Source organism: Saccharothrix sp. NBAS 001 (assembly GCF_056640475.1).
The window spans coordinates 742563-799084 of sequence record NZ_CM153251.1 but is presented as its reverse complement, the minus strand read 5'-3'; the positions used below and the strand labels follow the sequence as shown (position 1 = coordinate 799084).

The following is a 56522-nucleotide window of genomic DNA, read 5'->3' as shown; positions in this document are numbered from 1 at the left end:
GTCAGCAGCAGCACTTCCCGGCGGTGGAACAGCAGGATGCCGGAGGCGACCTGGAAACCGGTCTGCGCCAGCACGAACAGCACCACCTCGACGCCGCCGCCGTACCAGCGCAGGATCAGCAGCGCCCCGGCGAAGGCCAGCGCGAACCCGCCGCCGCCGAGCAGCACCAGCGTGCGCCCGGCCAGCCGGGCCGCGCCCGCGCCGGTCAGCCGGTGCCCGACCCAGCTGCTGCCCGCGCCCCACACCCAGCCGGCCGTCGTGGCGAAGACCAGGCCGCGCAACATGTCCGGCCCGCCGAGCACGCCGAACACCGCCGGGTAGACGGTGCTGGGCATGAGGTAGAGCAGGCCGTGCATGACGTCGGCCCACCACGGGCGCGCCGGCGCGGGCGGCGGCGGTTCGGGCTCCGAGTCGGGGGTGAGCAGCGGGTAGACGTGGTGGGCGAGGTCGAACACGTCGGCCATGCCGTACTCGTCGACCGCCGCCTCGTCGGTGACCCCCTGGCTCTCCAGCATCGCCGCCACCTGGAGTTCGTCCACGGGCTCGGGCAGCAGCGGCCGGATGTTGCCGACCAGGTCCTCCAGCGTCACCCGGACCTCCCGATGAGCACCAGTTCGGCGTAGCGGGCCTGGTAGCTGTCGTTCCAGCGCTGGAGGGTGAAGTGCTCCAGCACGCGCTGCCGCGCCAGGTCCCCCAGCCGGCGGCGCAGACCGCCGTCGGCGAGCAGTCGGACGCACGCCCGCGCCACCGCGACGTGGTCACGCGGCGGCACGACGAACCCGGCGTCCCCCACCGCTTCGGGCACGCCGCCGACGTTCGTGCAGACCGGCGGTCGCCCGGTCGACATCGCTTCCACGAGCGAGAACGGGAACCCCTCGGAGATGCTGGTGAGCGCGACGACGTGGCCGGCGTGGTAGGCGTCGACCTGGTTGGGCACCCGGCCCTCGAAGACCGCCGAGTCGGTCAGGCCGAGTTCCTCGACCAGCCGGACGCAGCCCGCGTGGTAGCCCTCGTTGGCGACGGTGACCGGGCCGAACATGCGCAGCCGGGCGTCCGGGATCTCGTCGCGCACCAACCGGAACGCCCGGATCAGCGTGTGCAGGTCCTTCAACGGGTCGATGCGGCCCACGAAGACGATCGTCGGCACGTCCGGTTCTCCCGACGCCTGCGGGAAGTCCTCCGGGTCGATGCCGTTGTACATGGTGTTCATCCGCGCCTCGTCCGCCCCGTTGCGCAGTTGCCAGCGGCGGTTGTAGCCGGAGTGCGGCGCGAGCATGTCGCAGCTGAGGTAAGCCGCGCCGGCCAGCGCCCGGTGGAACGCGAGCAGGACCTTCTTGACCCGCTGCGGCATGTCCTCCTTCACCACGGACAGGTAGCGCTCCCGGAGGTAGACACCGTGCTCCGACATGAGCATCGGTGTTCCGTACGCCCACTTCGCCGCCAGGCCCACCAGCGCGCTCAGCCCGTTCATCGCGAGGTGGCACACGTCGACCTTGATCGGCGGGTGGAACAGCGGCCGCAGCATGTGCTCCAGGAGGTCGGCCACCACGACCGCGTCCTGGAGCGGCAACGGTTCCCCGTACGCCTCGGCGGTCACGTCGACGATCCGGGACACGGCGTCGTTGGAGACCAGCGCCGCGCCCAGGTCGGCCGTGCGCGCGGCGTCGAACATCCCGCGCAACGCGGCCAGGAACGCTTCCGTCGTGCCGTCGGTGTGCGGGATGAAAGAACGCAGGAACGTCTCGTGCAGTTCGGCGAAGTCCTTCGGTTTCCGGCGCGCGCGGCGCCAGCGTCTGCCCCACAGCGGGAGGTTCACCACCTCCACCAGGTTGGCCGGCGCGGGCCAGGTCGGGCGCTCGGTGCCGTCGACGGTCAGCGCGACGACGGTGAACGCGTGCTCGGGCATCCCCCGGACGAGCTGGTCGCACCACAGGCTCACGCCGCCGGGGTGGAACGGGTAGGTGCCCTCCGAGATGAGCGCGATGCGGGTGCGGGTGTCCGGCAACGGTCTGGTCGTGGTGCTCGGCCGGAGCTGGTACGTGGTCATGCGGCGGGTCTCGTCTTCAGGACCACCCGGTTCCCGGCGGCGATGCCGACCCGGGACACGGTGTCCGATCCGTAGGATTCCGCCTCGTCCCCCGACCGCTGGTCGTCCTCGGTCGCGGACCGCGTCTCCAGTCCGGTCACGAACAGCGCGCCGGTCGTGGCGGGCGTGTAGGCGACCGTTCCGGCGACCCGGTTCCAGACCGCGTCCTCGCGCGCCGCGAGTTCCGCGAAGTGCGCGGTCCGCGCCTGCACGTAGCCCGCGAGCGACACCCAGTCCGGGTTCTTCAACGGCACCGAGAAGTAGGCGGCGTACTTCGCGACCGTCGCGTCGATCCAGTCGAACATGAGGCTGTGGCCCGGCTTGTACTCCCGGGCGTTGCCCTGGTGCAGGGTGTGCGCGTACACCGATCCGTCCATCACGTGCTGGGCGGCGATGTCGGCTTCGGTCTCGATGATCTCCTCGTAGGTCAGGTCGCGGTCGCCGTGCTCCCGGTCGGTGCCGTTGCGGCCGTAGGAGGCGTTGAACAGGGCGGTCTGCTCGTCGGGCTCGGTGGCCTCGAACGCGATCGACGTCGGCCAGTCCGGCACCACGAACACCTCGCGGCGCAACGGGTGCGCGACGCCGCAGTTGAAGCAGGCCGGGCGGTGCCCGGCGAAGGACATGTTGCCCTGCACGTACTTCACGCCCAGGTCGCGCGCGGCGTCGAGCAACTCCTGGTTGGAACCGCCGAGCCCGTAATCGGTCGGCGGGCCGGTGACGTCGGCCCGGTCCGGGTGGTAGACGCCCAGGCCGGAGTACTCCGGAGTCTTGAGCACGGTCGGCGGCACCGGGATCCCGGCCGACGCCGCGTACTCCAGGTTCCGCTCGATCTCGGTCCGGTTGACCGCGTACGGGGTGTCGTTCATCTGCGGGTGGTTCGCGGTGTGGTTGATCCACCGGAACTTGTCGACCAGGGACTTGGAGCAGCCGCTGAGCGAGTCCGGGCTGCCGGTCTCCTCGCACGTGGCGGGCGCGCCCGCGTCGAGTCGGCTGCCGTTGTAGGGCAGGTTGAGCCGGAAGCCGGCGGCCTGCGGGTGCTTCTCGGCCAGCCGGTCCTGCCCGGCGGCGGCCGCGACGGCGTCCCGGCCGTCGAGCCGGTACAGGCCGGTGCGGCCGTCCGGGTAGCGCCGCATGGTCACGTTGAACCAGTCGTCCACGTCCACCGAGAACCAGTGCCGCTGCTCGCCGAGCAGCACGCCCCTGGTCGCCCACCGGAGCAGTCCCTGGCCCAGCAGCAGTTCGGGGACCGAGCCGACGCCGGTGGAGAAGGTGATCGCGAGGCGTTCCCGGCCGTCGGAGGTGCGGACCAGCACCGCGACCACGTCGTCCCCGGCGGTCAGCAGGGGTTCGGCGGCGCAGCCCGGGGCCAGGCCCGCCCGGTAGAGGTAGGAGCCGGTGAGCGGGATCCGCAGGTCCGGCTTGAGGTAGTCGAACACCTTCCGGCCGGCGTCGGTCTGCGCGAGCGGCACCGGCGTGCCCTCCACCGCGCCCTCGCCCCGGGCGCGCAGGCAGTAGTCCTCGGGGTCGGTGCCCGGGGCGGTGTTCAGCGCGACCTGCCGGACCTGGTAGGTGCGCTCGTAGTCCCACAGCGCGTTCCACTGCGGACGGTCGAGCGCGGGGGTGAACTCGCCGTTCGGGTCCGCGCGCAGCAAGGCGTTGCCGGTCAACAGGATCGCGTTGTACCGGCCGATTCCCTCCGGCGTGGTCAGCCGTTGCGGCGTCACCTTCTCGGTGCCCGCGAACAGCACGTCGTAGGGCGTGCCGAAGCGGTCCAGGACCGAACGCCAGGTGTCCAGGCCGAAGTCGTCCGGCCCGGTGGCGATCACCAGTTGCCGCAACGCGACCAGATCGCCCCGACGCGCGGCCCCCGCGTCCGCGACTCGCACCGGGACCTCCTTCTTGACGGCGACGGGAACCGGCACGGGCACCGGTTCCGCTCCGCCCGAACCGTCGTCGATGGCCGGACTCGTCAGGGTGATCGCTGCGATCAGCAGTGCGACGACCATCAGCAGCGGGACGCGCGGAACGGAACCGGGCCGTAATCGGTTCATCGGCGCGGGACCGCCGTGGCCACGACCTTGCCGCCCGCGGTGATCGGCACCCGCGTGATGCGGTCCGTGCCGTAGCGGTCGGTCTCACCCGACGGCGCGGTCACGCCGGTCAGGAACAGCGAACCGGTGGTGGCCGCGGTCACCGTGACGGTGTTGTCGGTCCGGTTCCACACCGGGTCCCGCCGCGCGCCGAGTTCGGCGAAGTGCTGGGTGCGCGCCTTCACGTACTTGGCCAGCGCCGGCCAGTCCGGGTTGCGCAGCGGCACCTGGTAGCGCTCGCTGTACTTGGCCACGACCACCTTCAGCCAGTCGAAGGTGAGGCTGCGGCCGGACGAGTACTCCCGCAGGTTGCCCTGGTGCAGGGTGTGCGCGTAGGCCGAACCGGACATCACGTGGTGCAGCGCCACTTCCGCCTCGTAGGAGACCATCTCGTCGTAGGTCAGGTCGTGGTCGTGGAACGGGAACTTGCCCTTCGGCCCGTAGAAGCTGTTGTAGAACAACGTCTGCTCGGCGGGCGCGGTGGTGTGGTAGCCGATGTTGGTCGGCCAGTCCGGCACGACCAGCAGCTCCGGGCGCAGCGGGTGGTTGACCCCGCAGTTGAAGCAGCTCGGGACGTGGCTGGGGAACGACATGTTGCCGTGCAGGTAGCGCACGCCGACGTCGTAGGCCGCGTCGAGCATGGACTTGTTGGACTTGGCCAGGCCGAAGTCCGTCGGCGGGTCGGTGTCCGGGGCGTCCGGGTCCGGGTTGTACACGCCCAGGCCCGAGTAGGCCGGCGTCTTGAGCACGTCGGTCGGCACGGTCAGCCCGGCGTCGCGGCCGATCGTCAGGTTGTCGGCGATCTCGTCGTAGGTGGTGTCGTAGTCGGTGAAGTTCAGCTCCGGGTGGTTCACCGTGTGGTTGAGCCAGCGGAAGCTGCGCGACAGGCAGCGGGCGTAGCTGGTCAGCGCGTCCGGCGTGTCGGTGGCCGAGCAGCTCGACGGCGCTTCCTCGTCGATGCCGCTGCCGTTGAAGGGCAGGTTGAGGGTGAAGCCGGCGGCGAGCGGCGAGGTGCGCAGCGAGCGCTGCTGTGCCTCGGCGGACGCGATGTCGGTCCCGGTCATCCGGTAGCCCGGCTCGGTCTCCAGGTGTCCGTCCGGGTACAGGTGGTCGGTGGAGTTGAACAGGTCGTCCACGTCGACGTTGATCCAGTGCCGGGACTCGCCGAGCAGCACGCCCCAGGTGGCCCAGCGCAGCAGGCCGTAGCCGAGCAGGTCGGTCTGCGCCAGGTTCTGGTCGGAGGTGAAGGTCAGCGCGGCGCGTTCGCGCCCGTCGGTCGACGTGCTGGTCACGCCCACCACGTAGTCGCCGATCTTGAGCAGCGGGTCCGCCGCGCAGCCCGCCGCGAGCGTCGAGCGGTAGACGTAGGAGTCGGTGATCGGCACCGTGGCCGTCGTCTTGAGGTAGTCGAACACCTTCCCGCCGGAGGCGGTCAGCGTGGCGTTGAACTTCTGGTCCGAACCGCCTTCGACGCCGGGGCGCAGGCAGTAGTCCTCGGGGAAGGTGCCCCAGGAGGTGAACAGCGACGCCTGGCGGACCTTGTAGGCGCTCTCGTAGCCCCACAGGGCCTGCCACTCGGCGGTGTCGAACGCGCTGATGTAGTTCCCGGAGCCGTCCGGGTACAGCAGGGCGTTGTCGGTGAGCAGGATCGCGCTGTAGCGGCCGGTGCCGTCCGGGTTGACCAGCCGGGCGGCGGTCAGGGGTTCGGACTTGGCCAGCAGGACGTCGTAGGGGGACCCGGTCCGGTCGAGCACGGCCTTCCAGGTGGGCAGGCCGAAGTCGGCCGCGTCCAGGCCGATGACCAGGGGGCGCAGCGCGACCTTGTCGGTGGCGAGCGCCGGCGGCGCGAGCGTGGCGGCCGGGACGGGCCCGTTCAGCTCGGCGGTGGCAGCGGGTCTGGCGGGCTTCGGCCGGGCGACCTCGCCCAGGACGAGACCGTGCCGGTGGTGGTGCCCGCCTGCGGCGGCCGCGACCCCCGCGGTCGGGAGCAGCCCGGCGGCCACGACGACGAGCGTCGCCAGAAATGGCCGCAGCCGCTTCGAACCAACAGTATTCGAAACCAAGGCATAACCCTTTCAGGTAGCACAGAATCCCGCACCGTTGCGGTTTGCCAGGAGTCCACTCGGACCCTCTCGACCATCTTCTCCGGCCAACCCTCGCAGCTTGGGGGCCAACACCGGATGCACCTCCGGCGACCTTTTAGATCAACTCGATCGCCACATTTCCGGCCCCGGACGAGGCGGACAGGCGCCCTTCCGGGCACCTCCGCCGCGCCTCCGTCCGAGGAACCCGGGACATACCTCGAATAATGTAGACAGAGCCCTTCGGGCACGGGTACCGCGATTCGTGCGAAACACTATTTGCCTAGGAGTAGTCGACAGAGCGCCGAACGGCTCACGTCACAAGAACCACCCGGTCACTGTTCGACATATTATCCCCGTCACCTGGAATGGCCCGGCCACCTGCCCGGCCACCCCTGAATGTGAGCAACCCTCCTGCCCGGCACCCCGTTCTGATACGGAAAAGACCACGATCCGGCCGCCGCACAACGCGGGTCCAACGCGGTGCGGGCCGTCGTACGGTCTCAATCGGCGACCCCGGGCCGTGACCGCCCGGAACCCGGGCCGGCGGGGGTGCACGGCGCGTACACACCCGTTCACGACCGTTCACAGCATCACCGCAGGACAGCGGCCGGTTGAGACGCACCCGAAACGCGCCGCTGTCGCAGTACGTCCGGGCGACAAGCGCCGTCGACTGGGCCGGACGGTGGACGGACGGTGACCGCACCACCGGGCGAATCCGGATGACGCTAACATTTCGGGAGATCAACACACTTTCAGCGAACACATCCGTCGCAGTTTTCGGTAACGATCCGTGTTCAAAGGTGATAACAGAGCGTAGTGCCGGTGGTGATCCGCCGGCCGCGTGCCGCACCGGGCGGTCGTGCGAGAGGTGGACTTTACGTGACATACGCAGCCGAGATCAGTCGCGCCAACCCGTCCTGCATCGTGTTCCTGATCGACCAGTCCGCGTCGATGAGCGACCCGATCGGAGGCGGCGCGCGGCAGCGCAAGGCGGACGTGGTCAGCGACGCCATCAACCGGCTGCTGGCCGAGCTGAGCGTGAAGTGCGCGAAGGAGGAAGGCGTCCGGGACTACTTCCACATCGCCGCCATCGGCTACGGGCACACCGTCGGCCCGGCCTTCACCGGGCCGCTCGCCGGGCGCGAACTGGTGCCGTTGAGCCAGGTCGCGGACCAGCCGGCCCGGGTGGAGAAGCGGCTCAAGAAGGTCCCCGACGGCGCGGGCGGCCTGGTCGAGACGACCACCGGCTTCCCGGTCTGGGTGGACCCGGTGGCCAACGGCGCGACGCCGATGAGCCAGGCGCTGGCGCGGGCCGAGGCGCTGGTGTCGGACTGGGTCGGGCGGCACCCGGACTGCTTCCCGCCGATCGTGCTCAACCTGACCGACGGCGAGTCCACCGACGGCGATCCGACCAGCGCCGCCTGGTCCGTTCAGACCCACGTCAGTGCCGACGGCGCGGCGCTGCTGTTCAACCTGCACGTGTCCGCGACCAACGCGGTCCCGGTCACCTTCCCGGACAGCGACGTCGCACTTCCCGACGCCTACGCCCGTTCGCTGTTCGGCATGTCCAGCGTGCTGCCGCCGCACATGCGCTTCTACGCGTTGCAGCAGGGGGTGGCGGCCACCGAAACGACCCGGGGTTTCGTCTACAACGCCGACATCACCTCGATCGTCCAATTCCTGGACATCGGCACCCGCGCGACGGACCTGCGCTGACCAGCGGTATGTACACCTCCTCCCTCCGCGCGCCCAAACAGGGCAACTCATTGCGGGAATGCGAGGACGCCCGGTGCGTCCGGCCCGGGTCCGCCCCGGACGAGTGGCTCGCCGAACCGGTCTACGCGGCCGTGGCGGACGGAGCTTCGGAGAGCCTGCTCGCGGGCGAGTGGGCGGATCTGCTGGCGGGTTCGGTGGTGGCCTCGGCGCGGTCGGACGAAGAAGTCCTGCGGGACGCCGGGGTTTTCGCGACCGCACTGGTCGAGGCCGGGCGGGCGTGGCGGGAATGGCTGGCCGAGTACGTGGCCGGGCGCGAGGCGGACGGCCGCCCGATCGCCTGGTACGAGCAGCCCAAGCTCGACCGGGGGCCGCATTCGACCGTGCTCGCCGCGCGGTTCGCCGCGGATTCGGCGCACCGCACCCGGTGGCACGCCGCCGCGCTGGGCGACAGCTGCCTGTTCCACACCCGGGACGACCGGCTGCTGCGCGCTTTCCCGGTCGAGGCGTCGGCGGAATTCGACAACTCGCCGGGACTGGTCAACGCGTTCAACCGGGACCACGCGCTGCTGGCGCGGCACGTCCGCACGGTTTCGGGCGAAGCCGAGCAGGGCGACCAGTTCTTCCTGTGCACCGACGCGCTGGCCGCGTGGTTCCTCCGCGAGGCCGAGCGCGGGCAACGGCCGTGGCAGGTGCTGTGCGAGTTCACGCCGCAGGCCGATCTCGACGGATTCCAGGGGTGGTTGGAGAAGGTGCGCGCGGAGGGGGCGATGCGCAATGACGACGTCACGGTCGTTCACGTGGACCTCGGATGACGAACCCGCGCGCGCGTTCCCGTCCGGCGCGACGTACGTGGAGGCGTTGCAGAACACCGCGTTGTGCTTTCGCGGCACCGAACTCGCGGGCGCCCAGGTCCGCTTGGACGGGTTGGGCCGGCCCCGCGCCATCTCCGGCAACTTCGCGAGCGTCTTCTCGCTGACCGCCGCCGACGGCACCCGTTACGCGGTCAAGTGCTTCACCCGGGAAGTGCGCGAGCAGGCGGTCCGCTACCGCGCGATCGGGGAGCACCTGGCCGGGCTGGACGACGACTGGACCGTCGGTTTCGACTACCTCGACCGGGGAATCATGGTCGAGGGCACCTGGTACCCGGTGCTGCGGATGGAGTGGGTGGAGGGCGTCGGCCTGATCCGCTGGATCGAGCGGCACACCGGGGACCCGGTCGCGCTGTCCGGACTGGCCGACCGGTTCGCGACCCTGGTGTCCCGGTTGGCCTCGGCGGGCGTCGGGCACGGCGACCTCCAGCACGGCAACATCCTCGTCGGCGAGGACGGCTCGGTGCGGCTGGTCGACTACGACGGCGTGTACGTCCCGGCGCTGGCCGGTCTGGCCGCCGTCGAGACCGGGCACCGCAACTACCAGTCGCCCGACCGCACGGCGGCCGACTTCGGCCCGGAGATCGACCGGTTCTCATCCTGGGTGGTCTACCTGTCGCTGGTGGCGCTGGCCACCGATCCCTCGCTGTGGCACCAGTTGCGCGACCAGGACGCGGAGAACCTCCTGCTCGCGGAGTCCGATTTCGCCGACCCGGCGACGTCGTTCCGGCTGTCCACCCTGACCGGCCACCCCGACCCCCGGCTGAGCGGTCTGGCCGGGCGGTTCCGGGAAGTCCTGCTGCACCACCGGGCCGATCCCCCGCCGCTGGAGCCGCTCGACGACACCACGCCGGCCGCCGTCGCGGTGTCCGGCCGCGCCTTGCCGTCGTGGCTGGCCGAGCGCGTGCAGGCGCACCTGCCCGCCCCGCCGCCGCCTGCCCGGTTCGACCGGAGGGCACCGCTGCCCGCCGCGTTGACGTGGTTGCTGCTGGTGCTGCTGCCGCTGGGGGTCCCGACCGCGCTGCTGGTGGAGCCCGCCGTCGCCGCCGTGGACCTGGCCGCGGTGCTCGCCTGGGGCGCGGCGACGGCGACGGACTACCGCCGCCGCCCCGAACGCCCGCAGGCCCGTGCCGCGCGCGCCGAGCGCAAACAGCTCCACGACGCCCGCCAAGCCGCCGCCACCCGCACCGCGTGGCTGGAACGGGAGAGCCGGCAGATGGCGCGGACCGCGGACGAGCTCAAGGCCGATCAGGACTTCCGGCGGCGGACCCTCCAGCAGCGGCACAACGAACGCCGCAGCGCGCACCAATCGGCCGTGCGGCAACACCTGTCGCAGATCGACCGCGAACGGCAGGCGTCCGCGACCCGGATGCACCTGGAGGAACAGCGGCTGTTGACCTTGCGGCAGAAGGAACACCTGCGCACGTACCTGTCGAGGTTCCCGGTCCGCAACGCGGGCGTCGACGGCATCGGGCGGACGCTGACGGCCAACCTGGCCGCCGTGGGCATCCGGACCGCCGCGGACTTCGTCGGCGTCAGCTACGCGGTGCAGGGCGCGAACCGGGTGGCGGTCTTCGTGCTGGCCAACGGGCAGGGCGTGCGGGCCGCCGGGGTCGGCGAGGTCAAGGCGGCGCGCATCGACCAGTGGCGGGCGAACCTGACCACGATCGCGGCGAACAACCGGCCGACCGAGCTGGACCCCGCCGAGCTGCGGGCGATCAAGGACCGGTTCACCGCCGAGAAGGCGGCGCTGGACGCCCAGTACGCGTCGGTGCGGGAGAACGCCGAGGTGTCCACCCGGGCGCTCCAGGCGGCCCTGCGCCAGGAGCAGGCCGACCTGGCCGAGCAGCTCAAGGCCGCCAACGCGGCCACCGTCCGGACCAGGGTGGAGCACGACCGGCTGGTGGCCGAAGCCGCCGTCGTGCTGGAGCGCGCCCACCGGGCCGTCGCCGAGAGCACCACGCGGGCCGACGTGTACCGGGCCATCACCTTCGGGCACTACCTCCGCTTCCTGCTCACCGGAGGCCGCTGAGCGGGGGGCGTCAGCCGAGCACCTCGGCGAAGTCCTCGGCGTAGCCCAGGAACAGCGTGTCGACGCGCGCCGCCGACTCGCCGAGTTCCCGCCAGGAGTCCGCCGCCTGTTCGGCCCACCCGTAGAGGTGGACCAGGTCGGCGACCAGGCCGAGCCGGGCCGGCCCGTCGCGGAGGAACCCCAGCCAGGACGCGCCGATGCCGAAGAACCGGTAGCCGTGGCGCTCGTGCAGCCGGCGGATCACGGCGTGGTTCTGGAAGACGTCCCAGTCGGCGCTGAAGTAGCCGTTGGGCAGGCCCGCGATCAGCAGGTCGTCGCGCGGCACCGGCAACCGCTGCACGTAGACGACCTCGTCCAGCACCGCCTCGGGCCGCCGGTTCACCGCGACCAGGGCGTCGACGTCGGACGCGGTCGTGGCCAGCGTGCCGGCCAGGGAGTCCCACGTGGACCGCAACTCCGGGTCTTCCAGCTTCGCGACGACGTGCCGCAAGCGTTGTCGTTCGTACCCGGGGAGGTCGCCGTCCTCGTCGAACGGCACCTCCAAGCGGGTGTCCTCCATCGCGTGACCGCTGGTGTAGCAGCACTGGGCGAGACTGTCGAGCGTGCACAGGTAGCGCGCCTCGGGATCGTTGCGGCGCAGGGAGGAGACGACTTCCAGCACATCGGGGAGCGAGGTCACCGCGGAGAGGCGGGTGTGGCTGAAACCGTCGACCGGCCGGAACGGACCGGGGAGGCGGGCGTCGTGGACGTGCACGGCACCGCACACTACCGCGTCACCGCACCGAGGTACGGGGCCTGCCGCGACCCGCCACGAGGTCGTCGTGCGGGACGTCCCGCAGCCGGGTCCGACGCCGGCGCACCGCCCAGGCGGAGCCGAGCACCAGCGCGACCGCCAAGCAGCCCGCCGCCACCCACCACGCCCAGACCACCGCGTCCGACACCGCCACCACCGCGTTCGTCGTCGCGGCCATCACCAGGCCCGCCAACGAGAACCGCATCACCGAGTCGTCGCCGCTCTCCGTCCCACCCATTGTTCCCCCCGTCCCATCACCGGCTGTATCGGCGGACGGGGCCGACCGGTTACAGGTCGGGACCTACGTCCTCGCCACGACCTCGCGCACGGCCCTGCCGCGCCGGCCGCCGGCGGGGCATCGTGGGGGCATGGACAACCTGGTCATCCCACCCGTGCTCCCGGTGGTCGTGGCGACCGGGCGGACACCGCACGACGACTCCGCGCGGCGCTGGGCCGCCGAACACGCCCGGCTCACCGACGCGCCGCTGGTACCGCCTCCGCCGGACGGGACGACTTCGCCACCGGGCGCGGGCCTGCTGGTCCTGGCCCAGGCCGGCAGCGGCCCGACGTGCGCGGACCGGCACGTGCCGGCGCTGGTCGACAACGCCACGTGCGACGTGGTGGTGGTGCGCGGCGCACCGTCGCCCGCGCACCACCGGGTCACCGCGCTGATCACCGGCACGGACGACGACACCGTGCTCAGGCGGGCCGCCGTGCTGGCCGGGCAGCGGGGCGCGGCGCTGCGCGTCCTGCACGCCTCCCCGCCGCTGCCCGTGCGGGCCGACGCCCCCGAGTGGCCGCTGGCCCACGCCGACCGCGTGCTGCGCGGCGTCCGGCACACCTCGATCCTGGCCCGGATGCACCCCACCGAGGCGATCGCCCGCTACGCCGACACCGACCTGCTGGTCGTGGCCGGCTCCGGCCCCACCACCCGCGCCGCGCTGCACCACGCGAGGTGCCCGGTCTACGTGGCCCGCCGCACCCCGGCGGAATCCCACCCCGCCGACCCGCACCACGAGCCCGTCGCCCTCCCCCGCCAACCGGCCTCCCTCGACCGTGAGCGCGGGCGCGCCACGCCGCCCCCGGCGGGCGGGATCGGCGGAGGATCGCCACGGCGTTGAGGTCGCGGCCGGCGGCGAAGTCCGATCACGTGGGCCGCAGTGCGTCGTCGGCGCGCAGCAGCAGGCCGGTTCCGCACCGGCCATGCCACCCGCCCTTTTAGTCCACAATGGACACTCGATCGCCGCCCTCGGCACCACTGGCGGAAACTTCCCCTGCCCCACCTGAGCGCAAGCCCCCACCGTGCTCGCATGGGCAACGGGAAGCGCGACGACGTGCCACCGCCGACACGCGGCCCGGCCGACCGGGACGAGGCGGGCCGGCTGCCCGGTGCCGGCGACGCCCCCCTTCGGCCGGCTCGGCGACGCGCCACCCCGCTCCCCGCTGCGCAAGGAGTTCTGGTGGGCGTTCGCGGTGACGGCCGGGGGTGCCGCGGTGAGCCTGGCCCACCCGGTGGCCGGGCTGTTCCTGGCGCTCGGGATGCTGCCGATCGTGGTACCCCTGGGCATCGCCGCGCGGAGCCGGGCCCGGGGTGTGGTGCGGGTCGACGTGGAACCCGGTGCCGCGCGGCGGATCACCCTGGTCCGGGCGGACGGCCGGGTGGCCACCCACTCGCTGGACGAGGTCGTCGCGCTGCGCCTGCTGCGGCTCGGCTACGACCCCGACGACCTGCCGGCCGCACTGCACCGCGCCTGCCCCGACGCCAGGACGCTGCCCCTACCGGGACCGGCGGCACGTCCTCACCCCGGACTGAGGCTCACCGCGCGCTGTCCGGGCAGCGGTCCGCGTAGTCGACCTCCGGCGACGGGAAGCGCTCGGACAGCTCGCCGATCAGGTACTCGCACCGCGGGCCCGCCGCGACGTCGCGGGTGTTGTCCAGCCGGAAGATGCCGATGCTGCGGTTGGGCGACCCGGCCCGGCTGCCGTCGAAGCGGACGATCCCGGTCGTGCCCTGGAACTCGAACGCCGGTTCGCGCAAGCGCTGCGCGACCTCGGCGCGGTGCGGTGCGGGCTGCCCGGCGTCGACCTGCTTGCGCACCTGGTCGAACGCCTCGAAGAGCAGGTCCGCGCTGTCGAACGACGCCGCCAGGCGCTCGCCGGGCCACGGCATGTCGGAGGTCCGCACGCCCTCCTGGTACGCGGTCCGCATGGTCGAGCAGAAGATCCGCAGCTTGACGTTGTCGTCGTAGAACCGGCTCTGCGGCGAGTTCGCGGCGGGCGGCTCGGACACGCACGAGCGGCCCGTCAGCGGCACGAGGCCGCCCATCGAGATGTACCGGATCGGCAGGCCGTCGAAGTCCGCCTTGTCCCGCTGGGTCCGGCTCGCCACGAACCGGGACACCGAGTCGTCCGCGACGATGAGCGGGATGTTCGCCGCGCTGCCGCACTTCTTCGTGGCGGCGAGGAAGGCGCCGAACTCCGACTCGCGACCGCCGTAGAACGCGATCTCCTCCCGGCCGGGCGGCGCGGTGCGGCACACCGCGGAGGGCGGCGTCGAGATGTCCGTCCGCACCACCGCGATCGTCGGGTCCTGCCGGAACCGGGTCTGGACCTCCTCGGCGAGGGTCTGCACGTAGCCGTCCTGGCGGGCGTTGTCCGGGTAGTACAGCGTGACCTGGCCGACGGCCCGCGCCCGCGCGTAGTGGAACAGGACGTCGGCCTGCCGCCGGTTGCCCGGCGCGAGCTGGAAGTACAGCGGCGACCGGTCGGGCAGCCGGGTCCCGGTCAGCGAGGTGGTGATCGTCGGGACGCCCTGGCGGCCGAGCCCGGTGATGGCCGCTTCGGTCGCGTCGACCGTCCGGCCCAGGCCGAGCACCGCCAACGCGGCGTTGTCGTCGCGGAACAACGGCGCGACGAACCGGTCCACGACCTCGGGGGCCCTCGCCATCGCCGCGCCGGCGTTCGCGACGACCACCCGCAGCAGCGGGGCGTCCTTGGCCTGGTTGTCGCGCAGGTAGCGCTGGTAGAGCCGGATCCCCTCCAACTCCTCGGCGGTGGCCGCGTCGGTCTCGGAGGTCGGCTCGGGGTAGGTCAGCCCGGCCAGGTAGACGACCGTGAGCAGCGGGCGGCCGGACTGCCCGGCGACCTCGCGGGCGGTGCGGTTCTCCCCGAACACCCGCCGCTGCGCGTCGAGCAGCACGTCGCTCGCGGTGAACAGGTAGTCGGCGGTGTCGCTGTAGCCGACGCACTCGAAGTCGCCGGGTTGGATCTCGACCGGTTCGACCCGCACGCCCGCCGGCTCCACGGCCGGGCAGTGCGCCTTGTCGCGCAGTTCGAGCAGGCGCGCCTCGTCGGCGGAGGGCACGGCGGCCATCCGGAACGCGAACGCCGCCCCGGCGACCAGGACGGCGACCACGGCGGTGATCAGCGCGCGGCTGGTCAACCGGGGCGCGCGGCGCGGGCGCAGGATGCCGGGGGCGTTCCAGGCCGTGCGGTCCCGGCGGTCGTGGCCGTGCGCGTCGGCCGGGGGCAGGCGCAGGAACACGTACCGGGCGTCACGGGCCAGCAGCTGCCGGCGGACCGGCAGCGACCGCTCCCACGCCTCCAGCCCGCGGTCGGCCTCGTCGGCGGGCACCGGCCACACGCCGAACGCGGAGGCGATCGAGCCCGACCGGGGGCCGTCCGCGACCACCAGCAGCGGGTCGGGCTCGCCGGTCTCGTTGCGGACCGCGTTGATCAGCCGCAGCAGCTCGCCGCCCTCGTTGTCGGCGGTCACGTTGTCCAGCAGCGCGATCACGTACGAGGTGTGCCGCCACCCGCGCCGCCGGGGCAGCAGCCGGCGGGTGCGCCGCCGGTAGGCCAGCCGCAGGTCTTCCAGGAACGCGTGCACCAGCAGCTTCTTGAGCTGCTCGGCGTTCTCCGACGCCCGTTCGCCCAGCGTGAGCCGTTCGGCGAAGCCGAGGAAGTCCGAGGAGTGCCTCGGCACCATGTACGGCTGGCCGCGCATCAGCCAGCGGGTCTCCTGGGCCAGCCCCGGCACGCGCTCGCCGATCCAGCGGAACCCCAGCACCGGCCCCAGCCACAGCACCAGGCGCAGCACGAGCTGGGCGGGCCCGCTCGGGGCGAGCTTGACCGCCGCCTCGGTCAGCCCCTGGTCCGGGACCAGCTCGGGCCGGCCCACCCAGGACCGCAGCAGCTGCATCACCCGGTGCCGGTCGTCGCGGCCCCGGCGCGGCGGCAACCGGTGCCCGGCCAGCCACTCGACCAGCCGGTAGTGGTCGAACCGGCTGACCCGGCCGACCCCGAACCGGTCGGCGGCCAGCCGCACGGCGAGTTCGTCCAGCAGCGCGAGCATGGGCGGTTCGCGCACGGCCCCGCCGTCGGCGTGCTCCGGGTCGGCGGCGGGGCCGGTGGGCAGCGCCGCCACGTCGACCAGCGTGTGCGGGATCTGCGGCACGGGCGCGGCGTCCAGCACCCGCGCGACGGCCGCCGGGAAGCCCTCCGCGCCGGGTTCGTGGTCCAGGCACAGCAGGGGCAGCGCGCGTTCGCCGCGCAGCACCTGTCCGGACTGCCGCCGCACGAACCGGCGCGGGCGCTCGGCCAGCCGGGTGATCACGTCGAGCAGCGTGCGCAGGCCGGTGAACGCGCGCGGGTCCGGCGCCCCATTTCCCGGTGCCGCAGATTCCACCATGCCCGGACAATCGTCGCCGAATCGGGAAACGTGACAACCCGAGCAATTCCGCCGCCCCTTCGCAACACCTCCGCAGAATTGCGGAGGAATCGACGGGTGAAAGCGGATTCCGCACCGGGGGACCCGTGCCGCCGACCGGACGGGCGGTCACCGGCGCGCCGGCGCGCGTTGCTCCGGACCGAACCCCGCGCCGCCCCGATCGGCCCAGCGGCACCGCACCGGCGCGGCACGTCCGGTGATCGGGCGGGGCCGTTCGGGTGCCATGTCGCGCACCCGCGCATCGCCGATGATCTCTTGTGGCACAGTGGCTTTCCACGTCAGCGGACACGAGCGCGGGAGGCCGCCATGCCGGATCTGGTCGACCGGGTGCGCGCGGTGGTCCCCCTGCTGCGGGCCAACGCCGAGCGCTGCACCGAGGGCCGCCGCGTCCCCCGGGAGAACCTCGACGCGCTGCGCGCGACCGGGATCTACCGCGCGGGCCTGCCCCGCCACTTCGCCGGCCTCGAATGCGACATGCGGAGCAAACTCGCCGCCCTGGTCGAAATTGGTCGCGGCTGCGGTTCGACGTCCTGGGTGTCGGCCATCTACACCGACGCCGCGTTCCTGCTCACCAAGTTCCCCGACGACGTGCAGGACGAGGTCTTCGCCGACCCGGACGCCTTCCACACGGCGACGCTGGCCCTGCCCGGCCGGGCGGTCGCGGTGGCCGGCGGGTACGCCGTGTCCGGCCGCTGGCCGTTCAACAGCGGCTGCCTGGCCGCCTCCTACCTGCTCCAGCCGGCCGTGGTCGAGGGCGGCGAACCGACCCACTTCCTGATCCCCGCCCGCGACCTGACCGTCGAGGACGACTGGTACGTCAGCGGCATGGAGGGCACCGGCAGCAACACCGTGTCCGGCCAGGACGTGTTCGTCCCGGACCGGTTCGCCATCCCGACCGCGCGGCTGCTGGACCAGAATCAGCTCAGCGAGCGCAACGCGGCGGCGGGCTTCTTCCGCCACCCGTCGCTGCCCTACCTGCTCACCAGCGCCGTCGCGACCTTCCTCGGCCTGGCCGAGGCCGCCTACGAGCACTACCTGGACCGGCTCCCCCGCCGCGGCCAGGTCGCCTACACCCCCTACGCCGCGCACCGCGACGCGCCGGTCACCCACCTCCAGGTCGCCGAGGCCCGGATGAAGATCGACTCCGCCCGGCTGCTCGCCGAGCAGGCCGCCGGGCTGATGGACGACCGCGTCGCCACCGGCGTGCTCACCGACCGCGCCGACCGGGCCAGGATCTGGGGTCTGGTCGGCTACGCGTCGAGGCTGTGCACCGAGGCGGTCGAGGCGCTGCGCCTGGGCTCGGGTGCGTCGGGCATCGCCACCAGGCACCCCATCCACCAGGTCGCCCGGGACATCCAGGCGCTGGCCACGCACGCGATCATGGTCCCCACGACGGGCATCGAGCACTACGGGCGCGCGCTGTGCGGGGTCGAACCGAGCACGCCGCTGCTGTAGCCGGTCAGCGGCCGGCCGGCACGTCGGCCCCGGCCCGTTCGACCAGGTCCCAGGCCGCCTCGTAGGAGCGTTGCACGAACGTGCTGCCCACGGTCGGCCCGGCGTTGGCCAACGCCACGAACGCGGTCCCGGACTGCGGGCCGAACGCGAGGAACCCCGTGCACCCCCTGGTCGCGCCGGAGTGGAACAGCAGGTCCTGGCCCGACCGGTGGCGCAGGTTCCAGATCAGGCACACCTCGTGGTCGCCGGCCGACGCCCTCGGCCGCGCGACCACGGCCAGCGCCGCCGCCAGCGGCGTGCCGGCCGGGACCAGGGCGTGCGGGTCCAGGTGGGCGGTCAGGAAGCGCAGCAGGTCGGCCGCCGACGAGCGCAGCGCGCCGGCCGCGACCAGGCCCGGCATCTCCCACGGCGGCCGGGCCCGGCCCCGCAGGTGCCCGGTGACCTGCGGGGACAGGTCGGTGCCGGTGTCGAGCAGGCCCAGCGGGCGCAGCACGCGCGCGGCCAGCAGGTCTTCGTACGGCCGGTCGGCCACGTGCGACAGCGCCCACCCCAGCAGCGCCGCGCCGTAGTTCGAGTAGCGGTACCGGCCGGGCGGTCGGGTCCGGGTCCGGCGCACCGACTCGGCCAGGTCGGCCAGGCCGAAGGTGCGGTAGGGGTTGGTGCGCCAGCGCGGCACCGCCGAGCGCAGCAGGCCGGGCGGCAGCCGAGGCAGGCCGGAGGTGTGCGTGGCCAGGCCCTCCAGGGTCACCTCGCGACCCAGCCCGGGCGCGGCGCCGGGCGGCAGGTACCGCCGGACCGGACCGGCCAGGTCGACCTCGCCCCGCGCGGCCATCTCGGCCAGCAGCAGGGCGGTGAACGTCTTGGTCAGCGAGCCGATCTCGAAGCGGGAGCGGCCGGTCAGCGGACGCGGGCGCGCCCGGTCGGTCGTGCCGCCGACCAGGACCCGGTCCCGGCCGGCCGAGCGCACCGCGACGGCGACCCCCGTCACGCCGCCGGCGGCGGCGGGCAGGTGCCCGACGAGTTCCCTCACGCGCCCCTGCCGAGCAGGCGCGACAGGGCCACCGTGCCCGCGACGGCCGCCACCACGGCGGTGTGCTGGTGGGCGTGGTAGCGCTCGCGCGCGTCGCCCTCCACCGGCTCGGCGTCGCGGGGCACCAGCCCGTCGGCGTGCTGGAGACCGGCGAACAGCTCCCACTCCGCCGGGTCGCACCGCGCCTCGGGCAGCGACGCGCTCACGATCAGCAGCTCGCCGAGCAGGTCCCACTGCCCGGCTTCGGCCCACACCTCGAACCACACCGGCAGCCAGTCCGCCAGGTACTCGGCCACGTCCGCCGGCACGTCCTGCGGCCGCGCGCCCCAGTCGGTGATGTGGAACATGGCGTGCGTCATCTGGTAGGCCGTGTACCAGTCCAGCGCCCAGGGCTGCGGCGTGCGGCCCAGCCACGTCTGCCGGAACATCGCCGCCCAGTCGTCGTCCCGGGCGACGCCGACCACGCGGTGCGCGTTGGCGATGGCCAGCCGGCGGTTGGGCAGCACCTCGGTCATCGCGTCCGCCGCCGACCCCACCTCGATGATCTGCTCCAGCGCCGCGTGGTGGAAACCGGTGCGCGCGTGGTGCGAGTAGGTCTCCAGCGGGTCGGTGATCACCGCGTGCCGGAGCTGTCGCTCGTAGAGCAGGTCGCCGCGGCGGAGCTGACCCCAGGTGAAGTCCATCAGCTCGCGGGCGGCCAGCAGCTCGGCGGTACCGGCCACGCCGTCGCGCAGCACCAGCGACGCCGCCAGCGCCAGCTCGCACAGCGGTTTGTAGACGTCGTCCGGGTCGTTGATGTTGGAGTTGACCTCGTCCTCGAACGCGCCGTGCAGCCGGTTGGCGTGCAGCCAGCCCAGAGCGCCCGCCGTCACGTCGTGGGCGAGGCGGGCGACGGTGGTCATGCGGCCTCCACGAGGTGGCGTGCGACGGTGAGGTCGAGCAGGCGGCGCGGCTCCGCGCCGAGCCGCACGCCGACGTGCCCGATGAGCAGCGCCGGGTCGAGCGGCAGCCGCACGCCCGCGGCGTGCAGGAAGGCGACCCAGCGGGCCAGTCGGCTCGCGGTGCCGAAATCGCGGCGCAGCACGGTGCGCACCGCGCCCCGGCACAGCGCCAGCGGCTGCGCGGCGATCGCGTCCACCACGGGCCCGGTCGCGCCGGGGTAGGCCGACGACGACAGCTGCGCCACCGCCACCGACCACTTCGACCAGTTCTCCGCCGACCCGAGCACGGCCACCGGGTCCTCCGGCGTCGCGATCGGCACGTCACCGGAGAGCCGGGCCAGTTCCCGCGCGGTCGTCCAGTCGCACCACGCCATCACCCGCTGCTCCGGGGTGGCCGGCGCGACCACCGGAGGGAAGACCTCCAGGGACGCGGCGACCACTTCGGCGTCCTCGGGGCTCAGGGGGCGGTCCAGCACCACGTGCGGCAGGAAGACATCCGCACCCACCAACCGGACCGCCCCCAAGCCGCTGGTCGTGTCGGCACACGAGTCCACGAACTCGGCCAAGCCCACGCTGCCGCTGCCGCGCAGCGCGCCCAGCACATGATCGGCCAGGTGCGCGGCACCGCGCACGCAGGACGATGCGTCCACGAACCCTCCTACCGTCGACGATCAGCACTTGCGGATGTTCAGGAACCCGCGCGGGTTCCCGCGTGCGCTACTTGCGCGGCTCCTTCGGTGTCGAGGGCGAGGCGACGAGCAACAAGCCCAGCAGGAGCGCACCGGCCGCGTTCGGCTCGGGCAGCGGCGGGTCCGCGACGACGGACTCCGGCTCGATCATCAGCGTGCTCAGTTCCGCGACGTCCGCCGGCGTGGCAACCGGGCGGACCAGGGTACGAACGGACATTTGAGACCTCCTCCGGTTGGAGCACCGGGGTGCTCTTCGCACCGGTGCCCCGTGAGCGCTTGCCAGCCGAGTGCAGCACAGCTCCGGCACATCCGTCCCGCCGGCGACTCGGTTTCCGGCCCCTACCACCCGTGTAGGTGACAACGGCCTACCCGGAGGAGTCCACTCCCCCAAGGACTTCACCCTCCGGAGCCGCACGTGCCTGGGAGCGCTTCTCGTGCGCCGCAAGGAACTCCGGTCCGCCCGCCGGCCGCCGTGCCCGGAACTTCCCTGGTGCGCCGCACAGGCACGGCCGGCGGGCACGAGAGCCGGCGGTCTTCCGCTGACGTGTCAACAACTCCCGCGTGGACACCCCGGGCAGTTCGCCCGATTACGGACCTGCGTCGGGCGTGACGACGGTGGTGGCGAGGGAACGCAGACGTCCGGCGCTGAGCCCGAACATCGTGCGAAAGGAGTCGCTGAAATGCGCAGAAGACGAGAACCCGGCCTCGATCGCCGCCGTGGTGAAGTCTTTCCCGGCGCTGACGGACGTGGCGACGTGGAGCATTCGCGCCCACAGCCGGTAACGACGGAAACTCGTTCCGGTGTGGGCGGTGAACAGGTGCTGGAAGCGCGACACCGACAGGTTCACCGCGCCGGCCAGTTCCGCCGCCGTCAACCGCCCGCCGTCCACGGCGCGCAGCAACGCGAGCGCCGTGCGGATCCGCTCGTCCCGACCGTCGGCGGTGGCCCCGATTCCCAGCAGGCGCAACGGGTCCGGCGCGACGGCGTCCCGGATTCGTTGCGCCAGGACAGCTTCGTCCTCGTGGTCGGACCGGATCGCGGTGCCGACGCGGCCGGTCATGCGGTCGCCGGCCCGCAGCACCCAGGCCGATCCGGGGTCGACGTAGGCGAACACCATCCGGCCGGTCTCGGAGATCAGCCGGTGCCGGGTGCGGGGCGGGATCAGGGCGCTGCGGACGTGCCGCTCCACCGCGCCCACCCGGAGCGTGAAGGGCCGGTCGACCCCGAGCGCGAAGCAGTGCACCGAACCGGAGTGCTCCCTCAACCTCGGCGACGGCCCGTGGTAGGCGGCGCAGCCCTGGCGGACCCAGACCGTCGCCCGGTCGCGGGTGGAGCACGTTTCTGGAAGCGCCGGACCGGTCACGCCAGGCATCCTCACACACGACGAGAGGAACGCACATGTGGAACACGGTTGCCCTGTCGGCGGTTGCGGCTTTCTTCCTCGCCATGGGCTGCTACGCGCTCGCCGCCCCGGCGGCCCTGATCCGCCCGTTCCGCATCACCGCCGACTCGCCCGAGAGCCGGTCCGAGATCCGGGCCGTCTACGGCGGTTTCGGCGTCGCCATCGCCGCGGTGCTGGTCTTCGCCCAGTTCCACGGCGGCGGACTCCGACAGGGCGTCACGCTGACCGTCGCCTGTGCGTTGGCGGGCATGGCGGTCGGCCGCGTGCTCTCCGGCCTGGTGGACCGGCGCACCGCGTTCTACCCGGTGTGGTTCTACTGCGGCGTCGAGGTCGTGGCGGCCGGGGTGCTGGTGCTCGTCACGTGAGCGCGGCGGGATCCCGGTGGCGGTGCGGACGTCCGTCCGCGTCGAAGGTGAGCCAGGAGCCGTCGCCGAGCGCCCGGAAGTCGTAGGCGGTGCTGGACGGGGTGTCGAGCGTGCCGCGCGCTTCGCCGGTCGCGGGGTCGACCAGGTGGTGGCGGAACCACCCCCCGTCCTCGGTCTCGCCGGCGACGGCGACCACGGCGGTGCCGCCGTCGAGGAAACCGCCCGCCCACTCGAAGCACGCGTCGTCGGGATCGTGGCCGAACTCCGCCACGCCGAACCGGGACACCTCCTCGCCGTCCGGGAAGCTGTGGACGACGACGTCCAGCTGGGAGTGGTCGACGGTCATGAACCGGCTGCCGTCCGGTGCGAGGCCGACGAGGATCCGGTCTGCCCACGGGTAGGTGACCAGGTCGAGCGCGTCGCCGTCGAGACGTCCCCGGTACACCCGCACGCCGTCCTGCCCCTCCCCGACGACCAGCAGCACGTGGACACCGTCCGGGTGCGCGAAGTGCTGCCCGCCGTGCCCTTCGGAGTCCAACGCCACCCGCGCCCGCACGGCGCCGCTGGACGCGTCCAGGACGACCCACTCGTCCACGCCGGCACCGCGCCCGGCCATCGCCTCCGGCCGGTACAGCCACACCGAGCGCCCGTCCGCCGAGAACGCGCAGTCCGCCGCGCAGTGGTAGTGCCGACGCACGACGGGGCCGAAGTCGAGCCGCCACGACACCGCGCCGGCCCGGTCGACGCACACCGTCCCGCCGTCCGTGGTGTACACCGCCCGGCTGAGATCCGCCGCTGCGGCGTGGCGCACCGGCACCACCCCGCCGTCCACCGGGAACACGGCGGTCCGCCCGTCCGGGAACCCGTGGGCGTGCAGGGAACCGGCTGCGAAGAACGTCACCACGTCGAGGTCGCTCACGTCCCGGAACGCTAGCCCAGCCCCGAACGCGCACTCACCGAAGGGCTACTGACCGGTGAGGCCCGATTCGGTGACGCCCCGCACGAGGTGGCGTTGGAGCAGGACGAACACCAGCACGATCGGCAGGATGGACACCGCCGCCGCCGCGAACAGCAGCGTGATCCTCGGGTTCTGCGAGGTGAGCAGGCTCGACAGCGCCACCTGCACGGTCCACGAGGACGAGTCCTGCGCGATGACCAGCGGCCAGAGGAACTGGTTCCAGCTGCCGATGAAGTCGATGACCGCGACGGCGGCGAGCACGCCGGCCGAGTTCGGCAGCACCACCCGCCGGAACACGCCCCACCGGGACAGGCCGTCGAGCCGGCCCGCCTCCTCCAGCGGCACCGGGAAGTCCAGGAAGTACTGCCGGAACAGGAACACGTTGAGCGCGCTGAACAAACCGGGCACGACCAGCCCGCGCAGGTCCGACAGCCAGCCGAGGCTGGAGACCACCACGAACGACGGCACGAACGTGACGGCGGTCGGCACCAGGAGCGTCGCCACGATCGCGTACCGCACCGCCGGCTCGCCCCGGAACGGGATCCGGGCCAGCCCGTAGCCGGCGGGCGCGCACAGCAGGAGCTGGCCCGCCGTCTGCAACACCGCGACCACCGTCGAGTTCAACAGGCTGCGGGCGAACGGGATCTCGTCGTCGGCGAACACCTCCGGCACCGCCGCCAGACCGGCCCGCAGCAGCAGGACGAACGGCAGCAGGAACAACACCGCCGCGACCGCCAGCGCGATCCCGCGCGCCACCGTCCGAAAAGGACTGCGATGTCCGACCGGCCCCATCAGTCCGCCCTCCGGAACACCCGGCCGGACAACAAGGTCGCCAACGCGATCACCAGCGCCAGCACGACCGCGCCCGCGCTGCCCCGCCCGAGGTCCTGGCCACCCGACCCGAGCGCGGTGTAGTACAGGTACACCAGCGGCGGCCGGGCGAACGGCGGGTAGCCGCGCGAGTCGCCGAGGATGTTGTAGAACTCGTCGAACGCCTGGTAGGCGTTGACCAGGTTCAGCACGAGCACCGCGACCAGCACCCCGCGCAGGCCCGGCAGCGTGACGTGCCGGAAGCTCTGCCACCCCGGCGACGCGCCGTCGATCCACGCCGCCTCGTACCGGTGCGCCGGGATGCGTTGCAGCGCCGCGAGGAACAGGATCAGGTAGAAGCCGACCTGCAACCACAGCCGGGCGGTGACCAGCACGACCCAGTACAGCGGCGGGTCGACCGTGCCGATCCACGCCTGCGGCGCGACGCCGAACCAGCCGAGCGCGGAGTTGGCCGCCCCGCTGTCCAGCCCGGAGAACAACGACGTCCGCCACACCAGCGCGGCCACCACGTAGGAGCAGGCGAACGGCAGGAAGAACACCGACCGGAAGAACGCCTTGGCCACCCGGACCTGGTCCACCAGCAGCGCGAGCCCGAGCGACAGGGCCACCGTGACCGGGATGACGAAGGCGGCGAACGCGGTGAACGTGCCGATGCTGTCCAGGAAAGCCCGGTCGGTGAGCATGTCGGTGTAGTTGGCGAACCCGACGAACTCCGTCGGCGTCACGGTGTTGCGCGCGTCGAAGAAGCTCAGGTACGCGCTCCACCCGATGGGCACGTAGGTGAAAACCAGCAGCCCCAGGGCGAACGGCCCGACGAACGCCCAGAACGCGAGCGCGGCGCGCCGCCCGGTCACCGGTCGAGCCGCGCGATCTCGGCCCGTGCCACGTCGAGCGCGCCGCGCACCTCCCTGGCCGCGTCCGCGCCCTGGCGCGCGATCCGGGACACCGCGTCGGACAGCGCCGTGTTCGCCCGCGCCGACCACCGCGCGGGGCCGGCGATCCGGCCGCCCCGCGCGACCAGGGCGACGACGTCCGAGCCGGGCCCGGAGGTGAGCCGCTCGGCCTTCGCCGCGAGGCCGCGCCGGGCGGGCAGGTGCGCGCCGAACGCCGTGGCGAACTCGGTCTGGTAGTCGGACTTCTCCACCCACAGCCACTTGACGTACGCCTTGGCCGCCTCGACGTCGGCGCTGCGCGCGTTGACCATCGCGCTGAACGCCCCGACCGGCACCGAATCCGCCCCGGCGGCGTCCAGGCGCGGGAACGGCAGCACGCCGACGTCGTCGCCGTGCGCCGCGACGATCTTCGGCAGGTTCCACAGCCCGGTCCACTGCATCGCGACGAGCCCGTCCACGAACGCGCCGGGGTCGGCCCAGTCGGTGGGCGCACCGAGCAGCAGGCCGCCGCCCTGGTTCAACTCGCGCAGCCTGCCGAACGCGGTCGCCGCGCGCGGGTCGTCGAAACCGGGCGCCTTCCCGTCCGGGGACAGCAGGTCCAGGCCCGCGGACCACAGCAGCGGCGCGGTGAGCACCGCCACGCCGCCGTCGTTGCCGGCGAACAGGCCGCGCACTCCCCCGGCGGTGAGCCGTTTCGCGGCGTCCAGGAGTTCGTCGACGGTGGTGGGCGGGGTGACGCCGGCCTGCCGCAGCAGGCTCGGCCGGTAGTACAGCACCTGGGTGTCGATGGCCTGCGGGATGCCGTAGAGCCGGCCGTCCACGGTCTGGCTGTCCAGCAGCGCGCGGACGAAGTCGTCCCGGGTGTCGCCGAGCAGGTCGTCCAGCGGCACGACCTGCTTCTGCCGCACCCAGTCCACCTTGACCTGCGCCTCGAACACGTCCGGCACAGCGCTGTTCTGGAGCGCGGTGACGATCTTGGAGTCGTAGTCGCCGGGGTTCCACTGCACGTCGACCTCGGCGTGCGGGTAGGCGGCGGCGTAACGGCGCACCGCGTCCTGCACGCCGTCTTCGCCGTACGCGTGGTACCAGTGCCGCAAGGTGCCGGCCGCCGACCCCTGCCGGCCTGTGTCCGAACCACACGCCGAGAGCCCCAGCAGCCCGGCGACCAGCAAGAACGACCGACGATCAAGCCCCGCACCCATCGCACACCCCCGAATCGGACCTGTCCGGATTATCGGAGCACGACGATCACGTGTCGATCAGGTCCCACATCGGAGAACACCCTTGCGCACCAACCCTCGCCGTGCCGGCCGCGAAACGCGCCCGATTCGGGTGAAGTCGCCCGCCGGACGGCCCGTGACCGCGTGCGCCGCGGTCACGGGCCGGTCGATCAGCTGGGGAACACGAACCAGTAGAACGACGCGCTCGCCTTGGCTCCCGCGCTGTCGGTCACGGTGACCGACGGGTGGTAGTTCGCCCACGTCGTCGGGGTGCCGCTGATCAGGCCCGTGGAGGCGTTGACCGTGACGCCGGCGGGCAGGCCGGTGGCGGTGAAGCGGTAGCCGCCGCTGCCCCCGTCCGCCCGCAGCTGGACGCTGACCGGCTTGCCCCTGGTGGTGGTCTGCGAGCCGGGGTCGGCCAGGGTGAGCTTGGTCGTGCCGCCGCCGGTCACCGTCAGGGTGTAGGTGGCCTGCCGGGTGACCGTGCCACGCGTGCCGCTGATGGTGATGCGGTGCTCGCCGGTCGGGGTGGACGCGGACGTGGCGATCTTCAGCGTGGAGCTGCCGCCGACCCCGATCGCGGACGGGGTGAACGTCGCGGTCGCGCCGGAGGGCAGGCCGGTGGCGGACAAGGTGATGTCGCCGGTGGGCGGGGTGCCGCCGTTGACCTGCTCGTTGGCCCAGTCACCCATGACGCCCCACAGCTTGCCGTGGGCGTTGTAGGAGGCGCAGTCCGTGCGCAGCCACGAGAACACGCCCCAGATCTTGCCGTTGTAGTAGTACGGACCGCCCGAATCGCCCTGGCACAGCCCCGTGCTGCCGGTGCCGTAGCCGTCGCAGAACATGTAGCGGGCGTCGAACTGCGAGTTGATGTTCTTGCAGTTCTGGTCCTCCACGGTCGGCAGGACCACTTCCCGCAGCTTGCTGTTGCGCTGGGCGTCCTGCGCGTCGGTCTTGCCGTAGCCGATGGCGGTGCCGCGAGTGCCGACCGGCAGGCTGTCACCGGAGCGGGCGATGGTCGGGTAGGCCGTCCCGGACGGCACCGGGATGTCGGTCTTGGTGAAGATCACCGCGACGTCCCAGCCGGTGCGCCAGCCGTCGCTGGGGTCGTAGTTGGGGTGGGTGCGGTACTCCTCGACCTCGATGCGCGTGCCCGACGCCGTGTCGGCCAGGTCGTCGCGGCCGTAGACCAGGTACTTCGGGTCGCCCTCGGAGAACTTGCAGTGCGCGGCGATCAGCACCGCGCGCTTGGCCACGACCGAGCCGGTGCAGGACTGCTCCTGCGGGCGGACGCCGCCGGTCCGGTGCTGCGAGATGATGAACGGGTACTTCGCCACCGTGGTCGGCGTCCCGCCGATGACCGCCGGGCCCGCGCCCGCGTCGATCCCGCCGGCCCTGGTGACGGCGCTCGCGCCGACCGTGGTCGACACCGACGAGCCGGCCGGGACGGAACCGTTGGCGGGGCTGGTGGTCAGGCTGAAGTCACCGGGGACCTGCCCCTTGACCGTCAGCGTCACGTCGGCGCTGTGCGTGGCGTCGGCGCTCTTGCCCGTCACGCCGACCCGGTAGGTGCCGGGGCTCGCCGACGCCGACGCGCTGAGCGTCAGCTTGGCCGAGTTGCCCGCCGTGACCGAGGTCGGCGCGAACGCGGCCGTCACCCCCGAGGGCAGGCCGCTCGCCGACAGCGCCACGGTCTGCGCCGACCCCCGGGTGACGGTCGTGGCGATCGTGGTGTCCACCGACGCGCCCGGGTCGGTGGCGACCGACGACGGGTTGGCCGCGATGGCGAAGTCGTTGCCGGGCTGCGGTGCGTTCGGCACGTGCAGCAGGCGGTTGGGCGTACCGGTGCGGATGTTGGTCATCTTGCCCGTGGTGGCGTTGTCGACCACCCACTTCTTCAGCTCGGCGGGCGTGGCCGACGGCTGTTCGGCCAGCCGCAACGCCATCGCGCCCGCCACGTGCGGCGCGGCCATCGACGTGCCGGACTTCTGGCCGTAGGAGGTGTCGGAGGTGTTGACCGACGAGTCGATGTTGCTGCCCGGCGCGAACAGGTCCGTGCACGGGCCGTCGTTGGAGTCGCCGGCGCGCTGGTCGGAACTGGTCGCGTTGGCCACCCGCACACCGGTGTCGACGCGGCTGCCCGGCCCGTAGTCGCACGAGTTGCCGCCGTTGTTGCCGGTGATCAACGCCCACTGCACGCCGGACGCGACCGCGCCCTTGATCGCCTCGACGCCGACCGTCGGGTCGTCGGCGTAGACGCTCATGTTCACCACGGCCGGCTTCACGGCGTTCTTGGCGATCCACTCGGCGGCCACGACGATGTCGCTGTCCTTGCCGCTGGACTGGCAGTCGAGGATGCGCACCGCCCAGAGGTTCGCCTTCTTGGCCACGCCCCGGGTCTTGCCGGCCGCGATGCCCGCCACGTGCGTGCCGTGGCCCTGCTTCGCGGAATCGCAGTCGTTGCCGTTGGTGGGCGGGACGACGAAGTCCGCGGCGTACTTCGCGCGGCCCTCGAACTCCTGGTGGGTGAACCGGATCCCGGTGTCCACCACGTAGATGTTCACGCCCGCGCCCGCGTTGGCGGGGTAGTTGTACTTCTTGTCCAACGGCAGGTCGCGCTGGTCGACGCGGTCCAGGCCCCAGTTGGGCGGGTTGTCCTGGACGTCGGCGGCCCGCGCGGTGCCGGACTGGATCACCGATTCGACGTCGGGGTTCGCGGCGAGCCGACGGGCCTGCCGCGCGTCGAGGTCCTCCACCACGAAGCCGCGCATGACCTTTTCGAGCACGTGGGTCGCGGTGCCGCCGTAGCGGCCGGTCAGGGAGTCCGCGGTGCTCGCCGCACCGGCCGCGCCGGTGCGGTCCTTCAGCTTGACGATGTACACGCCGGGCACGGGGCTCTTGGCCGCGACCCGCACCTCGCCTTCGGGTTCGGCCGCCGAGGCCGGCGCGGCGAGGGCCGCCATGGCCACCATCGCCAACGCGGTCACCACCGCGAGCAGTGAACGTGGTTTGCAGGGCATTGATCACTCCTTTTCCGGCTCCGCACCCGTATTCGGCCCGGAGCGTGGAGACCGGAAATTAGTCGGCGGCGATCAATACCTGAAGTGCTCTGTTCCCCGTCCCTCCCGCCCGGTTTCCCGAAACGAAACCGCAGGTCGGCGGGCAGGTCGGGAAACAGTTTTACGGTGTTTCACCACTCCCACCGCACGCCGATGGTCCCCGGCCGCACCGCCGGCGTCACCGACGCGGTGGTCCCGGTCGCGCTCAACCACAGTTCCTCGACGTGCTGTTCCGGACCGCGCAGCCCGCTGCGGTCGTAGCGGCGCACCCGTCCCGGCGGCCGACCCGCGAACCGCAACTGCACGGTGTAGAGCCCCACCGGGCGCGGGAACCGCCGGTAGACGTGGTCCAGCGGCTGCCCGTCCGGCAGGCGGACCTCGTACTCCAGCACCGTGTACTCGCCGTGGTCCAGTGGCCGGTCGAACAGGAACTCCGCGACCATCGACCGGTTCGACGAGTCGCAGCGCACCCGCCCGCGCCGCGCGTGCGCCACCCCGACCAGCTCCGGTGGCGCGTACGCAGCGTCGTCCACCTCGTGGCACACCAGGTGCCGGTCGACGCGGTCGGCGGTCGCCCGCAACACCAACCGGGTCCGCTGCCGACGTTGCCCGGTGTGCTCGTCGAGGATCACCGTGTCCCCGACGCTGAGCAGTTCCAACTGCCCGTCCGGCGAGGTGTCCAGCCCGGACAGCAACGGACCGCACGACGGCCACAGCGCGCGCCGTGACAGCGTGCCCGGCGGGCGGCCTGCCGAACGTCCACGCGGCCTGCGTGCGCCCAACAACGCCACCAACGACGCCGTGGGCAGGCCGAGGAGTTGTTCCAGCCCGCTGAGCGCGGCGAGGGACTCGGCGCGCTCCGGGCGGCTGCGCCCGTTGCGCCAGTAGGAGATCGCCGTGCGGCTCACCGTGACACCGTTGGCGGCCAACCGGCCGCACAGGCGGTCGAGGGTCAGCCCGGACGCCTCGATGGCCGCGTCCAGCGCCACCTCGAACGGTCCGGTGCGCAGCAGCCGTTGCACTTCTCTGTTCATCGTCCGTCCGTTCGCCATCGGTGCCCGCAGCGAAGAGATGCCCAAGCTAGACGGCGATCGCGGCTGCGGGAAGGGCAGCGCCGGCCACTGGCCAGAACTGGCCGCCGCCGTAGACTGGGCCGGTGGACACCGTGGACGCGGGGTTCCTGGAACCCGTCGGGTTGGGCCCCACCGAGGGGGCGGTCTACCTGCGCCTGCTGCGCAAGCCCCGGTCCGACGCCGGCGAACTGGCCGCCGCGCTGGACCTGCCGGTCAGCCGCCTGATCCGCGCCGCGGCGAACCTGATCGCGGCCGGCCTGGTCACCAAGCTCGCCGGCCGCCCGGCCCGCTACGTCCCCGCGCCGCCGCAGGTCGCCCTCGACGCGCTGGCGCTGCGCCGCACCGAACAACTCGACCGGCTGCGCACCACCACCCACCGCCTCGCCGCGGCGTACGAGGCCGCGCCGCGCGGCGAGCCGGGAGACCTGGTCGAGCTGCTGGAAGGCGGCCCCGCCGTCCGCCACCACATCGCCCAACTCCAACTGGCCGCGCGGGAGGAGGTGCTGCTGATCGACTGCCCGCCGTACCTGGGCGGCGCGCCCGAGCGCAACGTCGCGGAACTCCAGGCCCTGCGCCGCGGCGTCGCCTACCGCGCGATCTACCACATGCCGACGCTGGAGGACCCGACCCGCCTGGCCGAGGTCGCCACCTACACCGAGGCCGGCGAGGACGCACGGGCGCTGCCCGACGTGCGCATGAAGATGATGATCGCCGACCGCCGGACGGCGTTGGTGCCGCTGAGCTTCGACCCCGTCGAGACCGGCGTGCGCATCCTGGTGCACCCCTCCCCGTTGCTCGACGCCCTGGTCGCCTGCTTCGACCTGCTGTGGGACCGGGCCACCCCGATCGGCGCGGCACTGCGCGGCACCCACCGCGACAAGGAGGTGCTCGCCCTCCTGGCGGCCGGTATGAAGGACGCCGCGATCATGCGCTCGCTGGGCATGACCCAGCGCACGATGACCAGGAGGATGGCCGCCCTGCTGGACGAGCTGGGCGCCACCACCCGCTTCCAGGCGGGCATCCACGCCGCCCGACGCGGCCTCGTCTGACCTCGCCTCGCCGACCCCGGTCGCCCAGTACGCTGGATCCGGTCGGTCAAGGCATCCGGGGGGACCCATGACGAGAGTCGCCGTCATCGGCGATGTCGGCGGGCACGCCGACCAGTTGCGCCAGGCGCTGAGCCGGCTCGGCGCGGTCGACGGCAGGCTGCCCGAGGACCTGGTGGTGATCCAGGTGGGCGACCTGGTGGACCGAGGCCCGGACAGCCGGGGCGTGCTGGACGTCGTCGGCCGCCTGCTGGACGAACAGCCGCGCCAGTGGATCCAACTGGCCGGCAACCACGAGTCCCAATACCTCCCCGGCGGCACGGTGTTCTGGCCGGACCCCCTGGCCGAAGCGGACCGGACCCGCCTGCGGCAGTGGTGGACGAACGGCCGTCTGCAGGTCGCCACCGCCCTCCGCACCGCAGATGGCGACGACGTCCTGCTGACCCACGCGGGCCTGACCGTCCCCTGCTGGGAGGAGCTGGGCAAGCCCACGTCGGCACGCCTGGCGGCGGACCTCCTCAACGACCGCCCCGAGCTGATCTGGCGAACCGGAGCGCACGGCCGGGACAGCCAAGCCGGCCCGCTGTGGGCGGAATCGGGCACCGCGCTGCACGAACCGTGGATGGCCTGCCGCGACATCGTCCCGTTCGACCAGGTCCACGGCCACTCGACCATCGTCCGCTTCGCCACCCGGGACTGGCACTGCGCCGGCCGGATCCGCCAACGCGCAACCGTCGACTGGGACGCCCGCCACGTGCGGGTACGCGTCGCGGGACGCCAGTTCATCGGCGTGGACCCCGGCCACGGGAAGGCCGGCGCACCGCTTTGGCGACCGTTGACCTTCGACCACGCCACCCTCCACACCTCGACGCCGGAGCACCACGGGTAGTCGCGGTGGTGGCGGCCTGCGCTCAGTTGTGGTTGACCGGCCAGGCCGCAGCGGGATCGCAGTGCGCCGGGCAAGCCAGGACGTACAGCTCGGTACCGAGGAAGAGCAGGTACTTGTCGTCGTCGGACGCGTCGGCCTGGGCGGGCCGGCCGGGCAGCTTGTCGAACCCGGTGTTCTCGGGCAGTTGACACACGTACACCAGGTCGACGCCGCAGGGGCAGCGGTAGGACTCGCGCTCCTGGATCCAGGACGGGACGCCCCCGATCTTGAACTCGCGCAGGCCGATGCCGTGCTCGGCGAACTCCTCGTCGGTCACCCGGCCGCCGACCGTCCGGTTGTCGGCGAGCTTCCGCTCGGGCCACCAGATCGCGAGGCGCTCGGTGCCCGGCCCGACGGTGAGCCGGCGCGGTCGCAGGTTCGGCTCCGGGCCCTCGGCCGGACCGGTGTCGTCGCGGTGGAGGAGGATCCGCCAGAACGCACCGGGGTGGTTGCAGATCGGTGGCCGTTCCCAGAACCTCTCGGGAAGCCGCTCGGCGTGGCCCTCCGGCACCGCCGCGTCGTTGTGCGCGGGGCACTGGAAGACCAACAGGTGGTCCCCGCCGAAGGCAGGGATGTCCGCCGGTACGTCGAACTGGAAGAACAGGACCATCCGCTCGCCGCAGAAACACACCGGCCACGACGCCCCTGCCGGGAGGATCGGCCACCCGCCGATCGTGTTCCGGGAACCGGCGTCGACCGGGTCGTCGGTGCGCTCGACCAAGTACATCGGCATGTCGGACTCACGGACCAGAGGATCGCTCACCACACCACCCTAGGTGATCAAGCCCGATACGCGGCCGGCCGCCCACCGAAGCCGTTGCCACAGAATAAGTCCACTGTAGACAGACAAGGTCGAACCACGACCCGTCCGACCGTCGGTTCGGGGCACTACTGCTCGCGCGAGGCCACCGGCGACGACGGGACGTCACCTCCTCGTTCCACTGCCGGGATCACGGCGTGGGTTGTGCCGCCGGTCGCGTCGAGTCCGGCCCGGTTCTTCGGCATGAGGGTCGTCACGACAAGACCCAGCACCCCCACGGCGGCCGACACCACGAAGGCGATGGCGAACGCCGAGTGGTCAGGGTGGCCCTGCCTCTGTTCCACCCCCGCCAGGAACCCGGCCGCGATCTGGGTTCCGAGAGCGGTGCCGAGGGAGCGCGCGATGGTGACGATCGCCGTCGTGACTCCCACCCGCTTCTCCTCGGCGCTGTCCGCGCCGATGACGAACACCGCCGTCGACGCGGCCGCAATGCCTGCCCCGGCGGTGATCAGGACGAGCACGATCTGCCACAACTGCGTCGACACGGACCCCAGCGCGGCGCTGACGCACAGCAGCACGCCGGCGGCGACGGCCACCACCGTCGTCCCACGCGACTTCACGACGACGCCCGACAGCACCGACACGACGATCGCCGCGCCGTACCCGACGCACAGGAGCAGTCCGATGGTGGTGGTCGAGGCACCCAGCCCGAAGCCGCTCCCGGCGGGCGCGGCGAGTTGCTGAGGAATCAGGTACACCACCGTGCCGTAGGTGAACCCGAAGGCCACCGTCACGACCACCGTGGTCCACATGCGCCGACTCCCCATCATGGACAGGTCCACCATCGGCTCACTGGTGCGGCGCTGATACCGGGCCCACAGCGTGAACACGGCCACGGTGACGAGGGCCACCACCAGCGTGGGCAGCGCGACCCACCCGTTGCTCGCGGCGGTGGAGAGCCACGCGGTCAGCGCCAGGAGCCCGACCGCCAGTCCGAGCGCGCCCAACCAGTCGATGCGGCCCCCTGCGGCCGTCGCCGCGTCCTTCGGCGTCACGATCGTGAAGGCCGCTGCGCCGAGGAGCACCAACCCGGTGGGCACCGCGTACATCGCCGAGCGGGACAGTCCTTCCGCCATCGGGCCGGCCAGCACCACCCCGAGCGCACCGCCGGCCACCACGACCGCGCCGAGAAGCCCGGTCGCGGTCTTGAGCCGGTCCGCCGACAGCGTGGTCCGCAGCACCACGAAGGCGACCGGGAGGAGCCCCAGCCCGAAGCCCTGGAGGAACTGCCCGGCGACGAACAGGGGGAACACTTCGGCCAGGGCCGACAGCGAACCGCCGAGCACCACCACGACGGTCAGCCAGATCAACGTCGGGCGGGCGCCGTAGGTGTCGGCGACGCGTCCGGCGATGGGGGTGATCAGCACCGTGCTCAGCGTCAGGGCGACCGCGGCGAGCGCGCCCACGTCCGCGCCGACCCCGAACTCCCGCTGCACCAGGGGAAGCGCGGGCACGATGATGCTCTCCAACGCGGCCACCGCGGCGATGAGCAGGGTCAGCGTCGCGACCCGCACCGAGGAGCGCGCGCCGGCGGCGTTCGCGGCCGCCCGGCTCGTGACAGGGGACATGGGCGTTCTCTTTCGTCGCAGCGGTAAGCCGGTACCTTGCATTTCGTTACGCGTATCGATATTGTTCGGGCATGGTAGTCGAACCGGGCCGCAAATCAAGGGCCGGACGTCCGAAGGCGGCCGACAAGGCGCAGATCATCGAGGTCGCCGCGCAGATCGCCGACGACGGCGGCCTGGAGGCCGTGTCGTTGCGCGCGATCGCCGACCGACTGGGCACCTCGCCGATGTCGGTGCACCGGACCACCGGCGGCATCGACGCGTTGCGCCGCGAACTGGTCTCGACGCTCGTGGGCGACGCCATCAAGGCCATCGACTGGCCGACGGGGTGGAACGAGACCTGCCGGACGTTCGCCCGCGCGTTGCGCGACCTGCTGATGCGTCATCCGCTGGTGCTCGAAGCCCACCGGCAGGCCGCGCTGGAGGCTCCGGGCGCGGACGACATCGCGCACCGGATGGTCCAGGCGCTGCGGGACGCGGGGCTCCGCGACGAAGAGGCCGTGTACGCGTACGCGACGCTGCACGACTTCGTCACCGGCCACGTCTCGATCAGGCTCGGGCGCGGCGATTTCGAGACGGCCACGACCTCCCCGGAGCGGCGCGCCGCGTCGGTCTTCGTCGACCACCACGACTACGACCAGCGCTTCGAGGCGGGAATCTCCTTGCTGTTGAGCGGAATCGGCGCGGCCCTCGCCCGGCAGGTGCGCCCGTGACAGCGCCGTCCGAGGTGACGCTGCCCGAGACGCACTCGATCTTCGACGGCTCCGGCCGCCGCATCGCCTGGTGCGAGTACGGCGACCCGGACGGGCGGATCGCGATCGGTGCCCACGGCACGCCCGGCAGCCGCTACCAGGGGATCCCGTTGCACGAGTCGGCCGCCGAAGCCGGTTGGCGGCTGGTCTTCCCGGATCGGCCCGGCTACGGGCAGACCTCGCCGCCGGGCGGAGCGCCGCGGCCGGACCCGGGCTTCCACAACTGGGACGACGACGTGCTGTCCCTCCTCGACCACTTCGGCCTCGACCAGGCCCCGCTGCTCGGTTTCTCCGGCGGAGGCGGCTACGCGCTGGCGTTCGCGGCGCGGTTCCCCGCACGCGTGCAACGGCTCGTGCTCGCCTGCGCGATGGTCCCCGGCACGCCCAGGGAGACCCTGCGGCGGCGGATACGCCTGGTCACCGCGCTTTACGCGACGGCGCGGTGGGCACCCGGGATCGCGGGCGCGATGCTGGCCGGAACCGGCGTCTTCGCCCGCACCCGGCAGAACTCCGTCTCGGCGTGGCCGGCGGCCGACCAGGCCGTCATGAACGACCCGGTGGCGAAGCGGAACTCCGAGCTGGACGGCCGCGAGGCCAAGGCCCAGGGCACCGCGGCGGCGGTCGCCGACCTGCGCCGCTACGACCACGAGCTGCCGGAACCGCTCGAATCGATCACCGTGCCCACGGTGTTCCTGCACGGGGACGCCGACGGGAACGTCCCGGTCGAGGTCGCCCGGCACGCCCAGCACAGGATCGCGGGCGCCACCCTCGACGTCATCCCCGGTGCCGGGCACCTGTTCCCGGTCCAGGACCCGGCACTGCTGATCCGGGCGCTCCGATGACCCGGATCGGCGTGTTCGACCTCTTCACCACCGGCATCGGACCGTCCAGCTCGCACACCGTCGGGCCGATGCGGGCGGCGCGTGACTTCGCGTCGGCGATCTCGGCCCGACGCGCCGGGCGGGTGATCACCTCGCTCCAGGTCGACGTCTACGGCTCGCTCGCCGCGACCGGCCTGGGCCACAACACGTTCGGCGCGATCCTGCTCGGGTTGGAGGGCAACGACCCCGAGCGCGTCGACCCCGGCTACGCGCACGGCCGGGTGCGGGAGATCGAGGCGGGCAGCAAGCTGCGCCTGGCCGGCGGGGAACTGGACTTCACGACGCGGGACCTGCGGCTGCACCCGCTGCTCGTGCGTGGCGCGCACGCCAACGAACTCCGGTTCCGGGCGTCCTTCGACCAGGGCGTCGACGTCGACGAGACGTACTACTCGGTCGGCGGCGGGTTCATCGAGAAGCACGGCTCGACGCCGCCGCCGGGTGGGCACGCGGAGGAGCCCTTCCCGTTCGACTCGGCCGCCGAACTGCTGGCCCGCTGCTCGGAATCGGGGCTGTCCATCGCGGAGATCATGCTCGCGAACGAGCGGAGCGAGCGATCCGCGGCCGACGTGCGGCACGGCGTCCTGCGGCTCTGGACCACGATGCGCGAGTGCGTCGAAGCCGGGTTCCGCACGACGGGGATCCTCCCCGGCGGGCTGCGGGTGCCACGACGGGCGGCCGGGATCGTCGCCCGGCTGCGGGCTTCGGGCGAGACCAGCGAGCTGGAATGGGCGACGGCGGCGGCGATGGCCGTGAACGAGGAGAACGCCGCCGGTGGCCGCGTGGTCACCGCGCCCACCAACGGAGCTGCGGGAATCGTTCCCGCCGTGCTGTTCTCGGCCCTTCGCGCCGGCCACGGTCACGGCGACGAAGCCGGAGCCGTGGTCGACTTCCTTTTGACCGCAACGGCAATCGGCGTGCTGTACAAGAAACGCGCCTCGATCTCCGGTGCGGATGTGGGTTGTCAGGGCGAGGTGGGCTCGGCCTGCTCGATGGCCGCCGCCGGCTACGCGGCCCTGGCCGGCGGCACGCCCGAGCAGATCGAGAACGCGGCGGAGATCGGCATGGAGCACAACCTGGGGCTCACCTGCGACCCGGTCGGCGGGTTGGTGCAGATTCCGTGCATCGAGCGCAACGGGATGGCCGCCGTCACCGCGATCCAGGCCGCGCGGGTGGCGCTGCACGGCGACGGACGCCACCACGTGTCGCTCGACGCGGTGATCGAGACGATGCGGCTCACCGGTGCGGACATGGACGCGAAGTACCGGGAGACCTCACGCGGTGGCCTGGCGGTGACAGTGGCCCAGTGCTGACTGCCCAGTGCTGACTGCCCAGTGCTGACTGCCCAGTGCTGACCTGCCCGGCCGGGCTTGGGCCGTCGGGGTGGTAGACCCGCTACGGATGCGCGGAACCGGTCCCGGTGCGGTGCGGGCTCTGTGTTTCCGCGTCCCCAGACCCGACCCTCGACACGTTCGTCACCCGCGACCGCCTCGGCGACTGGCGGCGGAGCCTGCCGGGCATCGCCCCGGAATGACGGCGGAATCAGCGGCGAGAACGGCGCACGGCGTCATAGATGGTGTGGCGCAAGGTGGTGAGCAGGTAGCCGCGCAGATTCACGTCGGGGCCACGGCCGGCCAGCAGCGTTCTCAGCACCTTGGCGAACACCAGGGAGCTGCACTCGTCGGCATCGCCGTCGTCGAGCCCGAGGTGGCGTGCCAGGGAGTGCACGGCCGCGATGTGGCGGCCGTAGAGCTGGGCGAAGGCGTCGACCTCTCCGCTGCGGGTGGCTTCGATCAGGGCGCGTTCGGTGATCTCGGTGAGGTGGTCCCGCGCTTCGGGGGAGAGCGTGTCGCGGACGGCGCGCTGCACCAGCGCGTGGACCTGCACGCCCTTGGCCGGTTGCGCCGGGTCGAAGGTGATCAGGCTCAGGCGGTGCAGGGCCGACAGGGCGTCGTGCACGGTGTCGGGGGCGACTTCGCGCCCGAGCGCCCGGCCCAGGTGCAGGCGTGCGGCGTCGGCGGTGAACGCGATCAGCGGAGCGCCGGTGGGATCGAGGAACGAGGCCAGGTGCAGCACCGGCGAGGCCAGGTCGGCGGGGGCCAGGGTGTCGGCGAGTTCCACCGACAGCGACCAGGTCGTGGCGATGGTCCGCGCGTGGTCGTCGGGCAGTTCCCCCGGCTCCGGCAACACCTCGGCCAGCGCCTTGTCGCGTGCGCGGAACCGGTCGAGGTACTGGCGGCAGGTCAGGCCGCGGTTGGCCTGGTAGGCGGCGGCCTGCGCCAACGCCAGCGGCAGGCGTCCGAGTTCGTCCGCCAGTTCCTCGGCACCGTCGGTCTGCCCGTCGAGCTTCGCGGTGAGGTAGGACAGCGATTCGATGTCGGTGAAGGTGCCGACGGGCACCACCGTGCGGTCGGTGCGGGCCAGTGACGGATCGCGACGCCGGGTGGTGACCACCACCTGCCCGGCCCGGCCGGTCGTGGGCCACAGGCCGTGCATGTCCTCGGGCCGTTGCAGGTCGTCGAGCACCAGCAGCCACGGTCGGTCGGTGACGGCGAACCACTCCAGCAGCGCCGTGGCGGCCTGTTCGCGACCTGTGACGCCGAGCAGGCGGTGCGCGGCACGGGCGTAGGCGTCGATGATCGCGGCACGGGAGTCGGCGGTCGCCCACAGGGCCAGCCGTATTCGTCGGTCCAGCCACACGCGGGTCGCCAGCGACACCGCGATCTGGGTCTTGCCCACGCCGCCCAGACCGGTGAGCACCGTCGTGCCGGGGGCGGAATCGAGCGCGACGGACCGGGCGCGGAAGTGGTCGGCCTGCATGGGCACGACACCCACGCGCACCCGTTCGTCGGCCTCCTCCGGGACGGGGACGGCCAGCAGGTCCAGGTAGTCGCCGTGTCTTCGACGCCACTGGTCCAGCAGCCGCAGCAGCGCGCCGGTCGACAGGTCGGCCGTCACCGGGCTGCCGTGCCGCGCGCCCCAGCAGGCGCAAGCCACGACGAACATCAACACCGTCCACAGGTCCGGTGCGTCCCTCCGGCCGGCCACCAGGTCGTGGATGGTGGAGTGGGCGAGGGTTTTGGGTTCCAGGCCGATCCGCCGGGCGACGGCGAACGGTCCCCCGTCGCCCGCGTCGTCGGGCCGGGTGCTCCTCGCGAGGTCCCGGTAGGACGGCCCGCCGGCCGAGCGGAGCAACTGCGCCAGGTTCGCCGCGAACCAGCGCCGGGCCTGTTCACCCATCCGGCCTCCCCGTGTCCGAGTCCGTCCGCGCACCGGCTTCAGGACGCCGAGCCCGGCACCCCGGCTGTCCGGAGATGTCCGCGCCGAGGCCGATCCGCGCCGGGCACCGCCATGGTTGCACCAACGCCGGCACCCGCGGGCGTCACAGAAGGGATTGGTGCCATGCCGTTCTTCCTGCTCGGCTCGACCGTGCTCGTCCTGCTCGCCTTGCTGGTGACCGCAGCGGCCGTCGCGCTGTTCGCCGTCGACCGGCGACGGTCCACCCTGGCCCTGCGCCTGGTCTCCACCTTCCTCACCGCCACTTGCGGTTCCGGCGGCGTACTCGCCCTCTTGCACCACGTCCAGCAGACCGGCATGGCGTGACACCCCGCGCGACGTACTTCTCCACTCGAATGGGGAACGCACCGGAAGCGCGGCAACGACACCTCTGATGCGCGGGTGAGGTAGCGCGCCCACCTTTTCGGCACCCCATGGGGATTTCGGCGCATCGCCGAACAAAACAACCCGCGGCGAAGGTCGGAGGTGCCGTGAACCGGCGGGTGGGGCGGTCACGGAGATCGGGATCGAAGATCCGGGTGACTATCAGTTTCGGAAGCCGGCCGGGCGGGCGTCGGACAGGTCGAGCGCGGCGAGCACGAGCACGATCGGCGGCTCGACCGACGCCGGCGGGCGCAGCCGCAGGGGGAAGCGCTGGGCCTGCGCGCCGTGCTGGATCCGGACCGATCGGCGCGGCGCGGCGATCGTCCACCCCGTGGTGCCGCTGCGGTCCACCGCGTCCGCGACGGTCGTCGACGGCCTCAGGCACAGGGCCTGGAGCCGGTACTCCCCTTCGGACACCGTGCCGAACCGCACCTGGTCGGCCCCGGTCCCGATCGCCCGGCCGTCGCCCGACAGGCAGGCGAAGGTCACCCCGCGACCGCCGTCGACGACCCCGATCGGACCGTTCCCGCCCTGGTCACGGCGTCGCTCGGCGATCTCGTCGACGGGGCGGTCGCCCGAGTGGTCCACCAGCGCGCGGAGCCGTCCCGGCGTCATCCCGGCCAACCGGGCGAACTGGGTGGTGAACGTGCCGACGCTCGCGTACCCGGTGTGGGTGCAGATGTCGGCGACCGGGACGGCGGAGCGCACCAGCATCCGCTCCGCCTCGTACATCCGCAGCGCGGCGAGGAACCTCGCCGGCGTGGTGCCGGTGATGTGCTGGAACACCCGGTGGAAGTGGAACGGGCTGAGGTTCGCGGCCCGCGCGTGGTCGGGCAGGTGCTGGGGTTCCCCGAGCCGATCCCGCATCCAGCCGATCGCGCGTTCCACGCCCTCGGTCCAGTCCCGGCTCACCTCAGCGGACAAAGGCATGCCACCCCCTGATAATTCGATTGCATATCCTATAGCGAGTGGCTGCGATAGCGTATCGCCTGAACGGGTAGTCGGCGACCACCCGATGATGTGAGGAGTGGACATGGCGGAAGCGGCGGCACGTGCGCGGGAACTGTTCGACGAACTGGCGGAGGAACTCGCGTCGAGCGGTGTCGACCGGGGCAGCCTGTTCGGCAAGCCGTGCCTGAAGTCCGGCGGCAAGGCGTTCGCGTGCCAATTCCGAGACGGCCTCGCGTTCAAGCTGGCCCCCGACCCGCACGCCGCGGCGCTCGGGCTCGACGGCGCGGTCCTGTTCGACCCGTCCGGCAAGGGGCGGCCGATGAAGGAGTGGGTGCTCGTGCCGGTCGGGCACGCGTCGCGCTGGCGGGAGTTCGCCGACCACGCGCGACAGCAGATCGGCGGTTAGCCCGAACGGAACAGCAAGCTCGGAGAAACGCGGGCCGCACGGGTGCCGGCAGGCTGCGAATCGCAGCCGAGCAGAGGTGCGGTCATGGGTAACCCCTTTGGATACGTCCAGCTCGCGACCAGTGATTTCGCGCGGGCACAACGGTTTTACGGCGAGCTGTTCGATTGGCGGCTCGAAACCACCGGATCCGACGACCAGCCGTACGTGGAGATCCGCGTCGGCGACGTCCCAGCGGGCGGGATGATGCCGGCGGCACCGCACGCGCCATCGGCGTGGGTGCCGTACGTCAAAGTGGACGATGTCGCCGTGGACACCGGGAAGGCGCGCGATCTCGGCGCGACCGTGGTGGTCGAACCGGCCCAGCTGCCGGACGGGAGCTGGTACAGCGTCCTGATCGACCCGACCGGCGCGGCGTTCGCGTTGCACGGCCCCATCGCGGCGCGTTAGCCTTGGCGCCCAAGGGAAAGCGTCGATCAGTCGTCGCCGCATCGGGCCTGGTCGCGTTGATGCTCGCGTTGGTCGCGGCGGGTGCGGACGCGCCGCGAGCGCGGCAGTCCGCCGAATCGGAACCCGAGCAGCAGGGCCAGAACCTGCTCACCCGCGGGCGGTACCTCGCGACGATCGGCGTCTGCGAGGCGTGCCACACCCCGCCCGCCGTCCCGGAGAAGCCGCCCGACCCGTCCGACGTCGGCCAGATCGCCCGGGAACGCGAGTTCCGCACGGATCCGGACTGGAAGAAGTACCTCGACGAGACGCGCCGCAACGCCGGCGGGGTGCCGTTCATCCTGCGCTTCTCCTCGACGTCGAGCGGTGTCGTGTACAGCCGCAACATCACGCCGGACGTGGAGACCGGGATCGGGCGATGGTCCGAAGAGGACATCGTGCGGGCGTTGCGCACCGGGGTCACGCCCGACGGGCGCGTGCTGTTCCTGTTCGCCCCGCACACGTTCTTCGCGTCGATGGCGGACTCCGACGCCGCCGCGCTGGCCAGGTACCTCAAGTCGTTGCCACCGGTGAAGCACACCGTGCCCGACCGCGAACTGCCCTTCGCGCCGCAACCCGCGCCGGACGTGCCGCACCCCGAGGACCCGCCGCGCGGCCGTACCCAGGAGCGCGCCGAGTACCTGCTCTCCGCCGTGGTCGGCTGCAAGGAGTGCCACTCCCACCACGAGGACGGCCAGTTGAAGGAGTTCGTCGGCGGCGACCCGAAGGACGCGTTCGTCGGCGTGTTCCGGCTCGGCCCGGACCTGCCGCTGCGCGCGCAGGAGCGGGGTTTCGCGGCGTTCCCCTACCCCGGCTACGCCGTGCTGTACGGCGGGAACCTGACGAGGTTCGGCCGGGGCGGTCCGAACTCGGACGTGTCCGCGCCGCGCCTGGTGCGGGCGATCCGGCAGGGCATCGCCGTGGAACCCGACGCCTACGGCCGGCCCCGGCCGCTGGAGCACATCATGCTGTGGCAGTTCTACGCCCAGATGAGCGATGACGACGCCTACTCCATCGCGCAACTGGTCAAGCGGCTGCGCTACGTGCCGCACGAGGTCCACCAGGGACCGATCCGGTTCGGCGAGGACTGGCGCGCGGCGTTCAAGCAGGTGTTCGGCGAGGACCCGTCCACGAACGACGAACGCGTCTTCGGCAAGACGACCAGGTGACCGCAGGTCCGACGAGGAGGGGATCGGCATGGTGTCCGCAGAGGGTGCGGGCGACTCCCGGTACCGGGAGTTGCTGACGAGCTACCAGGCGCTCAGCGAGCAGCACGACGAGTTGGTGCGGCAGATGGGCGACCAGATCCGGCCGTTCCCGGGTGCGGGGGTGGACGGGTTCCTGAGCCACTTCATCATCTCGCTGGAGGTCTTGCAGGGCGACATCGCCGGCACGACGCTCTCGTTCACCATGCCGCCCGCCGCGCAGACGGTGTCGCGGTCGGCACCGTTCGTCTACCGGGGCCCGGAGGCCCGGCACGTCGTCGAGGTCCCCCTGCCCGCGGACTGCACGCTGCCGAGCACCATCGGCGAGGACGACTTCATCACCCGCCCGGACGGCTACTTCGAACCGGGCCGCGAGGTGGTGTGGATGCAGATCCTCAACCTGGACGCGCGCATGGAGCACGAGACGATCGGACCGATCCGGATCATCCTCGGCGAGACCCTCAAGCGCGAGTACCCGGACGTCTTCCAGCCCTCGCTGGGCGTCGCGCAGGCGCTGGGCCGGCGCGGCGGCTTCCCGGCCGCGCTGTACTTCAACCCCTACGCGTTGATCGAGACCCCGTTCGGGGTGTTCCGGGCGATCCACGGCACCCTCGCCTACGGGCGCATCACCGGGTTCCCGCCGATCGGCACGCCGGTGAGCATCGCCGACTGCGTCCCGCTGGAGAACGTCGAAGAGGTGCGGCGGACCCGTTCGCTGCGCGCCGTCGACGAGTCGATCGAGCCGTTCGGCCGCATCGTGGCGCTGTCGCACCCGATCGACGTGCCGATGCAGCTGCCCGGCGACGAGGCGTTCCGGTTCGTCGAGCGGCGGATCGCGCGGGCCGGCAGCGGTGCGGGCTGAGACCGGATCGCGGACGGGTGCGGCGGCGCGGGACCGGTCGGGTGCGCCGGCCGTGCGGCTGCGCGGGGTGTCCCGGATCTTCGGCGGGGTCCCGGCGCTGGTGCGGGCGGACCTGACCGTCGAACGCGGCGAGTCGGTGCTCCTGCGCGGCCACAACGGCGCGGGCAAGAGCACCCTGCTCCAGATCGTCGCCACGGCGCTGTCCCCCACGTTCGGCGGCGGTGAGGTGCTCGGCTTCGACCTCGCCGCCGACCGGCGGGAGATCCGGCGGCGCACCGAGTTCCTCGGCCACCGCGCCCGGATGTACGACGAGTTGACGGCGGCGGAGAACCTCCGGTTCTGCTGCCGGATGCACGGGCTGCCCGACGACGGCATCGCCGGCGCGCTCGCGCGGGTGGACCTGGACGTGCGGTCGACGGCCCTGGTGCGCACCTACTCCCCCGGCCTGCGGCAGCGCCTCGCGCTGGCGCGGGTGGTGTTGCGCCGCACCGAACTGCTCCTGCTGGACGAGCCGTACGCGTCCTGCGACGAGGAGACCAAGTCGGTGGTCGACGACGTGGTCCGGGCGGCGCTGCGCGAAGGCCGCACGGTGGTCGCCTCCACGCACGACTCCGGGCGCGGCGGGTGGGCCGACCGGACGGTGCGGCTCGCCGGAGGCCGGGTGCTCGCCGCGGTGGACGCGTGATGGGACACCTGGCCGAGGCGGCGGCGATCGTGGTCAAGGACCTGCGGGTGGAGTTGCGGGCCCGCCACACCGCCGCGGTGGTCACGCCGTTCGTCGCCACCCTGGTGCTCGCGTTCGGCCTGGCCCTCGGGCCGGGCGGGGCGGTGCTGGAGAGCGCCGCGCCGGGGCTGGTGTGGGTCGCGGCGCTGTTCGGCACCGTGCTGGCGGGTCGGCGGGCCTACGAGAACGAGTTCACCGACGACGCCATGACCGGCCTGCTGCTCGCTCCGGTGGACCGCGCCGGGGTCTTCACGGGCAAGGCCGCGGCACTGGTGGCGCAGGTGCTCGTGCTCGAAACGGGTGTGCTCGTGCTGGTGGCCCTGCTCTACGGGCCGGGGCGGGACGTCTCGCTGCCCGTGCTCGCCGCCGCGCTGGTGCTGGGGGCCTGCGGGCTCGGCGGCCTGGGCGCGCTGCTCGGGGTGGTGGCGGGCGCGGTGCGCAGCCGCGAGGCGTTGCTGCCCCTGCTGATGTTCCCGCTCGCGGTGCCGCTGCTCGTCGCGGCGGTGCGGGCCACGGCCGCCGCGTTGCACGGGGGTGGGGCCGGCAGCGGCGGGTGGCTGGCGTTGCTGGCGGCGTTCGCCGTCGCGTTCTGGTCGCTCGGGTTGCTGCTGTTCGATCACATGGTGGAGGACTGACGTGCGGGCGGTGTACCGGATCTTCACGACGGGTGGCCGTCGCGCGCTGGGCTGGTCGGCGATCGGGTCGCTCGCGCTCGCGGTCGCGGTGTCGCTGCTCGTGCCCGCCGACGCCGAGCAGGGCGAGATCCAGCGGTTGATGTACCTGCACGTGCCGGCGGCGTGGCTGGCCTACCTCTCGTTCACCGTCGTGTTCGTGGCGAGCGTGGCCTACCTGCGCACCCGCCGGACCCGGTGGGACCGGATCGCCGAGGCGTCGGCGGAGGCGGGGGTCGTGTTCGCCGCGCTCACCATCGTGCTCGGCGCGCTGTGGGGCAGGCCGGTGTGGGGCACGTGGTGGACGTGGGATCCGCGCCTGACGACCACGGCCGTGCTGGTGCTGGTCTACCTCGGCTACCTCGCGGTGCGCAGGTTGCCGGACAACCCGGCGCGGGCGTACCGGTGGGCGGCGGTGATCGGGATCGCGGGGTTCGTCGACGTGCCGATCGTGCACCTGTCGGTGGTGTGGTGGCGTTCGCTGCACCAGCCCGCGTCGGTGCTGCGGGTCGACGGGCCGACCGTCGCGCCGGAGATGCTCGCCGCGCTGCTGCTGGCGCTCGTCGCGTTCACCCTGGTGTACCTGTGGTTCACCGCGACGCGGATGCACTTGCGGCGCTTGGAGGAACGGGTGTTGTCCGCCGCGTTGCGCGACGTGCCGGCGGGGAGCGGTCGATGACCTACCTGGTGCTCGGCTACGCGGTGACGGCGGTGGTCCTGGTCTGGCGTGCGGTGAGCCTGCACGGGCGGGTGAAGCGGACGCGGGAGCGGTTGCGCGCGATGGGACCCGCTGCGGCGAGGCGGCCGTGATCCGCCCGCGCGTGCTGGTCCCGGCGGTGGCGCTGGTCGGCGCGGTGGCCTGGGTGCTGGCGCAGGGAATGGGCGACAGCCTGGTCTACTACCGCACCCCCAGCGAAGCCGCCGGCACACCTGCCGGTGAACGCGTGCGGCTGGGCGGCCGGATCAGCCCGGGTTCCGTCGCGGGCGAGGGACGGCTCGTCCGGTTCGTGCTGACCGACGAGAAGGCCGAGGTGCGCGTGGTGCTCGACGGCACGCTGCCGGTGACGTTCCGGGAGGGGCAGGGCGCTGTGGTGGAGGGCGCGTTCGACGCCGGGCGGACGCTGCGGGCGGACACCGTGCTCGTCAAGCACGGCAACAGGTACAGCCCGCCGACCGGAGACCGGGGTTAGGGGTGGGCGCGCTCGGGCACGTCGCCCTCGTCGTCGCGTTGGCGGCGGCGGTGTGGTGCGGTGCGGCGGCGGTGCTGGCCCGACGCCGTGGGCCGGCGGTGGCGGCGAGTGCCCGCGCGGCGTTCGGCGCGGTGCTCGTCGCGGTCGTGACGGCGAACGCGCTGATGGCGATCGCGTTGCTGCGCAACGACTTCACGCTGAGCTACGTGGCGGCCAACTCGGACCTCGCCACGCCCACCTGGTACCGCGCGGTCGCGCTGTGGTCGGGCGACGAGGGCTCGTTGCTGCTGTGGAACCTGGTCCTCGCCTGCTTCGCCGCGCTGGTGGCGCTCAGGTCCAAGCCCGGCACCCGGCCGACGGTGTGGGCGGTGCTCGCCGGGGTGCAGGTGTGCTACCTCGTGCTGGTGCTCGTCGCGGACCCGTTCGCGGCGAGCCCGGTCGTGCCGGCCGACGGCGACGGCGCGCAACCCCTGTTGCGCAGCAATGTGTTGATGGCCATCCACCCGCCGGTGCTCTACTGCGGGCTGATCGGTCTGACCGTCCCGTTCGCGCTCACCGTCGCCGCGCTCGTGGACGGCCACGACGACGCGGCCCGGCTGGAGGCGGCCCGGCGCTGGATGACGGCGGCGTGGTGCTTCCTCACCGCAGGACTGCTGCTCGGCGCGCTGTGGGCCTACGTGGTGCTGGGCTGGGGCGGCTACTGGGCGTGGGACCCGGTGGAGAACGCCGCGCTGCTGCCGTGGCTCACCACGACCGCCTACCTGCACTCCTCGATGGTGCAGCGGCGACGCGGACTCCTGCGGGTGTGGAACCCGAGTTTGGTGATCACGACCTTCGCGCTCTCCGTCCTGGGCACCTTCCTGACCAGGGGCAGCCTGCTCACCTCCGTGCACTCCTTCGCCACCTCCGCCGTGGGCCCGGTCTACCTGGGCATGCTCGTGGTCGTGGTGGTCGGCGGGTTCGGCCTGGTGGCCGCACGGGCGGGCCGGCTGCGCGCGGACGCGGCGGGGAACGCGGCGCTGTCGCGCGAGAGCCTGGTGCTGGGCAACAACGTGCTGCTGTCGGCGCTGGCCGCCGCCGTGCTCGGCGGCACCCTCTACCCGATCGTGGCGGAGTTGGTCGACGGCACCCGCGTCGCGGTCGGCAAACCGTTCTACGAGCAGACGACCGTGCCGTTGCTGCTGGTCCTGCTGGTGCTGGCCGGGGTCGGCCCGGCGGCGTCGTGGCGGACGGGTTCGGCGGCGACGGTGGCCCGCCGCGTCGCGCCCTCGGCGGCGTGCGCGCTGGTGGCGGGCGCTGCGGTCGGCCTGCTCGGCGGCGCGTCGCCCGGCACGGCGCTCGGGGTGACCGCGGCGGTGTTCGCGGGGTCGGCCAACGTCGTCGAACTGGTCCGGTCGCGCTCGGGATGGCGGTCGCACGGCGGCCTGATCGCCCACACCGGCCTCGCCGTGGCGGCACTGGGCATCGTGTTCTCCAGCGGGCAGGCCCAGTACGCCGACGTGACGCTGCGGCCCGGTGAGCACGTCGCGGCGCTGGGCTCGGACGTGCGCTTCGCCGGCCTGGACGAGCACGCCGAGCCGGGCCTGTCGACCTTGACGGCCAGGCTGGAGCTGTTCCGGCCGGACGCCGCGCCGATCGACCTCACCCCGCAGCTGACCGGCTATCGCGGCAGCACCGACCCGACCGGCCTGCCGGCCATCCACCGGGGGTGGTGGCAGGACACCTACGTGGCGCTGCTGGCGGTGAGCCGACCCGACGACCACGCGACGTTCCGGCTGTACGTGAACCCGGGGATGACGTGGCTCTGGCTGGGCGGCGCGATCACCGTGCTCGGCGGGCTGCTCGCGGGACTGTCGCGGCGCGGGCGCACGGCGGAGGAACCGCTGGTGCCGGCCGGTGTCGGCGCGCCGTGAGGCGGTGGCGGGTGGCCGTGGTCGCCGCCGTGGTCGCGGCGGTGGTCGGGCTGCTGGTGGTGGCGGTGGTGCGCGGCCCGGGGCGGCGGACCGTGCCCGCCGAGGGCCGGGCCGCGCCGGACTTCACGCTGCCGAGGTTGGACGGGACGGGGGACGTGGGCATGGCGTCGTTGCGGGGCAGGACGGTCGTGCTGAACTTCTGGGCGTCGTGGTGCGCGCCCTGCCGGGCCGAGTTCGAGGTGTTGCGACGGCAGTCGGACCGCTTCCGCGATCGCGGCGTGGCGGTCGTCGGAGTGCTGTTCCAGGACTCCCCCGACGCCGCCCGGCGATTCGTCGCCGAGACCGGGGCCGACTGGCCGGTCCTGGTCGACGGGGAGGCGGAGGTCGCGCTGTCCTACGGGGTGCGCGGCCTGCCGCAGACGTTCCTCGTCGCGGGCGACGGCGTCGTCCGGACCGTCTACACCGGACAGATCGATGAACGGGCGCTGGCCGAGGACCTGGAACGGGCGACCGGAGGAGCGGGATCGTGAAGCGGTGGCTGTTCGTGGCCGCGCTGCTGGCGGCAGTGGCGTCCGCCGTGGTGCTGAGCCGGACCTGGACCGGGTCCGACGACGTCGACGCGCGGGCCCAGCGGATCTCGGCCGGGTTGCGCTGCCCCACGTGCGAAGGCGTCTCGGTCGCCGACTCGCCGACCCCGATAGCGCGGGACCTGCACGCGCGGGTGGTCGCCGAGGTGCGGGCCGGGCGGTCCGCCGACGAGATCAGGGGTGGCCTGGTGGCCGCGTACGGCGACTGGATCCTGCTCAGCCCACCGACGCGCGGCGTGGGGTGGCTGCCGTGGGCGCTGCCGGTCCTGGTGGCCGTCGCCGGTTGCCTGTTCTGGGGTGCGGCGCTGCGCCGGCCGGTCGACGTTCCTCGCGGGAGCGGCGCGGCGTTGCGGGATCACCCTGACGGCACGGGGGAAGTGGGGCCGTGAACTGGTGGTTGGCGGCAGGCACGTTCGCGTTGTGCTGGGTCGTGCTGGCGATCGTCCTCGCGCCGCTGGCGCGCGGCGGGCGGGGACGACCGGCCAGGCGTTGGGTGCTGCTCGCCGTGCTCGTCGCGGGACTGGTGCCGATGGTCCTGCTCGCCCGGCCGGCGGACCCGCGCCCCGCCGATCCCGGCCCACCGGGTACCTCATCACCCCCGGCGATGGTCGACCGCGCCAACGACGTCGGCTCCCGGCTGGAACTGGCCAGGGTCTACGCCGCGCAGGGTGCCGCGGACCAGGCGATCGACCAGTACGTCGCGGTGCTGCGGCTGGACAACCGCAACGCCGAGGCGTACGCGTCCCTCGGCTACCTGCTGCACCTGGCCGGCCGGTCGGAGGACGGGCTGTGGTCGGTGGAGGAGGCGTTGCGGATCGACCCCGGCCGGGCGGACGCGGTGTACTTCCGAGGTGCCATCCTGATCACCGGCCTGGACCGGCCCGCCGAGGGTGAGGCGAGCCTGCGGGAGTACCTGCGCAGGGAGCCGCGCGGCAGGTACCAGCGCGACGCCGCCGAGCTGCTGGAGCTGGTGAAGCCCGGAACGCGCTGACCCCCGCTCGCTGCCGTCGAGGCCGGTCGAGCACGAACCCAGGTGGTCGATTGCCTTCGCCGGGCCGACGACGCAACACATCTTCAGAGAAGCACGAATTGACGCAACGAACATCCACGATTCGCAATGTCCGCTGGATGAATCGCGCGCCGCAGCAGCCCATCCTCTAAGAGCCTCAAGTCGAGTCCATCCCGGCCTCGACAGGGCGATCGGGCTACCTGAGGAGGTTGCGCGTCATGGCGGACCAAGATGGCAGGACGGACAGCGAGGGCGCTGATAGCAAGCCCGACAGGCGGGTTGCACGGCGCACCGCGTCGCCGGCGGGGCGAGGGATCGCCTGGGCCGAGCGGAACGCGGCAGCGATCACGACTTGGGCGGGAAACCTCACCGACTCCGGATCGCTCGTCCTCGCGATCCTCGGCCTGCACGACCTCTCCATGCTCTTGCGGCTGGTCTCGCTTCCCCTGCGAGCCGGCTCGCTCGCCGTGCGCGCGCACGGCACGAAGGCTCGGGGCGACAACCGACGCCGTGAACTCGTTCTCGAAGCAGTGGGACTGGGCCTGAGCCTGGCATCCCTCGCGTTGATCGGCTGCCTTCCCGCAGTCTCGATCAGCTTGAAGATCGCGGCGTTCGCGTGGCACGTGACTGTTGCACGGTGGCTCTCGCGGAAGTAGCCGCGACGCCCCCGAGCCGGCTCGTCCCCAGTGGACGGGCCGGCTTTCTCCGTCCGGACCACGGCCCTCGACAGCAGGGTTTCGTTCAGAGCGGGTCGGCGGACCAGCGGTCGCCCGGTTGGAGGGCGTCGCGCCGGTACTGGCGGTTGCCCATCACGTCCCACGCTCCTTGCGGAACCTGCTTGTCGTGCGGGATGTAGGCGTGCCAGATGTCGAGCTTCTCCTTCGCCCACTTGTCTTCGACGTTCGGGGAGACGCGGGGAGAGTCCATGATGTAGCAGAAGTGGGTTTCGGCCGGCCGGACGCAGTGGCCGGCGGAGTCGAGGTTGGCGGTCAGGGCGAACCTGGCGGCGTGGACGTGATCGATGTGATCGCCCTGCTGGAGTCCCTGCGGGTCCTGGGTCCGGAGCACGACGGGGGAGACCAGGGAGATCAGTCCCTTCAGCAGTTCGAGGAACGAGGCGCGGTCGTAGGACGGGCGCTTGTCGATGGGGGTGGCGGAGTAGGCCGGCCGGGTCCACATGTAGTACAGGTCGCCGTTGTCGTCGCCGGCCGCGGCGCTGATGAAGGTGTGGACGAGGTGGACCGTGCCGCCATTCGGGCTGGTGAGGGTGTTCCTGGTGAGCGCGCGGGTGCCGACCTTGAGGTCGTTCGTCGCCCAGACCGGCTTGTCGACCTTGAGCGCACGAGCCCACGCCGCGCGGGAGCCGTCGGCCCTGCTGTCCGCGTATTGCTTGCAATCCGGGCCGCGATCGATGTTGCCCGCGGTCAGGTACACGATCCACCCGGTATCACCGGTTTGGACTTCCTTGGCGATAGCCGGGTTCAGAAACAGCAGATCATCATCCTGGTGCGCGACGAACGCGAGCGAAACCATGGACCCCTCCTCCGTGCAGGACAAAGGCCAGCCTCCACCCCACACCACCACCGTGGACAGGAACACGGCCGAATACCCACCGTTCGAACCCCGACGACCACCCGGCTCAGCTAGTGGCGTGCCACGCGACCTCGGCCCGGGTAGTCGGTTCCGACGCGAACGGGTGAGCCGGTGGCGAACTGGCCGGTCTACCAACAGGTCCCGTCTCAAGACGGCCTGATCGCTTCATCGGCAACGGTCGTTCGGCCGGCGCCGACAGGCCGCAGCCGCCGCGCCAGCCGTCTGCTGTCGTCCAGCAGCGCCGCCTGGGTACCGAGATGCGGCCGAGGACTTCGAGCCGACCACGGGCGTCGACGTCGGCCGGGCAACCTTCTCGGAGGCGGTGGTTCAACGACGCTGGGCGATGTGACGGCCGGCTGCCGCAGCGTTGCGGATCGGCGAAGAAGTGGGCCACGCGACGGCGTCGATCGCGAGCCACGGCGCGACGGCCACGACCGAGGGTGTGAGCCCGGTGAACGCCTTGGCCTCGCGGTGGAGGTGGGACTGGTCCACGTAGCCGCACTCGGCGGCGACGCCGGCGGCGGAGTGACCGGCCGCGAGGAGGTGAGCGGCGAGGTCGAACCGCACCAAACGGATGGCGCGTTTGGGGCTGATGCCCAGCTGGGACCGGAAACGGGACCACAGGCGCTTGCGATCCCAGCCGACCTCGTCTGCCAGGCCGTCGACCTGCACCTGTCCCCGGCTGGTGAGCGTCCGCCGCCAGGCGTGGGCGACCTCCGGTTCGACCGGCGCGCGGGCGCGCATCCGTCGACCCACGGCCTCGGCCGCGATGCTGAACCGTTCATCCCACGACGTGGCAGCGCGCAACCGGTCCTCGAACCGCCCGGCGTCACGACCCCAGACCTCTGCCAGAGGTGCCATCGTCCCGCTGAGATCGGGCGACGCGTCGAGCACCGCAGCCGCCACGTCCGGCTCCAGCCGGATCTGGAGGCATTCGCCCACGCGGCCACCCGCCCGCAGTTCGCCGGGCATGAGCCCGATGACAACGCTGCCGCGCTCATGACGGCCGCCGCTGTCGCAGACCAGGCCACCTTCCGCGCTCAGGTCGATGATCAAGGTGACCGACGGGTGCGCGACCATGGCCAGGTCCACGGAGGCAGGCAAACTCTGGCGAAATCCGGCCATGCCGATCCCGGGCAGCCGATTCGACCGGTGCGGCACCGCGACGTCCACCGTCGTCCAATCCGGCGGTGTTCCAGTCGACAGCACACGACCAGTCTAGGGTTCGGCCGGGCCGCTGACGGCCCGTTGCCGCGAGGTCCAGCTCAGCAGCAGTTCGCTGACCGCCTCGGGCGCTTCGAACGCGGGGAGGTGCCCGACCCCGGACAGCAGTTCGATCCGAACGTCGGGCACCACCTCGTACTGGCGCACCGAAGACGGCTCCCAACGCGGGTCGGCGGTACCGAAAACCACCAACACCGGAACGGCCAGGGCCGCGAGACGATCGGGCACGCTGCGCTCGGCGATGTACTCCGTGTTGCGGCGCAACACCGTCCTGAACGTGCGGTAGGAGATGTTCCTGAGATCGGCCACCGCGTCGTCGGGCACGTCCACCGGGCGAGCGGCCATCGCCCCGATTCCCTTGCGGATCACCGCGTCCGAACGCCTCGGCCAGATCAGCGGCCCGAACGGCGGGCCCAGCAGGACCCGAAGGATCAACGGCTGCGGGAGCAGCGCGTCGGGATGCGGCCCGCAACTGATCAGCGCGACCGATCGCACCAGATCCGGGCGCTGTTCGGCGAGGGCGGTGGCGACGTAGCCGCCACTGGAGTGCCCGACGACGGTGACCTGACCAACGCCGAGGCCGTCGAGCACCGCCGCCACCTCGCCCGCTTGCGCGGGGACGTCGTAAGACACCCGAGGCGGAGACTGCCCACACCCCGGAAGGTCCACCCGGATGACGTGGTGGTGGTCGGCAAGGGCCGAGACCACCGGGCCCCACGAGGCACCCGAAGCACCCGATCCGTGGATGAGCAACAACGGCGGCCCCTGCGGCGGACCGTCGTGCACCACGTGCATCCCCTGCGAATGCTCAACCCCGTTCTCACTCATACGAGGATGTTCCACGGTCGGCCGACCACCGGTCTTGGACAAATGTCGGCAACTGGCGGGTCCGCCCTCCACGAGCCCGTGGACCCGTCGATTCGCTCGGGCGCCCTGACGCCCAGATCAGCCCTTAGGATCGTCCTCGATCACGCCGGCCTGCGCCGGGTCTTCCGGAGCGGGCATGTGACGGATGCTGTCGCTGCCCTTGTGGTCGTGGGCACGGGCGTACCGGGAATCCAGCACCCTCCCCAATTTGTGCGCCGCCCCGGCGTACGCATCGTCCACAGTGGTCGCGTGGTGGGTGACCGCGACCGGCTGTTTACCGCCGAGCCGCGCCTCGATGACGCACTTGTTGTCCTCCGGCTTGCCACTCGCGTCTTCGCTGAGGTGCACCTCAACCCGGGTCAACCAATCGTTGAACCGGGCCAGGCTGTTCTCCAGGTCGCTGGTCACATAGGCGGCCAGGCGTTCGCCACCGTGGATGTTGTGGTCGGTGTTGACCTGGATCTGCATGAGCACCCTCCGGAACGGGACGACAAGACGCTTGGTCGGTACCACCGAACCGGCCTGCCCAAACCTTCGGCCTGCCCGAACCTGACGCCGTTCATCGTCGTTCGCCCGTCCGCATGAACGTGCGGGGACCAGGACCGACGTGGCGGGATGCAGGCCCGCGCGACGCTGACGCTGCGCATGGCCGTCGGTCCGGCCGCCGAGAACACTCGTTCTTCCCGCCGTGCGAGACCACGACGGGGGCAACGGATCACCCGCGCGAAATCTCCGATCAGGGCGGCCCCGCACCCTCTACCGGGTATCGTCCGCAGCGGATCTCCCGGTACGCGTCTCCGGTGTGCGCGCCGTCCTCTTCCCCGTCAAGTCAGAGGTGCCAGAGCACGGCCCGAAACCCGTGGGCCGAGTGCGAGGTTCCGGCTATGGTGCCCTTCGAGTTGATGACCGCCGCATAGCTCGTCGTGCCACCGGGCAGCGCGCCGAGCGGGACCAGTGTGCCGTCAGGGGTCCAGTACACGGCGTGGTTTTCCCGCACGTACAGCGACACGAGGTTCGTCGAGGCACCGACGGTGCGGTTGCGGTCGTCGATGTCCGTCGCGTGGCCGAGTTCGTCGTCCGGCAGGCGGGGCAGCGTGGTGGCCGTCCCGTCCGACGCCCATCGGGTCGGCTGCCAGTAGGGCGGGTTGCCGGTACCGCCCGCCATGGTGCCCGTGGCGTTGATCGCGTTGGGCAGCCCGAACGAACCGAGGTCGACCGCGGTGCCGTCCGGGTTCAGCTTGGCACCCCGGGTTCCCGGGCCCCAGCCGACGACGGCTCCCGCGTTGTTCAAGATGTAGGGGAAGACCACCTGAGCCCGGATGTCGACGTACGTGCCGTCCGGCTTCCACCGCAGGGTCAGGCTCGGCTTGTCCGGGCCGTCGGCGTATCCGACGACGGTCTTGCCGTCGTTGACGGCCATGCCGGTGGTCTTGTTGTAGCCACTGGGAACGGGGAGCGTGGTGACCCTGCCGTCAGGTGCCCACAACACCACGCGGCTGGGGTAGGTGCCACCCCCGGAGTGCCCCATGGCGGTGCCGTCCGCGGTGACCGCCTTGACCCAGCTGAACGTGTCGCCGGGCAGGGGGTCGAGGATCTTGACGGTGCCGTTCGCGCTCCACCGCAGGGCGCGATCCGCCCGTCCGGAGATGGTCGTGTTGCCGACGATGACTCCCGAATCACTGATGCCCACGAGCTGCAACTCGGAACTGGTGCCCCCGGGCGGAACGGCCAGGGCGCTGATGACACCGGCGGCATTCCACTTCACCGCGCGGTAAGTGGTGGTGCCGCTCGGCGACCACAGGCTGGAGTACCCGATGACGGTGTCGGCGTCGTTCAGCCCGATGGCGCTGCTGCCGTCGTCACCGGGCAAGGTGCCGAGATCGATGATGGCGGGCGGGCCCGTGGCCGCCTCGGCCGCTTGAGGCGCCACGGCCAGCGCCGCGATCACGGCAGCGCTCAGGCAGGCGGTAATTCCTCTTCGCATGTCACACCTTTTCGTGGAACGGGTGGATCCGACAGAACAGGTGAGCGGATCGAACGATACGAACCAGCACCGTGTTTTTCGATCGACCGAAGAGATCAATGGATGCCGCCGGGTCCACTCCCCAGGCATGACCGGCCCCACGGGAGCGTTGAGGTCCAAATGGCCGGACGCCGTTTGAACCGGACCAGGAGGCGTCGGTCGACACGGGGGCGTCGTGCGCGCCTACCGGCACACGGCCGGTGCCCGCCACAAGCCGTTCCCTGGTTCTCGACTGCGATGTCGACCATAAAGTCCAAGATGGACAGTCCGATTTGGTCAAGCCTTCGGTGAGATGCGGCGGCGGGCGGATCACGGGTCTCCCTCCCGACGCCGCTGGATCAGCCGTGCAGCAAGCCGGACTCGTAGGCGACGATCACCAACTGCGTGCGGTCGCGGGCGTCGAGCTTCGCCAGCAAGCGGCTCACGTGCGTCTTGGTCGTGGAGATCGACAGGTGCAGCTCGGCCGCGATCTCGGTGTTGCTGCGCCCACGCCCCACCAGCCGCAGCACCTCCCGCTCCCGCGCGGTGACCCCGTCGAGCAGCCGTGCCGCAGGCGTGGTCACGGGCCTCGCGGTGAACTCGGCGATCAGCTGCCGGGTAACCGATGGCGACAGCAACGCGTCACCGGCCGCCACCACCCGAATCGCGTTGAGCAGGTCGACCGGCGGGGTGTCCTTGAGCAGGAACCCGCTCGCACCCGCGCGCAGGGCGGCGAACACGTACCGGTCGAGGTCGAACGTCGTCAGGATCACCACGCGCACGGCGAGACCGGCGGCCAACACCCGCCGGGTGGCCTCGATGCCGTCCAGGCCGGGCATCTGGATGTCCATCAACGCCACGTCGGGCCGT

Annotated in this window: 54 protein-coding genes (2 of these 54 cut by a window edge); 26 read left to right on the top strand and 28 right to left on the bottom strand. The window is 72.2% G+C overall.

The window, feature by feature from the left end; genetic code table 11:
- The 4 genes in view from AC0HI0_RS03525 to AC0HI0_RS03510 are tightly spaced (each overlapping or abutting the next) and all read right to left on the bottom strand, a layout consistent with a single transcriptional unit that may run on beyond the window.
- A protein-coding gene (locus AC0HI0_RS03525; protein ID WP_480930785.1) for a hypothetical protein crosses the window boundary here: on the bottom strand, nt 1-590 show its beginning. 772 nt of this gene lie to the left of the window's left edge; the window shows 590 of its 1362 coding nt (coding positions 1-590); it begins with the start codon at nt 588-590; its stop codon lies off the left edge, out of view.
- On the bottom strand, nt 587-2047 hold the full coding sequence (gene pelF / locus AC0HI0_RS03520) for a GT4 family glycosyltransferase PelF (RefSeq protein ID WP_480930784.1): 1461 nt from the start codon (nt 2045-2047) through the stop codon (nt 587-589). The genes AC0HI0_RS03525 and pelF overlap by 4 nt, the downstream gene beginning before the upstream one ends.
- Nucleotides 2044-4137 (bottom strand): Agd3-related carbohydrate-binding protein, encoded by a 2094-nt coding sequence (locus tag AC0HI0_RS03515; RefSeq protein WP_480930783.1) that lies wholly within the window; start codon nt 4135-4137, stop codon nt 2044-2046. The genes pelF and AC0HI0_RS03515 overlap by 4 nt, the downstream gene beginning before the upstream one ends.
- Nucleotides 4134-6179: an Agd3-related carbohydrate-binding protein gene (locus AC0HI0_RS03510; RefSeq protein ID WP_480930782.1), complete on the bottom strand. Its 2046-nt coding sequence runs from the start codon at nt 6177-6179 to the stop codon at nt 4134-4136. The genes AC0HI0_RS03515 and AC0HI0_RS03510 overlap by 4 nt, the downstream gene beginning before the upstream one ends.
- 960 nt (nt 6180-7139) lie before the next feature.
- Between AC0HI0_RS03510 and AC0HI0_RS03505 the strand changes: the two genes are divergently transcribed.
- Genes AC0HI0_RS03505 through AC0HI0_RS03495 form a run of 3 tightly spaced genes read left to right on the top strand, consistent with a single transcriptional unit; the run spans nt 7140 to nt 10877 of the window.
- Entirely contained in the window at nt 7140-7976 is an 837-nt protein-coding gene (locus AC0HI0_RS03505; RefSeq protein WP_480930781.1) for a VWA domain-containing protein, read from the top strand.
- An 8-nt stretch (nt 7977-7984) separates the two neighbouring features.
- Complete coding sequence (locus AC0HI0_RS03500; protein ID WP_480930780.1) at nt 7985-8788, top strand: protein phosphatase 2C domain-containing protein; 804 nt, start codon at nt 7985-7987, stop codon at nt 8786-8788.
- Nucleotides 8751-10877, top strand: a complete 2127-nt coding sequence (locus tag AC0HI0_RS03495) for a protein kinase family protein (RefSeq protein WP_480930779.1) — start codon at nt 8751-8753, stop codon at nt 10875-10877. Before AC0HI0_RS03500 ends, AC0HI0_RS03495 begins: the two co-directional genes overlap by 38 nt.
- Nucleotides 10878-10887: 10 nt before the next feature.
- Here AC0HI0_RS03495 and AC0HI0_RS03490 read toward each other — a convergent pair whose 3' ends face one another.
- A complete protein-coding gene (locus AC0HI0_RS03490; RefSeq protein WP_480930778.1) occupies nt 10888-11631 on the bottom strand; it encodes a hypothetical protein in 744 nt (247 codons plus the stop codon).
- Nucleotides 11632-11650: 19 nt separating this feature from the next.
- On the bottom strand, nt 11651-11908 hold the full coding sequence (locus AC0HI0_RS03485) for a hypothetical protein (RefSeq protein WP_480930777.1): 258 nt from the start codon (nt 11906-11908) through the stop codon (nt 11651-11653).
- 130 nt (nt 11909-12038) lie between these two features.
- Here AC0HI0_RS03485 and AC0HI0_RS03480 point away from each other — a divergent pair, with 130 nt between their 5' ends.
- Nucleotides 12039-12791, top strand: a complete 753-nt coding sequence (locus AC0HI0_RS03480) for a universal stress protein (RefSeq protein ID WP_480930776.1) — start codon at nt 12039-12041, stop codon at nt 12789-12791.
- Nucleotides 12792-13486: 695 nt separating this feature from the next.
- Here AC0HI0_RS03480 and AC0HI0_RS03475 read toward each other — a convergent pair.
- Nucleotides 13487-16360, bottom strand: coding sequence for a type 1 periplasmic-binding domain-containing protein (locus AC0HI0_RS03475; protein ID WP_480930775.1), 2874 nt, complete (start codon nt 16358-16360; stop codon nt 13487-13489).
- Nucleotides 16361-16705: 345 nt separating this feature from the next.
- On the opposite strand from AC0HI0_RS03475, the gene AC0HI0_RS03470 reads away from it, so the two are divergent.
- Entirely contained in the window at nt 16706-17854 is a 1149-nt protein-coding gene (locus AC0HI0_RS03470; RefSeq protein WP_480930774.1) for an acyl-CoA dehydrogenase family protein, read from the top strand.
- Nucleotides 17855-17858: 4 nt separating this feature from the next.
- Here the strand turns inward: AC0HI0_RS03470 and AC0HI0_RS03465 are convergent, their stop codons facing one another.
- The 5 genes from AC0HI0_RS03465 to AC0HI0_RS03445 all read right to left on the bottom strand — a co-directional run bounded on the left by AC0HI0_RS03465 (nt 17859) and on the right by AC0HI0_RS03445 (nt 21878).
- Entirely contained in the window at nt 17859-18884 is a 1026-nt protein-coding gene (locus tag AC0HI0_RS03465) for a serine hydrolase domain-containing protein (RefSeq protein ID WP_480930773.1), read from the bottom strand.
- Nucleotides 18881-19786, bottom strand: coding sequence for a DUF6895 family protein (locus tag AC0HI0_RS03460; protein ID WP_480930772.1), 906 nt, complete (start codon nt 19784-19786; stop codon nt 18881-18883). Before AC0HI0_RS03460 ends, AC0HI0_RS03465 begins: the two co-directional genes overlap by 4 nt.
- Nucleotides 19783-20475, bottom strand: coding sequence for a hypothetical protein (locus AC0HI0_RS03455; protein WP_480930771.1), 693 nt, complete (start codon nt 20473-20475; stop codon nt 19783-19785). The genes AC0HI0_RS03460 and AC0HI0_RS03455 overlap by 4 nt, the downstream gene beginning before the upstream one ends.
- A 67-nt stretch (nt 20476-20542) precedes the next feature.
- Nucleotides 20543-20731, bottom strand: a complete 189-nt coding sequence (locus AC0HI0_RS03450; protein ID WP_480930770.1) for a hypothetical protein — start codon at nt 20729-20731, stop codon at nt 20543-20545.
- A 370-nt stretch (nt 20732-21101) separates the two neighbouring features.
- Nucleotides 21102-21878 carry a helix-turn-helix domain-containing protein gene (locus AC0HI0_RS03445; RefSeq protein ID WP_480930769.1) on the bottom strand — a complete coding sequence of 259 codons (777 nt, stop codon included), beginning with the start codon at nt 21876-21878 and terminating at the stop codon, nt 21102-21104.
- A gap of 35 nt (nt 21879-21913) precedes the next feature.
- Between AC0HI0_RS03445 and AC0HI0_RS03440 the strand changes: the two genes are divergently transcribed.
- Entirely contained in the window at nt 21914-22282 is a 369-nt protein-coding gene (locus AC0HI0_RS03440) for a DUF4345 domain-containing protein (RefSeq protein ID WP_480930768.1), read from the top strand.
- Here the strand turns inward: AC0HI0_RS03440 and AC0HI0_RS03435 are convergent.
- The 6 genes from AC0HI0_RS03435 to AC0HI0_RS03410 form a co-directional block, all read right to left on the bottom strand.
- Nucleotides 22275-23201, bottom strand: a complete 927-nt coding sequence (locus tag AC0HI0_RS03435) for a hypothetical protein (RefSeq protein WP_480930767.1) — start codon at nt 23199-23201, stop codon at nt 22275-22277. The two genes, AC0HI0_RS03440 and AC0HI0_RS03435, sit on opposite strands and share 8 nt — an antisense overlap.
- A gap of 45 nt (nt 23202-23246) precedes the next feature.
- Nucleotides 23247-24032, bottom strand: a complete 786-nt coding sequence (locus AC0HI0_RS03430) for a carbohydrate ABC transporter permease (RefSeq protein WP_480930766.1) — start codon at nt 24030-24032, stop codon at nt 23247-23249.
- Entirely contained in the window at nt 24032-24925 is an 894-nt protein-coding gene (locus AC0HI0_RS03425) for a carbohydrate ABC transporter permease (RefSeq protein WP_480930765.1), read from the bottom strand. Before AC0HI0_RS03425 ends, AC0HI0_RS03430 begins: the two co-directional genes overlap by 1 nt.
- Nucleotides 24922-26166: an ABC transporter substrate-binding protein gene (locus AC0HI0_RS03420; RefSeq protein WP_480930764.1), complete on the bottom strand. Its 1245-nt coding sequence runs from the start codon at nt 26164-26166 to the stop codon at nt 24922-24924. The genes AC0HI0_RS03425 and AC0HI0_RS03420 overlap by 4 nt, the downstream gene beginning before the upstream one ends.
- Nucleotides 26167-26354: 188 nt before the next feature.
- Nucleotides 26355-29204, bottom strand: a complete 2850-nt coding sequence (locus tag AC0HI0_RS03415) for a S8 family serine peptidase (protein ID WP_480930763.1) — start codon at nt 29202-29204, stop codon at nt 26355-26357.
- A gap of 170 nt (nt 29205-29374) precedes the next feature.
- Nucleotides 29375-30277, bottom strand: coding sequence for an XRE family transcriptional regulator (locus tag AC0HI0_RS03410; RefSeq protein WP_480930762.1), 903 nt, complete (start codon nt 30275-30277; stop codon nt 29375-29377).
- A 122-nt stretch (nt 30278-30399) separates the two neighbouring features.
- On the opposite strand from AC0HI0_RS03410, the gene AC0HI0_RS03405 reads away from it, so the two are divergent.
- Both AC0HI0_RS03405 and AC0HI0_RS03400 read left to right on the top strand, forming a co-directional pair.
- Complete coding sequence (locus tag AC0HI0_RS03405; protein ID WP_480930761.1) at nt 30400-31365, top strand: helix-turn-helix domain-containing protein; 966 nt, start codon at nt 30400-30402, stop codon at nt 31363-31365.
- A 67-nt stretch (nt 31366-31432) separates the two neighbouring features.
- A complete protein-coding gene (locus tag AC0HI0_RS03400; protein WP_480930760.1) occupies nt 31433-32251 on the top strand; it encodes a metallophosphoesterase in 819 nt (272 codons plus the stop codon).
- Between the two features lie 22 nt (nt 32252-32273).
- On the opposite strand, the gene AC0HI0_RS03395 is transcribed toward AC0HI0_RS03400, so the two are convergent.
- Nucleotides 32274-33053: a hypothetical protein gene (locus AC0HI0_RS03395; RefSeq protein WP_480930759.1), complete on the bottom strand. Its 780-nt coding sequence runs from the start codon at nt 33051-33053 to the stop codon at nt 32274-32276.
- 125 nt (nt 33054-33178) lie between these two features.
- Complete coding sequence (locus tag AC0HI0_RS03390) at nt 33179-34678, bottom strand: MFS transporter (RefSeq protein WP_480930758.1); 1500 nt, start codon at nt 34676-34678, stop codon at nt 33179-33181.
- A gap of 71 nt (nt 34679-34749) precedes the next feature.
- Between AC0HI0_RS03390 and AC0HI0_RS03385 the strand changes: the two genes are divergently transcribed.
- From AC0HI0_RS03385 to AC0HI0_RS03375, 3 genes are read left to right on the top strand one after another with little or no spacing between them, the layout of a single operon-like run.
- Entirely contained in the window at nt 34750-35388 is a 639-nt protein-coding gene (locus tag AC0HI0_RS03385; RefSeq protein ID WP_480930757.1) for a TetR/AcrR family transcriptional regulator, read from the top strand.
- Nucleotides 35385-36269 carry an alpha/beta fold hydrolase gene (locus tag AC0HI0_RS03380; protein ID WP_480930756.1) on the top strand — a complete coding sequence of 295 codons (885 nt, stop codon included), beginning with the start codon at nt 35385-35387 and terminating at the stop codon, nt 36267-36269. The genes AC0HI0_RS03385 and AC0HI0_RS03380 overlap by 4 nt, the downstream gene beginning before the upstream one ends.
- The gene (locus tag AC0HI0_RS03375; protein ID WP_480930755.1) at nt 36266-37618 is read left to right on the top strand and encodes an L-serine ammonia-lyase; all 1353 of its coding nucleotides are present in this window, start codon (nt 36266-36268) and stop codon (nt 37616-37618) included. The genes AC0HI0_RS03380 and AC0HI0_RS03375 overlap by 4 nt, the downstream gene beginning before the upstream one ends.
- Before the next feature lie 229 nt (nt 37619-37847).
- Here the strand turns inward: AC0HI0_RS03375 and AC0HI0_RS03370 are convergent, their stop codons facing one another.
- Complete coding sequence (locus AC0HI0_RS03370) at nt 37848-39545, bottom strand: sigma factor (RefSeq protein ID WP_480930754.1); 1698 nt, start codon at nt 39543-39545, stop codon at nt 37848-37850.
- 162 nt (nt 39546-39707) lie between these two features.
- On the opposite strand from AC0HI0_RS03370, the gene AC0HI0_RS03365 reads away from it, so the two are divergent.
- A complete protein-coding gene (locus tag AC0HI0_RS03365) occupies nt 39708-39908 on the top strand; it encodes a hypothetical protein (protein WP_480930753.1) in 201 nt (66 codons plus the stop codon).
- Nucleotides 39909-40127: 219 nt separating this feature from the next.
- Here AC0HI0_RS03365 and AC0HI0_RS03360 read toward each other — a convergent pair whose 3' ends face one another.
- Entirely contained in the window at nt 40128-40895 is a 768-nt protein-coding gene (locus tag AC0HI0_RS03360) for a helix-turn-helix domain-containing protein (RefSeq protein WP_480930752.1), read from the bottom strand.
- Between the two features lie 103 nt (nt 40896-40998).
- Between AC0HI0_RS03360 and AC0HI0_RS03355 the strand changes: the two genes are divergently transcribed.
- The 14 genes from AC0HI0_RS03355 (at nt 40999) to AC0HI0_RS03290 (ending at nt 50622) form a co-directional block, all read left to right on the top strand.
- Complete coding sequence (locus AC0HI0_RS03355; protein WP_480930751.1) at nt 40999-41322, top strand: hypothetical protein; 324 nt, start codon at nt 40999-41001, stop codon at nt 41320-41322.
- A gap of 84 nt (nt 41323-41406) precedes the next feature.
- Nucleotides 41407-41769 (top strand): VOC family protein, encoded by a 363-nt coding sequence (locus AC0HI0_RS03350; protein ID WP_480930750.1) that lies wholly within the window; start codon nt 41407-41409, stop codon nt 41767-41769.
- Between the two features lie 59 nt (nt 41770-41828).
- Complete coding sequence (locus AC0HI0_RS03345; RefSeq protein ID WP_480930749.1) at nt 41829-42974, top strand: hypothetical protein; 1146 nt, start codon at nt 41829-41831, stop codon at nt 42972-42974.
- Between the two features lie 28 nt (nt 42975-43002).
- Nucleotides 43003-43872 carry a hypothetical protein gene (locus tag AC0HI0_RS03340; protein WP_480930748.1) on the top strand — a complete coding sequence of 290 codons (870 nt, stop codon included), beginning with the start codon at nt 43003-43005 and terminating at the stop codon, nt 43870-43872.
- Complete coding sequence (locus tag AC0HI0_RS03335; protein WP_480930747.1) at nt 43862-44557, top strand: ATP-binding cassette domain-containing protein; 696 nt, start codon at nt 43862-43864, stop codon at nt 44555-44557. The genes AC0HI0_RS03340 and AC0HI0_RS03335 overlap by 11 nt, the downstream gene beginning before the upstream one ends.
- Nucleotides 44557-45231 (top strand): heme exporter protein CcmB, encoded by a 675-nt coding sequence (locus AC0HI0_RS03330; protein WP_480934245.1) that lies wholly within the window; start codon nt 44557-44559, stop codon nt 45229-45231. Before AC0HI0_RS03335 ends, AC0HI0_RS03330 begins: the two co-directional genes overlap by 1 nt.
- Nucleotide 45232: 1 nt before the next feature.
- Complete coding sequence (gene ccmC / locus AC0HI0_RS03325; protein WP_480930746.1) at nt 45233-45946, top strand: heme ABC transporter permease CcmC; 714 nt, start codon at nt 45233-45235, stop codon at nt 45944-45946.
- The gene (locus AC0HI0_RS03320; protein ID WP_480930745.1) at nt 45943-46077 is read left to right on the top strand and encodes a hypothetical protein; all 135 of its coding nucleotides are present in this window, start codon (nt 45943-45945) and stop codon (nt 46075-46077) included. Before ccmC ends, AC0HI0_RS03320 begins: the two co-directional genes overlap by 4 nt.
- Nucleotides 46074-46457, top strand: a complete 384-nt coding sequence (locus AC0HI0_RS03315) for a cytochrome c maturation protein CcmE (RefSeq protein ID WP_480930744.1) — start codon at nt 46074-46076, stop codon at nt 46455-46457. The genes AC0HI0_RS03320 and AC0HI0_RS03315 overlap by 4 nt, the downstream gene beginning before the upstream one ends.
- A 2-nt stretch (nt 46458-46459) precedes the next feature.
- A complete protein-coding gene (locus AC0HI0_RS03310) occupies nt 46460-48370 on the top strand; it encodes a heme lyase CcmF/NrfE family subunit (protein ID WP_480930743.1) in 1911 nt (636 codons plus the stop codon).
- Nucleotides 48367-48900 (top strand): TlpA family protein disulfide reductase, encoded by a 534-nt coding sequence (locus AC0HI0_RS03305; RefSeq protein WP_480930742.1) that lies wholly within the window; start codon nt 48367-48369, stop codon nt 48898-48900. The genes AC0HI0_RS03310 and AC0HI0_RS03305 overlap by 4 nt, the downstream gene beginning before the upstream one ends.
- The gene (locus AC0HI0_RS03300) at nt 48897-49346 is read left to right on the top strand and encodes a cytochrome c-type biogenesis protein (protein ID WP_480930741.1); all 450 of its coding nucleotides are present in this window, start codon (nt 48897-48899) and stop codon (nt 49344-49346) included. The genes AC0HI0_RS03305 and AC0HI0_RS03300 overlap by 4 nt, the downstream gene beginning before the upstream one ends.
- Entirely contained in the window at nt 49343-49948 is a 606-nt protein-coding gene (locus AC0HI0_RS03295; protein ID WP_480930740.1) for a tetratricopeptide repeat protein, read from the top strand. The genes AC0HI0_RS03300 and AC0HI0_RS03295 overlap by 4 nt, the downstream gene beginning before the upstream one ends.
- Before the next feature lie 236 nt (nt 49949-50184).
- Nucleotides 50185-50622 (top strand): hypothetical protein, encoded by a 438-nt coding sequence (locus AC0HI0_RS03290; protein ID WP_480930739.1) that lies wholly within the window; start codon nt 50185-50187, stop codon nt 50620-50622.
- Between the two features lie 85 nt (nt 50623-50707).
- Here the strand turns inward: AC0HI0_RS03290 and AC0HI0_RS03285 are convergent, their stop codons facing one another.
- The 6 genes from AC0HI0_RS03285 to AC0HI0_RS03260 form a co-directional block, all read right to left on the bottom strand.
- Nucleotides 50708-51499: a PIG-L family deacetylase gene (locus AC0HI0_RS03285; protein WP_480930738.1), complete on the bottom strand. Its 792-nt coding sequence runs from the start codon at nt 51497-51499 to the stop codon at nt 50708-50710.
- A 387-nt stretch (nt 51500-51886) separates the two neighbouring features.
- A complete protein-coding gene (locus AC0HI0_RS03280; RefSeq protein ID WP_480930737.1) occupies nt 51887-52732 on the bottom strand; it encodes a helix-turn-helix domain-containing protein in 846 nt (281 codons plus the stop codon).
- A 45-nt stretch (nt 52733-52777) separates the two neighbouring features.
- Entirely contained in the window at nt 52778-53578 is an 801-nt protein-coding gene (locus tag AC0HI0_RS03275) for an alpha/beta fold hydrolase (RefSeq protein WP_480934244.1), read from the bottom strand.
- Nucleotides 53579-53728: 150 nt separating this feature from the next.
- Nucleotides 53729-54118 carry an HPF/RaiA family ribosome-associated protein gene (locus AC0HI0_RS03270; protein WP_480930736.1) on the bottom strand — a complete coding sequence of 130 codons (390 nt, stop codon included), beginning with the start codon at nt 54116-54118 and terminating at the stop codon, nt 53729-53731.
- 361 nt (nt 54119-54479) lie between these two features.
- Complete coding sequence (locus tag AC0HI0_RS03265) at nt 54480-55598, bottom strand: hypothetical protein (RefSeq protein ID WP_480930735.1); 1119 nt, start codon at nt 55596-55598, stop codon at nt 54480-54482.
- Nucleotides 55599-56011: 413 nt separating this feature from the next.
- Nucleotides 56012-56522: the 3' portion of a response regulator gene (locus AC0HI0_RS03260; protein ID WP_480930734.1), read on the bottom strand. The gene runs 140 nt beyond the window's last position; 511 of the gene's 651 nt are visible here — the last part of the coding sequence; the start codon falls outside the window, past its right edge — the gene reads right to left on this strand; the stop codon is at nt 56012-56014.

Excerpts from the sequence above, each read along its gene's own strand:
- pelF (WP_480930784.1), bottom strand. The coding sequence starts at position 2,047 with ATGACCACGTACCAGCTCCGGCCGAGCACCACGACCAGACCGTTGCCG.
- AC0HI0_RS03515 (WP_480930783.1), bottom strand. The coding sequence starts at position 4,137 with ATGAACCGATTACGGCCCGGTTCCGTTCCGCGCGTCCCGCTGCTGATG.
- AC0HI0_RS03500 (WP_480930780.1), top strand. The coding sequence starts at position 7,985 with ATGTACACCTCCTCCCTCCGCGCGCCCAAACAGGGCAACTCATTGCGG.
- AC0HI0_RS03495 (WP_480930779.1), top strand. The coding sequence starts at position 8,751 with ATGACGACGTCACGGTCGTTCACGTGGACCTCGGATGACGAACCCGCG.
- AC0HI0_RS03485 (WP_480930777.1), bottom strand. The coding sequence starts at position 11,908 with ATGGGTGGGACGGAGAGCGGCGACGACTCGGTGATGCGGTTCTCGTTG.
- AC0HI0_RS03480 (WP_480930776.1), top strand. The coding sequence starts at position 12,039 with ATGGACAACCTGGTCATCCCACCCGTGCTCCCGGTGGTCGTGGCGACC.
- AC0HI0_RS03475 (WP_480930775.1), bottom strand. The coding sequence starts at position 16,360 with ATGGTGGAATCTGCGGCACCGGGAAATGGGGCGCCGGACCCGCGCGCG.
- AC0HI0_RS03470 (WP_480930774.1), top strand. The coding sequence starts at position 16,706 with ATGCCGGATCTGGTCGACCGGGTGCGCGCGGTGGTCCCCCTGCTGCGG.
- AC0HI0_RS03460 (WP_480930772.1), bottom strand. The coding sequence starts at position 19,786 with ATGACCACCGTCGCCCGCCTCGCCCACGACGTGACGGCGGGCGCTCTG.
- AC0HI0_RS03450 (WP_480930770.1), bottom strand. The coding sequence starts at position 20,731 with ATGTCCGTTCGTACCCTGGTCCGCCCGGTTGCCACGCCGGCGGACGTC.
- AC0HI0_RS03440 (WP_480930768.1), top strand. The coding sequence starts at position 21,914 with ATGTGGAACACGGTTGCCCTGTCGGCGGTTGCGGCTTTCTTCCTCGCC.
- AC0HI0_RS03430 (WP_480930766.1), bottom strand. The coding sequence starts at position 24,032 with ATGGGGCCGGTCGGACATCGCAGTCCTTTTCGGACGGTGGCGCGCGGG.
- AC0HI0_RS03420 (WP_480930764.1), bottom strand. The coding sequence starts at position 26,166 with ATGGGTGCGGGGCTTGATCGTCGGTCGTTCTTGCTGGTCGCCGGGCTG.
- AC0HI0_RS03415 (WP_480930763.1), bottom strand. The coding sequence starts at position 29,204 with ATGCCCTGCAAACCACGTTCACTGCTCGCGGTGGTGACCGCGTTGGCG.
- AC0HI0_RS03410 (WP_480930762.1), bottom strand. The coding sequence starts at position 30,277 with ATGAACAGAGAAGTGCAACGGCTGCTGCGCACCGGACCGTTCGAGGTG.
- AC0HI0_RS03400 (WP_480930760.1), top strand. The coding sequence starts at position 31,433 with ATGACGAGAGTCGCCGTCATCGGCGATGTCGGCGGGCACGCCGACCAG.
- AC0HI0_RS03390 (WP_480930758.1), bottom strand. The coding sequence starts at position 34,678 with ATGTCCCCTGTCACGAGCCGGGCGGCCGCGAACGCCGCCGGCGCGCGC.
- AC0HI0_RS03385 (WP_480930757.1), top strand. The coding sequence starts at position 34,750 with ATGGTAGTCGAACCGGGCCGCAAATCAAGGGCCGGACGTCCGAAGGCG.
- AC0HI0_RS03375 (WP_480930755.1), top strand. The coding sequence starts at position 36,266 with ATGACCCGGATCGGCGTGTTCGACCTCTTCACCACCGGCATCGGACCG.
- AC0HI0_RS03370 (WP_480930754.1), bottom strand. The coding sequence starts at position 39,545 with ATGGGTGAACAGGCCCGGCGCTGGTTCGCGGCGAACCTGGCGCAGTTG.
- AC0HI0_RS03365 (WP_480930753.1), top strand. The coding sequence starts at position 39,708 with ATGCCGTTCTTCCTGCTCGGCTCGACCGTGCTCGTCCTGCTCGCCTTG.
- AC0HI0_RS03360 (WP_480930752.1), bottom strand. The coding sequence starts at position 40,895 with ATGCCTTTGTCCGCTGAGGTGAGCCGGGACTGGACCGAGGGCGTGGAA.
- AC0HI0_RS03355 (WP_480930751.1), top strand. The coding sequence starts at position 40,999 with ATGGCGGAAGCGGCGGCACGTGCGCGGGAACTGTTCGACGAACTGGCG.
- AC0HI0_RS03350 (WP_480930750.1), top strand. The coding sequence starts at position 41,407 with ATGGGTAACCCCTTTGGATACGTCCAGCTCGCGACCAGTGATTTCGCG.
- AC0HI0_RS03345 (WP_480930749.1), top strand. The coding sequence starts at position 41,829 with ATGCTCGCGTTGGTCGCGGCGGGTGCGGACGCGCCGCGAGCGCGGCAG.
- AC0HI0_RS03340 (WP_480930748.1), top strand. The coding sequence starts at position 43,003 with ATGGTGTCCGCAGAGGGTGCGGGCGACTCCCGGTACCGGGAGTTGCTG.
- AC0HI0_RS03330 (WP_480934245.1), top strand. The coding sequence starts at position 44,557 with ATGGGACACCTGGCCGAGGCGGCGGCGATCGTGGTCAAGGACCTGCGG.
- AC0HI0_RS03320 (WP_480930745.1), top strand. The coding sequence starts at position 45,943 with ATGACCTACCTGGTGCTCGGCTACGCGGTGACGGCGGTGGTCCTGGTC.
- AC0HI0_RS03290 (WP_480930739.1), top strand. The coding sequence starts at position 50,185 with ATGGCGGACCAAGATGGCAGGACGGACAGCGAGGGCGCTGATAGCAAG.
- AC0HI0_RS03285 (WP_480930738.1), bottom strand. The coding sequence starts at position 51,499 with ATGGTTTCGCTCGCGTTCGTCGCGCACCAGGATGATGATCTGCTGTTT.
- AC0HI0_RS03275 (WP_480934244.1), bottom strand. The coding sequence starts at position 53,578 with ATGCACGTGGTGCACGACGGTCCGCCGCAGGGGCCGCCGTTGTTGCTC.
- AC0HI0_RS03270 (WP_480930736.1), bottom strand. The coding sequence starts at position 54,118 with ATGCAGATCCAGGTCAACACCGACCACAACATCCACGGTGGCGAACGC.